At 70.4% G+C, this 55,659-nt stretch carries 55 protein-coding genes (1 of these 55 only partly in view); 32 read left to right on the top strand and 23 right to left on the bottom strand.

The window, feature by feature from the left end; all coding sequences use genetic code 11:
• From AB0E24_RS40175 to AB0E24_RS40160, 4 genes are all read right to left on the bottom strand, one after another.
• Positions 1–331: the 5' portion of a response regulator transcription factor gene (locus AB0E24_RS40175; RefSeq protein WP_102937704.1), read on the bottom strand. It extends 407 nt beyond the left edge of the window; 331 of the gene's 738 nt are visible here — the first part of the coding sequence; it begins with the start codon at positions 329–331; its stop codon lies beyond the left edge, outside the window.
• Between the two features lie 119 nt (positions 332–450).
• On the bottom strand, positions 451–1,569 hold the full coding sequence (locus AB0E24_RS40170; protein ID WP_359384568.1) for a S1C family serine protease: 1,119 nt from the start codon (positions 1,567–1,569) through the stop codon (positions 451–453).
• Positions 1,570–2,648: 1,079 nt separating this feature from the next.
• Positions 2,649–3,671, bottom strand: a complete 1,023-nt coding sequence (locus AB0E24_RS40165) for a LacI family DNA-binding transcriptional regulator (protein ID WP_069873570.1) — start codon at positions 3,669–3,671, stop codon at positions 2,649–2,651.
• Positions 3,672–3,694: 23 nt separating this feature from the next.
• Complete coding sequence (locus AB0E24_RS40160; protein WP_069873572.1) at positions 3,695–4,507, bottom strand: response regulator transcription factor; 813 nt, start codon at positions 4,505–4,507, stop codon at positions 3,695–3,697.
• 327 nt (positions 4,508–4,834) lie between these two features.
• Here AB0E24_RS40160 and AB0E24_RS40155 point away from each other — a divergent pair, with 327 nt between their 5' ends.
• On the top strand, positions 4,835–5,704 hold the full coding sequence (locus AB0E24_RS40155) for an alpha/beta hydrolase (protein WP_359384565.1): 870 nt from the start codon (positions 4,835–4,837) through the stop codon (positions 5,702–5,704).
• A gap of 80 nt (positions 5,705–5,784) precedes the next feature.
• Here the strand turns inward: AB0E24_RS40155 and AB0E24_RS40150 are convergent, their stop codons facing one another.
• Positions 5,785–7,743: an ABC transporter ATP-binding protein gene (locus AB0E24_RS40150; protein ID WP_093706370.1), complete on the bottom strand. Its 1,959-nt coding sequence runs from the start codon at positions 7,741–7,743 to the stop codon at positions 5,785–5,787.
• A gap of 115 nt (positions 7,744–7,858) precedes the next feature.
• Positions 7,859–9,601: an ABC transporter ATP-binding protein gene (locus AB0E24_RS40145; RefSeq protein ID WP_187286893.1), complete on the bottom strand. Its 1,743-nt coding sequence runs from the start codon at positions 9,599–9,601 to the stop codon at positions 7,859–7,861.
• 121 nt (positions 9,602–9,722) lie between these two features.
• On the opposite strand from AB0E24_RS40145, the gene AB0E24_RS40140 reads away from it, so the two are divergent.
• The 6 genes from AB0E24_RS40140 (at position 9,723) to AB0E24_RS40115 (ending at position 14,333) form a co-directional block, all read left to right on the top strand.
• Positions 9,723–9,998 carry a MoaD/ThiS family protein gene (locus AB0E24_RS40140; RefSeq protein WP_069873578.1) on the top strand — a complete coding sequence of 92 codons (276 nt, stop codon included), beginning with the start codon at positions 9,723–9,725 and terminating at the stop codon, positions 9,996–9,998.
• Between the two features lie 11 nt (positions 9,999–10,009).
• Positions 10,010–11,503, top strand: a complete 1,494-nt coding sequence (locus tag AB0E24_RS40135; protein ID WP_359384561.1) for a hypothetical protein — start codon at positions 10,010–10,012, stop codon at positions 11,501–11,503.
• 86 nt (positions 11,504–11,589) lie between these two features.
• Entirely contained in the window at positions 11,590–12,276 is a 687-nt protein-coding gene (locus AB0E24_RS40130; protein ID WP_069873579.1) for an LmeA family phospholipid-binding protein, read from the top strand.
• Between the two features lie 448 nt (positions 12,277–12,724).
• Positions 12,725–13,564: a sulfurtransferase gene (locus AB0E24_RS40125; protein WP_069873582.1), complete on the top strand. Its 840-nt coding sequence runs from the start codon at positions 12,725–12,727 to the stop codon at positions 13,562–13,564.
• A 31-nt stretch (positions 13,565–13,595) separates the two neighbouring features.
• Positions 13,596–13,883, top strand: a complete 288-nt coding sequence (locus tag AB0E24_RS40120) for a DUF1416 domain-containing protein (RefSeq protein WP_069873584.1) — start codon at positions 13,596–13,598, stop codon at positions 13,881–13,883.
• A gap of 192 nt (positions 13,884–14,075) precedes the next feature.
• A complete protein-coding gene (locus AB0E24_RS40115; protein WP_014053929.1) occupies positions 14,076–14,333 on the top strand; it encodes a DUF3099 domain-containing protein in 258 nt (85 codons plus the stop codon).
• A 66-nt stretch (positions 14,334–14,399) separates the two neighbouring features.
• Here AB0E24_RS40115 and AB0E24_RS40110 read toward each other — a convergent pair whose 3' ends face one another.
• Positions 14,400–14,765 carry a DsrE family protein gene (locus tag AB0E24_RS40110; protein WP_069873586.1) on the bottom strand — a complete coding sequence of 122 codons (366 nt, stop codon included), beginning with the start codon at positions 14,763–14,765 and terminating at the stop codon, positions 14,400–14,402.
• A gap of 273 nt (positions 14,766–15,038) precedes the next feature.
• Between AB0E24_RS40110 and AB0E24_RS40105 the strand changes: the two genes are divergently transcribed.
• The 3 genes from AB0E24_RS40105 (at position 15,039) to ygfZ (ending at position 17,229) form a co-directional block, all read left to right on the top strand.
• Complete coding sequence (locus AB0E24_RS40105) at positions 15,039–15,602, top strand: heme-binding beta-barrel domain-containing protein (RefSeq protein ID WP_069873588.1); 564 nt, start codon at positions 15,039–15,041, stop codon at positions 15,600–15,602.
• Between the two features lie 175 nt (positions 15,603–15,777).
• Positions 15,778–16,254, top strand: coding sequence for a Fur family transcriptional regulator (locus tag AB0E24_RS40100; RefSeq protein ID WP_069873590.1), 477 nt, complete (start codon positions 15,778–15,780; stop codon positions 16,252–16,254).
• 9 nt (positions 16,255–16,263) lie between these two features.
• Positions 16,264–17,229, top strand: a complete 966-nt coding sequence (ygfZ, locus tag AB0E24_RS40095) for a CAF17-like 4Fe-4S cluster assembly/insertion protein YgfZ (RefSeq protein WP_069873592.1) — start codon at positions 16,264–16,266, stop codon at positions 17,227–17,229.
• A 147-nt stretch (positions 17,230–17,376) separates the two neighbouring features.
• Here ygfZ and dtd read toward each other — a convergent pair whose 3' ends face one another.
• The gene (gene dtd, locus AB0E24_RS40090) at positions 17,377–17,802 is read right to left on the bottom strand and encodes a D-aminoacyl-tRNA deacylase (protein WP_359384555.1); all 426 of its coding nucleotides are present in this window, start codon (positions 17,800–17,802) and stop codon (positions 17,377–17,379) included.
• 146 nt (positions 17,803–17,948) lie between these two features.
• Between dtd and AB0E24_RS40085 the strand changes: the two genes are divergently transcribed.
• Together AB0E24_RS40085 and AB0E24_RS40080 are read left to right on the top strand one after the other, a co-directional pair.
• Positions 17,949–18,587 (top strand): RsiG family protein, encoded by a 639-nt coding sequence (locus tag AB0E24_RS40085; protein WP_359384553.1) that lies wholly within the window; start codon positions 17,949–17,951, stop codon positions 18,585–18,587.
• Between the two features lie 205 nt (positions 18,588–18,792).
• Positions 18,793–20,040, top strand: coding sequence for a GNAT family N-acetyltransferase (locus AB0E24_RS40080; RefSeq protein WP_359384551.1), 1,248 nt, complete (start codon positions 18,793–18,795; stop codon positions 20,038–20,040).
• 135 nt (positions 20,041–20,175) lie between these two features.
• On the opposite strand, the gene soxR is transcribed toward AB0E24_RS40080, so the two are convergent.
• Positions 20,176–20,637, bottom strand: coding sequence for a redox-sensitive transcriptional activator SoxR (gene soxR / locus AB0E24_RS40075; protein ID WP_069873598.1), 462 nt, complete (start codon positions 20,635–20,637; stop codon positions 20,176–20,178).
• A 51-nt stretch (positions 20,638–20,688) separates the two neighbouring features.
• Here soxR and AB0E24_RS40070 point away from each other — a divergent pair, with 51 nt between their 5' ends.
• On the top strand, positions 20,689–21,336 hold the full coding sequence (locus AB0E24_RS40070) for an NADPH-dependent FMN reductase (RefSeq protein WP_069873600.1): 648 nt from the start codon (positions 20,689–20,691) through the stop codon (positions 21,334–21,336).
• Positions 21,337–21,467: 131 nt separating this feature from the next.
• Here AB0E24_RS40070 and AB0E24_RS40065 read toward each other — a convergent pair whose 3' ends face one another.
• Together AB0E24_RS40065 and AB0E24_RS40060 are read right to left on the bottom strand one after the other, a co-directional pair.
• Entirely contained in the window at positions 21,468–22,211 is a 744-nt protein-coding gene (locus AB0E24_RS40065; RefSeq protein ID WP_359384548.1) for an ABC transporter permease, read from the bottom strand.
• A complete protein-coding gene (locus AB0E24_RS40060; RefSeq protein ID WP_359384547.1) occupies positions 22,204–23,247 on the bottom strand; it encodes an efflux ABC transporter ATPase subunit, DrrA-related in 1,044 nt (347 codons plus the stop codon). The genes AB0E24_RS40065 and AB0E24_RS40060 overlap by 8 nt, the downstream gene beginning before the upstream one ends.
• 121 nt (positions 23,248–23,368) lie before the next feature.
• Here AB0E24_RS40060 and AB0E24_RS40055 point away from each other — a divergent pair, with 121 nt between their 5' ends.
• Together AB0E24_RS40055 and AB0E24_RS40050 are read left to right on the top strand one after the other, a co-directional pair.
• Positions 23,369–24,124 (top strand): TetR/AcrR family transcriptional regulator, encoded by a 756-nt coding sequence (locus AB0E24_RS40055; RefSeq protein ID WP_093700724.1) that lies wholly within the window; start codon positions 23,369–23,371, stop codon positions 24,122–24,124.
• A gap of 196 nt (positions 24,125–24,320) precedes the next feature.
• Positions 24,321–25,208 (top strand): NAD(P)H-dependent oxidoreductase, encoded by an 888-nt coding sequence (locus tag AB0E24_RS40050; RefSeq protein ID WP_359384544.1) that lies wholly within the window; start codon positions 24,321–24,323, stop codon positions 25,206–25,208.
• Here AB0E24_RS40050 and AB0E24_RS40045 read toward each other — a convergent pair.
• The 4 genes from AB0E24_RS40045 to AB0E24_RS40030 form a co-directional block, all read right to left on the bottom strand.
• Positions 25,205–25,738 (bottom strand): GNAT family N-acetyltransferase, encoded by a 534-nt coding sequence (locus tag AB0E24_RS40045; RefSeq protein ID WP_079258473.1) that lies wholly within the window; start codon positions 25,736–25,738, stop codon positions 25,205–25,207. The genes AB0E24_RS40050 and AB0E24_RS40045 overlap by 4 nt on opposite strands.
• A 102-nt stretch (positions 25,739–25,840) precedes the next feature.
• Positions 25,841–26,707 (bottom strand): oxidoreductase, encoded by an 867-nt coding sequence (locus AB0E24_RS40040; protein WP_359384541.1) that lies wholly within the window; start codon positions 26,705–26,707, stop codon positions 25,841–25,843.
• Positions 26,708–26,837: 130 nt separating this feature from the next.
• A complete protein-coding gene (locus tag AB0E24_RS40035; protein WP_435865376.1) occupies positions 26,838–28,028 on the bottom strand; it encodes an RNA polymerase sigma factor in 1,191 nt (396 codons plus the stop codon).
• A 182-nt stretch (positions 28,029–28,210) separates the two neighbouring features.
• Positions 28,211–28,567: a YciI family protein gene (locus tag AB0E24_RS40030; RefSeq protein ID WP_093703234.1), complete on the bottom strand. Its 357-nt coding sequence runs from the start codon at positions 28,565–28,567 to the stop codon at positions 28,211–28,213.
• A gap of 214 nt (positions 28,568–28,781) precedes the next feature.
• Here AB0E24_RS40030 and AB0E24_RS40025 point away from each other — a divergent pair, with 214 nt between their 5' ends.
• The 3 genes from AB0E24_RS40025 to AB0E24_RS40015 all read left to right on the top strand — a co-directional run bounded on the left by AB0E24_RS40025 (position 28,782) and on the right by AB0E24_RS40015 (position 30,365).
• The gene (locus AB0E24_RS40025; RefSeq protein ID WP_069873614.1) at positions 28,782–29,195 is read left to right on the top strand and encodes a helix-turn-helix domain-containing protein; all 414 of its coding nucleotides are present in this window, start codon (positions 28,782–28,784) and stop codon (positions 29,193–29,195) included.
• A gap of 18 nt (positions 29,196–29,213) precedes the next feature.
• On the top strand, positions 29,214–29,900 hold the full coding sequence (locus tag AB0E24_RS40020; RefSeq protein WP_069873616.1) for a hypothetical protein: 687 nt from the start codon (positions 29,214–29,216) through the stop codon (positions 29,898–29,900).
• A 147-nt stretch (positions 29,901–30,047) separates the two neighbouring features.
• Positions 30,048–30,365 (top strand): DUF2516 family protein, encoded by a 318-nt coding sequence (locus tag AB0E24_RS40015; RefSeq protein WP_069873670.1) that lies wholly within the window; start codon positions 30,048–30,050, stop codon positions 30,363–30,365.
• Positions 30,366–30,424: 59 nt separating this feature from the next.
• On the opposite strand, the gene AB0E24_RS40010 is transcribed toward AB0E24_RS40015, so the two are convergent.
• A complete protein-coding gene (locus tag AB0E24_RS40010) occupies positions 30,425–31,651 on the bottom strand; it encodes a PP2C family protein-serine/threonine phosphatase (protein WP_069873618.1) in 1,227 nt (408 codons plus the stop codon).
• A 236-nt stretch (positions 31,652–31,887) separates the two neighbouring features.
• Between AB0E24_RS40010 and AB0E24_RS40005 the strand changes: the two genes are divergently transcribed.
• Entirely contained in the window at positions 31,888–32,412 is a 525-nt protein-coding gene (locus AB0E24_RS40005; RefSeq protein ID WP_069873620.1) for an O-acetyl-ADP-ribose deacetylase, read from the top strand.
• 256 nt (positions 32,413–32,668) lie between these two features.
• Here AB0E24_RS40005 and AB0E24_RS40000 read toward each other — a convergent pair whose 3' ends face one another.
• On the bottom strand, positions 32,669–33,769 hold the full coding sequence (locus AB0E24_RS40000; RefSeq protein ID WP_102937715.1) for a C40 family peptidase: 1,101 nt from the start codon (positions 33,767–33,769) through the stop codon (positions 32,669–32,671).
• Between the two features lie 443 nt (positions 33,770–34,212).
• Here AB0E24_RS40000 and pstS point away from each other — a divergent pair, with 443 nt between their 5' ends.
• The 4 genes from pstS (at position 34,213) to pstB (ending at position 38,553) form a co-directional block, all read left to right on the top strand.
• Positions 34,213–35,340 (top strand): phosphate ABC transporter substrate-binding protein PstS, encoded by a 1,128-nt coding sequence (pstS, locus tag AB0E24_RS39995; protein WP_079258468.1) that lies wholly within the window; start codon positions 34,213–34,215, stop codon positions 35,338–35,340.
• 115 nt (positions 35,341–35,455) lie between these two features.
• Complete coding sequence (gene pstC / locus AB0E24_RS39990) at positions 35,456–36,445, top strand: phosphate ABC transporter permease subunit PstC (RefSeq protein ID WP_069873626.1); 990 nt, start codon at positions 35,456–35,458, stop codon at positions 36,443–36,445.
• Positions 36,446–36,679: 234 nt separating this feature from the next.
• Complete coding sequence (gene pstA / locus AB0E24_RS39985) at positions 36,680–37,750, top strand: phosphate ABC transporter permease PstA (protein WP_079258466.1); 1,071 nt, start codon at positions 36,680–36,682, stop codon at positions 37,748–37,750.
• Positions 37,751–37,776: 26 nt separating this feature from the next.
• Complete coding sequence (pstB, locus tag AB0E24_RS39980) at positions 37,777–38,553, top strand: phosphate ABC transporter ATP-binding protein PstB (RefSeq protein ID WP_069873630.1); 777 nt, start codon at positions 37,777–37,779, stop codon at positions 38,551–38,553.
• Positions 38,554–38,756: 203 nt separating this feature from the next.
• Here pstB and AB0E24_RS39975 read toward each other — a convergent pair whose 3' ends face one another.
• Positions 38,757–39,755 (bottom strand): inorganic phosphate transporter, encoded by a 999-nt coding sequence (locus AB0E24_RS39975; RefSeq protein WP_069873632.1) that lies wholly within the window; start codon positions 39,753–39,755, stop codon positions 38,757–38,759.
• A gap of 8 nt (positions 39,756–39,763) precedes the next feature.
• Positions 39,764–40,384: a DUF47 domain-containing protein gene (locus AB0E24_RS39970; protein ID WP_030837909.1), complete on the bottom strand. Its 621-nt coding sequence runs from the start codon at positions 40,382–40,384 to the stop codon at positions 39,764–39,766.
• Positions 40,385–40,576: 192 nt separating this feature from the next.
• On the opposite strand from AB0E24_RS39970, the gene AB0E24_RS39965 reads away from it, so the two are divergent.
• Positions 40,577–40,981: a metal-sensitive transcriptional regulator gene (locus tag AB0E24_RS39965; RefSeq protein ID WP_069873634.1), complete on the top strand. Its 405-nt coding sequence runs from the start codon at positions 40,577–40,579 to the stop codon at positions 40,979–40,981.
• Positions 40,982–41,075: 94 nt separating this feature from the next.
• Here the strand turns inward: AB0E24_RS39965 and AB0E24_RS39960 are convergent, their stop codons facing one another.
• The gene (locus AB0E24_RS39960) at positions 41,076–41,591 is read right to left on the bottom strand and encodes a hypothetical protein (RefSeq protein ID WP_359384532.1); all 516 of its coding nucleotides are present in this window, start codon (positions 41,589–41,591) and stop codon (positions 41,076–41,078) included.
• A 127-nt stretch (positions 41,592–41,718) separates the two neighbouring features.
• The gene (locus tag AB0E24_RS39955) at positions 41,719–42,633 is read right to left on the bottom strand and encodes a hypothetical protein (protein WP_359384530.1); all 915 of its coding nucleotides are present in this window, start codon (positions 42,631–42,633) and stop codon (positions 41,719–41,721) included.
• Between the two features lie 444 nt (positions 42,634–43,077).
• On the opposite strand from AB0E24_RS39955, the gene AB0E24_RS39945 reads away from it, so the two are divergent.
• Complete coding sequence (locus AB0E24_RS39945; RefSeq protein ID WP_359384526.1) at positions 43,078–44,694, top strand: FAD-binding oxidoreductase; 1,617 nt, start codon at positions 43,078–43,080, stop codon at positions 44,692–44,694.
• Between the two features lie 155 nt (positions 44,695–44,849).
• Here AB0E24_RS39945 and AB0E24_RS39940 read toward each other — a convergent pair whose 3' ends face one another.
• On the bottom strand, positions 44,850–45,563 hold the full coding sequence (locus AB0E24_RS39940; RefSeq protein WP_093700526.1) for a phosphatase PAP2 family protein: 714 nt from the start codon (positions 45,561–45,563) through the stop codon (positions 44,850–44,852).
• Positions 45,564–45,797: 234 nt separating this feature from the next.
• The gene (locus tag AB0E24_RS39935) at positions 45,798–46,805 is read right to left on the bottom strand and encodes a C40 family peptidase (protein WP_069873679.1); all 1,008 of its coding nucleotides are present in this window, start codon (positions 46,803–46,805) and stop codon (positions 45,798–45,800) included.
• Positions 46,806–47,028: 223 nt separating this feature from the next.
• On the opposite strand from AB0E24_RS39935, the gene AB0E24_RS39930 reads away from it, so the two are divergent.
• From AB0E24_RS39930 to AB0E24_RS39900, 7 genes are all read left to right on the top strand, one after another.
• On the top strand, positions 47,029–47,277 hold the full coding sequence (locus AB0E24_RS39930; RefSeq protein ID WP_069873650.1) for a DUF397 domain-containing protein: 249 nt from the start codon (positions 47,029–47,031) through the stop codon (positions 47,275–47,277).
• Between the two features lie 352 nt (positions 47,278–47,629).
• Complete coding sequence (locus tag AB0E24_RS39925) at positions 47,630–47,938, top strand: DUF8827 family protein (protein ID WP_009716148.1); 309 nt, start codon at positions 47,630–47,632, stop codon at positions 47,936–47,938.
• Between the two features lie 322 nt (positions 47,939–48,260).
• Positions 48,261–49,154: a DUF8175 domain-containg protein gene (locus tag AB0E24_RS39920; RefSeq protein ID WP_100806615.1), complete on the top strand. Its 894-nt coding sequence runs from the start codon at positions 48,261–48,263 to the stop codon at positions 49,152–49,154.
• On the top strand, positions 49,144–50,469 hold the full coding sequence (locus AB0E24_RS39915; protein ID WP_359384522.1) for a hypothetical protein: 1,326 nt from the start codon (positions 49,144–49,146) through the stop codon (positions 50,467–50,469). The genes AB0E24_RS39920 and AB0E24_RS39915 overlap by 11 nt, the downstream gene beginning before the upstream one ends.
• A gap of 2 nt (positions 50,470–50,471) precedes the next feature.
• On the top strand, positions 50,472–52,028 hold the full coding sequence (locus tag AB0E24_RS39910) for an SCO6880 family protein (protein ID WP_069873681.1): 1,557 nt from the start codon (positions 50,472–50,474) through the stop codon (positions 52,026–52,028).
• A 58-nt stretch (positions 52,029–52,086) separates the two neighbouring features.
• Positions 52,087–53,490: an ATP-binding protein gene (locus AB0E24_RS39905; RefSeq protein ID WP_202544062.1), complete on the top strand. Its 1,404-nt coding sequence runs from the start codon at positions 52,087–52,089 to the stop codon at positions 53,488–53,490.
• A 1-nt stretch (position 53,491) separates the two neighbouring features.
• Positions 53,492–55,387, top strand: coding sequence for a type IV secretory system conjugative DNA transfer family protein (locus AB0E24_RS39900; protein ID WP_359384519.1), 1,896 nt, complete (start codon positions 53,492–53,494; stop codon positions 55,385–55,387).
• Positions 55,388–55,659 lie beyond the last annotated feature (272 nt).

Raw genomic sequence — 55,659 nt, 5'->3', positions numbered from 1 at the left:
GTTTGACGAGGTAGTCGTCCGCGCCCGCGTCGAGCCCGGTGACCCGGTCGCCCACCGTGTCCCGCGCGGTGAGCATCAGGATCGGCAGCGTCACCCCGGTGGCGCGCAGCCGCCGCGCGGCGGTCAGCCCGTCCATCCGGGGCATCAGCACATCGAGCACGATCAGCTCGGGGTCGTAGGAGCCCACCTTGGCCAGCGCGTCCAGCCCGTCCACTGCGGTCTCGGTCGCATAGCCCTCGAAGACGAGGCTGCGGTGCAGGGCTTCCCGGACGGCCGGCTCGTCGTCGACGATCAGGATGCGGGCCGGCTGATCGCCGTGGTCGGGGCTCATGGGTCGATTTCCTTAGCGGTGACGGTGCGGGTGACGTGACTGACTCTGACGCTGACGATGGGCTGGGGCGGGGGCCGCGCCGGGCGGTGCGGCGCCGCTCTGCCAGCCTCGCACGTCGGTCAGGCGTTGCCGCCACTGCCGCCCGAGCGCAGGGAGTCGAGATCGGACTTGACGGTGTTGATCGGAATCGAGAAGCCGAGGCCGACGCTGCCCGCGTCACCGGAGCTCTGGCCCGAGGCCGAGGAGTACATCGCGGAGTTGATCCCGATGACCTGGCCGCTCATATTGATCAGCGCACCGCCGGAGTTGCCGGGGTTGAGCGAGGCATCGGTCTGGATGGCCTTGTAGGTGGTGGTCGACGAGCCGACGTCGCCGTTGTACCGGCCGCCGCCGAACTCGAACGGCCACTGCCCGCCGCCGCTCGGCCCCTGACCGCCCTGTTCCTGGTCCGTGGAGACGGTGACATCACGGTTGAGCGAGGAGACGATGCCGCTGGTGACGGTGCCGGTGAGGCCCTCGGGCGAGCCGATGGCCACGACCTGGTCGCCCACCGTGACCTTGCTGGAGTCGCCGAGGGACGCCGGCTTCAGCCCGCTCGCCCCCTCCACCTTGATCAGCGCGAGGTCCTTCTTGCTGTCGGTGCCGACGACCGTCGCGGACTTCTTGCTGCCGTCGCTGAACGTCACACTGATCGAATCGGCGCCCGAGACCACGTGGTTGTTGGTGATGATCTCGCCGCCGCTGGTGATGATCACGCCGGAGCCGGTGGACTGCCCGCTGGTGCCGCCGGCGCTGACCTCCACGATGCTGGGGCTGACCGCCGCCGCCACGGCCGAAACCCCGCTGTTGCTGCTGGACTTGGCGTTGACCACGGGAGTGGAGATCGTGGTGTCGGACTTCTGGGTGGCGTTGGTGACCAGCGCGGCCGCCCCGCCGCCCACGAGCGCCGAGACGGCCGCCACGGCGGCGATCAGCGCGATCGGCCGCGGGACCCGCGCCCTGCGCCGCCCTCCGCCACCGTGCGCCCCCTCGCCCGCGAACGCGCCCCCCTCGTCCCCGCCACCGCCGCCACTGCCACCGCTGTCGCCGCTGTCGCCACCCGGCCACACGGTGACCCCGGACGGCGTGGTGACCGACGGCTGCGGCTGATACGCGGGCGGATCGGGATACCCCGCACCACCGCCGTACGAGTAGGGATAGGGCTCGTCTGCGCCGCTGCGGCGTGTGCTGTCCGTCATGTCTATGACTGTGCGACCGAAGTATGAGAGTCCCCTGAGGACCCGCTAAGAACCCCACCAGAAGTCCATATGCCCGCCATAAGGCCCCGGGCAGCACTGGGCCCGCCCAGGGCCCCGGCGTCCTCGGGTCCCCGCCGAACGGCCCCGCAGGGCAGTCCGGGCGTAGCGGACACACCACTCATAAGGACGCGAGCGCGGGCACCGCCCGCAGAACTGCCCGAAACGTCACGGACCACGCCGTAAGGCAGCCGGACCACCACGCACCGCCCATAAAGCCACGGCCGCAGGGCCCGCGAGCCGCCCGTCAGCAGACGGAACCCGCAAGGCGCCCAGCCACAGAGTCCCAGCCCCGCCGAAGGCAGACGCCCCACCGCCAGCACACGGCCTCACCGGAGGACGAGAGCTCGGCGGGGGCACCGCCGCCGCCCGCGCAGCACACGGGCAGCGGGGAACGAGGCGGGCCGGTCGGAGCCCGCCCCTCGCGGCCGCGGCCGAAGGGCGGCAAAGCCCGGCTGCGGAACGGGGAAGTCGCGCCCCCTCAGCGCCAGCCTCGGCGCAGGGCGGACGCTCGCCCCGAAGGTGACCGCAGGGCGCGGGCTCAGCGGAGGCTCGGCCCCCGCAGGGCGGGCGGGGCATGGCAGACGCCCCACCCCGAAGGTGCACACCAACCGCAGGGCGCGGGCTCGGCGGCGGCACAGCCTCCACACACGACGCGGGCTCCGCCGCCAAGGCGAGCGCCCGCCCGCAAGGCCAACCGCACCGTCAGCGACGACAACAAGGGCCGTCGGGGCCCCAGGGCCCCGACTCGGGTAGCGGCGCTACGGCACGGCCCCCGCAGGGCGGGCGGGGCATGGCAGACGCTCCACCCCAGACGCCCCACCCCGAAGGTGCACACCAACCGCAGGGCGCGGGCTCAGCGGGGACACGGCGGGGGCACGGCCCCCGTGCGGCGCGGGCACGGCCGCCAGGGCGAGCGCCCGCCCGCAGGGTCAACCGGGCCGCCCGCAGGGCCAACCGCACCGTCAGCGACGACGACAGGGGCCGTCGGGGCCCCCAGGGCCCCGACTCGGGTAGCAGCGCTACGCGCAACCGCAGGAGTGGCGGACCACCAGCGCCGAGGGGAATTGTTTGACCCGTTCGCGGCGGGAGCCGGCGAGGCGGACGCCGTCCTCCAGCACCAGATCGACCGCGGCGCGCGCCATCGCGGGGCGGTCGGAGCCGACCGTGGTCAGCGGGGGGTCGGTGAGGTGGGCTTCCTTCACATCGTCGAAACCGGCCACCGCCAGCTCCGCGGGAACCTCGATCCGCAGTTCGCGCGCCGCCCGCAGCACCCCGAACGCCTGGTCGTCGGTGGCGCAGAAGATGGCCGGGGGCCGGTCGGGGCCGGCGAGCAGGTCGAGGGCGACCTTATAGGCGTCGTAGCGGTTGTACGGGGCCTGGAAGAGCCGCCCCTCCGTGGGCCGGCCCGCCTCGTGCATCGCGCGGCGCCAGCCCTCGACGTGGTCGGTGACGGGGTCGCCGACGGTCGGGGTTATCTCGGTGCCGCCGAGGCACGCCACGTAGTCATGGCCGTGCTCCAGCAGATGCCGCACCGCGAGCTGCGCGCCGCCGACGTCGTCCAGCACCACCGCCACGTCGTCGATCGCCTCGGGTCGCTCATGCAGCAGCACCACCCGGGCGTCCCACGCCTCGATCTCGGCCGCCGCGTTCTCGCTGGGGCCCTGGCTGATGAGGATCAGCCCGGACACCCGCATCCCCAGGAAGGCGCGCAGATAGTGGACCTCGCGCTCGTCGAGGTAGTCGGAGTTGCCGACCAGCACCATCTTTCCGCGGTCGGCGGCCGCCTGTTCGACGGCGTGCGCCATCTCCGCGAAGAACGGCTGCCGCGCGTCCGGGACGATCAGCCCTATGAGATCGGTCCGGCGGCTCGCCATCGCCTGCGCGACGCGGTCCGGCCGGTAGCCGAGCTCCTTGATCGCGGCGAGCACCCGCTCGCGCGTGGCCGGGGCGACCGGCCGGGGTCCGTTATTGATGACGTAACTCACGACCGCGGTCGACGTTCCCGCAAGCCTTGCCACATCATCCCGCGTCACCTTGGCCACGCGCGAAGTCTACGCGGGTCCAGCTAGCTGTTGGCCGGTCGTGCGGCAGCTGCCCTCGCCTCGGAGCCGGCGGCCCCTTCGGGGTGCTCTCCCCGCGCGGCGTCGCCCACTCCGGCGTCCCGCGCCTTCGCCTTGGCCCGGGCCTCTTCGGCGGCGCGCTCGACCTTCTCCGGGGCGACGAAGCGGTAGCCCACGTTCCGCACGGTGCCGATCAGGGACTCGTGCTCCGGGCCCAGCTTGGCGCGCAGCCGCCGGACGTGAACGTCCACCGTACGGGTGCCGCCGAAGTAGTCATAGCCCCAGACCTCCTGGAGCAGCTGCGCCCGGGTGAAGACCCGGCCGGGGTGCTGGGCGAGGTACTTCAGCAGCTCGAACTCCTTGAATGTGAGATCGAGCACACGCCCCTTGAGCTTGGCGCTGTAGGTGGCCTCGTCGACCGAGAGATCGCCGTTGCGGATCTCCATCGGGCTGTCGTCGGTGGTGATCTGCTGGCGGCCGGTGGCCAGCCGCAGCCGGGCCTCGACCTCCGCCGGGCCCGCGGTGTCCAGCAGGACGTCGTCGATGCCCCAGTCGGCGGTGACGGCGGCGAGCCCGCCCTCGGTCACCACCAGGATCAGCGGACAGCCGGGGCCGGTGGACCGCAGCAGCTGGCACAGGCTACGCACCTGCGGCAGATCGCGGCGGCCGTCGATCAGGATGACATCGGCACCCGGGGTGTCCACCAGGGCCGGGCCTTCGGCGGGGGCCACCCGCACGCTGTGCAGCAGGAGGCCGAGGGCGGGGAGCACCTCCGTCGAGGGCTGGAGTGCATTGGTCAGCAGCAGGAGGGAACTCATCGTCCATCACCTGCCCCGGCCGTGATCTCGATGTCGTGCACGCTTCGCTCGCCCATTACGTCGGTTCCTCCTCGGTCCCTGTGCGAGAGGGGCACCTCCCGGGCAGCGCCCGGGGGAGTCTGCGGCTACTACTTCGTACGGTTACGATCCGCGCCCTTGGAGCGACGGTGCGCTCAAACGCGCACCACGCCCCGAAAGCACAAAAGGACCCGGGGGCTACGTTGCCCGGATCCTCTTCACAGCAGAATAACCCACATGACATGTGCCGGAGAGGCTCAATCTGCTCCCCGTTGTCCTTCCGCGACCGCCGCGGCAGGACAACGGGCCATGCTGCTGACCGATGACGGGGTCTCGATCGAGGCGCGGTACGAACCTTCCCCGGCATCCGGGACCGAACCCTGGGGCCGGCTCGCGCTGGTGGTCGGGCACGGGTTCACCGGCGCCCTCGAACGGCCCGCGCTACGGCGGGTGGCCTCGGCGTTTCACCAGCACACGGCCGTGATCACATTCTCGTTCCGGGGCCATGGCAGGTCCGGCGGACGGTCCACGGTCGGCGATCGCGAAGTGCTGGACCTGGCCGCCGCGGTGCGCTGGGCGCGACGGCTCGGACATCGGCGGGTCGTCACGGTCGGCTTCTCGATGGGCGGCTCGGTGGTGATCCGGCAGGCGGCGCTGTCCGGGAAGACCGATCGAATCCGGCCGATGCAAGACATACCCCACGGGGAGCGCACGGGGAGCTCGCCGGGGCGCACGGACCGGGTGAACGGGGAACCCACCACCGCTCCCGGCGAGGCCGCCGACGGCGCCGCGCCCGACGCCGTGGTCTCGGTGAGCGCACCCGCCCGCTGGTACTACCGCGGCACCGCGCCCATGCGGCGGGTCCACTGGGCGGTCACCCGACCGGCCGGACGGCTGGTCTCCCGCTACGGGCTGGGCACCCGGATCGACCCCCGCGGCTGGGACGTCGATCCGCTGCCCCCGGTGGCCGCGGCGCCGCTGATCGCCCCGACGCCGCTGCTGATCGTGCACGGCGACCGGGATCCGTACTTCCCGCTGGACCATCCACGGATGCTGGCGTCGGCTGCGGACCCGGCCACCTCGGAGCTGTGGATCGAACCGGGCTTCGGCCACGCCGAGACCGCCGCCTCGCCCGCCCTGCTGACCCGTATCGCCGACTGGGCCGCGGCCAACGCCTGAACGGCGTACGGCCGAGCGGTCGGCTGCTCCGGCTGTCCTGCGCTACGGCTATTCGGCCGGTCGGCTATTCGGCCGGTGGACTATTCGGCCTCCGCCACCGGCTCGGCGAACTGGGACGCGTAGAGCCGGGCGTACGCACCGCCGGCCGCGAGGAGCGCGTCATGGGAGCCCTGCTCCACGATCCGCCCCGACTCCATCACCAGGATCACGTCCGCGTCCCGGATGGTCGACAGCCGGTGCGCGATCACAAAGCTGGTGCGACCGCTCCGCAGCGAGGCCATCGCCCGCTGGATGAGGACCTCGGTGCGGGTGTCGACCGAGCTGGTGGCCTCGTCCAGCACCAGGATCGACGGCTCGGCGAGGAACGCCCGCGCGATCGTGATCAGCTGCTTCTCACCGGCGCTGACGTTGGAGCCCTCTTCGTCGATCACCGTGTCGTAGCCGTCCGGCAGCATCCGTACGAAGCGGTCCACATAGGTGGCCTTCGCCGCCGCCACGATCTTCTCGAAACCGGCGCCCTGCGCGCCGTACGCGATGTTCTCGGCGATCGTCCCGCCGAACAGCCAGGTGTCCTGGAGGACCATCCCGAAATGGGAGCGCAGCTCCTCCCGTGACATCTCGGCGATGTTCACCCCGTCGAGCGTGATCCGACCGCCGCTGACCTCGTAGAACCGCATCAGCAGATTGACCAGCGTGGTCTTCCCCGCGCCGGTCGGCCCGACGATGGCCACGGTCTGCCCCGGCCGCACCGACAGCGACAGACCCTCGATGAGCGGCTTGTCCGGCTGATAGCGGAAGGCGACCTCCTCGAACGCGACCTGCCCGCGCACCACCTCCGGCCGCCGCGCCTCCACCGGCTCCGCGCTCTGCTCCGGCGCGTCCAGCAGTTCGAAGACCCGCTCGGCGGAGGCCACGCCCGACTGGACCATGTTGGCCATGGAGGCCACCTGGGTGAGCGGCTGGCTGAACTGCCGGGTGTACTGGACGAACGCCTGGACGTCGCCGATCGACAGCGCGCCGGAGGCCACCCGGAGCCCGCCGACCACGGCCACCAGCACATAGTTGAGGTTGCCGATGAACGTCATCGAGGGCTGGATCAGCCCGGAGATGAACTGGGCCCGGAAGCCCGCCTCGTAGAGCTTGTCGTTCTGCTCCCGGAACAGCTCCGCGGACTCCTTCTCCCGCCCGAAGACCTTCACCAGCGAATGGCCGGTGTACATCTCCTCGATATGGGCGTTGAGCTTGCCCGTCGTCTTCCACTGGGCCACGAACTGCGGCTGTGCGCGCTTGCCGATGCGCGTCGTCACCCACACCGAGACCGGGACGGTGATCAGCGCCACCAGCGCCAGCAGCGGCGAGATCCAGAACATCATCGACAGCACGCCCACGATCATCAGCAGCGAGGCCATGATCTGGCTGAGGGTCTGCTGGAGCGTCTGCTGGATGTTGTCGATGTCGTTGGTGGCGCGGGAGAGCACCTCGCCGCGCGACTGCTTGTCGAAGTACGAGAGCGGCAGCCGCGCCAGCTTGTGCTCCACGTCCTCGCGCAGCCGGAAGACCGAGCGCTGCACGACGACCGTGGCCACCCGCGCCTGGAGGAGGTTCAGGAGCGAGGAGACGACATACAGCGCCGTGACCCACAGCAGGACGACGCCGACCGCGTGGAAGTCGATGCCCTGGCCGGGGGTGACGTCCATCGAGGCGACCATGTCGGCGACCGTGCCCTGGTCCCTGTCGCGCAGCCACTGGACGGCCTGCTCCTTGCTGACGCCGTCGGGCAGCTGCCGTCCGACGATGCCCGCGAAGATCAGGTCGGTGGCCGCACCGAGGATCTTCGGGCCCACCACCGAAAGACCGATGCTGACCGTGCCCAGCGCGAGCACCAGCAGCGCGATACCGCGCTCGGGGCGGAGCCGGGCCAGCAGCCGGCGGCTGGAGCCGCGGAAGTCCATGGACCGCTCGGTGGGCTGCCCGCCCATGAAACGCCCGGGCCCGGCGGCGGGCGCCGGTCCCCTGCGGGGCGCCGTGGTGCCGCTCATGCGGTGCCTCTTACATTCGCCCCGCCCTGCCAGCAGCTGATGTGACGGTCGCCCACGCGGCGCGGAGGTGCGGCTTTCGTCGTCTTCCGCGGCGCGGTGGCCGCGTGTGCGTCGCTCATGCCGCTTCCTCCTCGGTGAGCTGGGAGAGCACGATCTCGCGGTAGGTCTCGTTGCCGGCCATCAGCTCGCCGTGGGTACCGGCGCCGACGATCCGGCCCGCGTCGAGCACCACGATCAGGTCGGCGCCCCGGATGGTGGACACCCGCTGGGCGACGATGACGACCGTCGCGCTCTCCGTCTCGTCCACGAGCGCCGCCCTCAGCCGGGCGTCGGTGGCGTAGTCGAGCGCGGAGAAGGAGTCGTCGAAGAGATAGACGGACGGCCTGCCGACCAGGGCGCGGGCGATCGCCAGCCGCTGCCGCTGACCGCCGGAGACATTGGTCCCGCCCTGGGCGATCGGGGAGTCCAGACCGTCCTCCATGGACTCCACGAACTCCCGCGCCTGGGCGGTCTCCAGGGCCCGCCACAGCTCCTCGTCGGTGGCGCCGGGGTCGCCGTACCGCAGGTTCGAGGCGACCGTGCCGGCGAAGAGATACGGCTTCTGGGGGACGAGCCCGACGGTCCGGGTCATCACCCCCGGGTCGAGGTCGCGCACATCCACGCCGTCGATGTGAACACTGCCGTCGGTCGCGTCGAACAGCCGCGGCACCAGCCCGAGCAGGGTCGACTTGCCGCTGCCCGTGGAGCCGATGACGGCGGTGGTCCGGCCGGGCCGGGCGATCAGCGAGATGTCGCGCAGCACCGGCTCATCGGCGCCGGGGTAGCGGAACTCCACGCCCCGCAGCTCCAGCAGGCCCCGTCCAGCGTCGGCGGGCACGGGCGCCACGGGCTGGAGCGGCGGTACGACACTGGTCACGGTGTCCAGCACTTCCTGGACGCGCTCGGCGCACACCTCGGCCCGCGGCACCATCATGAACATGAAGGTGGCCATCATCACGGACGTCAGGATCTGCATCAGATAGCTGAGGAACGCGGTCAGCGCGCCGACCTGCATCCCACCGCTGTCGATGCGGTGCCCGCCGAACCAGACGACGGCCACGCTGGAGACGTTCACCACCAGCATCACGGCGGGGAACATCAGCGACATCAGCCGTCCGGCGCGCAGCGAGACATCCATCAGCCCGGTGTTGGCGGCACTGAAGCGGTCGCGCTCATGGGTGTCGCGGACGAAGGCCCGGATCACCCGGATGCCGGTGATCTGCTCGCGCAGCACCCGGTTGACGGTGTCGATGCGCTCCTGGACATGGCGGAACAGCGGCCGCATCCGGCGGGCGATGAGCGTGACGACGAGGCCCAGGGCCGGAACGATGAGCAGAAGCAGCCCCGACAGCGGAACGTCCTGGTCGAGCGCCATGACGACACCGCCGACGCACATGATCGGCGCCGAGACCATCAGCGTGAAGGCCAGCAGGCACACCATCTGCACCTGCTGCACATCGTTGGTGGTACGGGTGATCAAGGACGGCGCCCCGAAGTGGCCCATCTCACGCGCGGAGAAGGACTGCACCCGGTCGAAGACGGCGGCGCGCACATCGCGGCCGAGCGCCATGGAGGTGCGCGCGCTGAAGTAGACGGCTCCCGCGGCGCAGACGATCTGGACGAAAGTGACGGCGATCATCAGCCCGCCGGCACGAAGGATGTAGCCGGTGTCGCCCTTCACCACTCCGCTGTCGATGATGTCCGCGTTCAGCGCGGGCAGGTAGAGGGTGGCGAGGGTCTGCACCAACTGCAATAAGACGATCAGCGTGATCGTTCGGGTATAGGGCCTCAGATACGCCCGTATCAGTCGTACCAGCACACGCAAACCTTAAGTGACTCTCGTCCCGAACCGGCCGTATTTTCGACGAACCGAGCGTGGTCCCGGTCGCGGCCCCGAACCCGTCATCATGGAGGCGGCAGAAGACGGGAAAGGGATCGCGATGGCGATGATGAACACGCCCGCCGGGACCATCCGGTACTGGGCCGCCGCCCGCGCCGCGGCCGGTACCTCGGAGGAGCCGTACACCGCGTGGACGCTGGCGGAGGCGCTCGACACGGCCCGGGAGCGGCACACGGCACGGCCGGAGTTCGCACGGGTCCTGCTGCGCTGTGCGTTTCTGGTCGATGGAACCCCGGTCGGCACCCGCGACCACAAGACGATCCAACTCGCCGAGGGCGGCACGGTCGAGGTGCTCCCGCCGTTCGCAGGAGGGTGAACCCCGAGCTCATGAGCAACCAGCCGCATCAACCCCACGAGCCTCATCAACCCCATGAGGCTCATCAGCCTCACGAGCCTCATCAGCAGCAGGGACAGCAGCAGCCGTATCCCCCGTACGGGGCGTACGAGGCTCCTTACGGTGGATACGACCAGAGCGGGCATCCTTACGGCGGCCACGGCAGCCCTGGCGGTCCCGGCGGCAACGGACACGGCGCCCAGCAGCCGGCCGACTGGCCGGGGTACGAGGGGTATCCGCAGCAGCAGGGGTACGCCCAGGGTCAGCCGCAGCAGTACCAGCACCCGCAGCAGCACCAATACCAGCAGCAGCCATACGCGGACCCTTACGCCACCGCCCAGCAGGGCCAGCAGGGTCAGCAGGGACACCACGGGCAGCAGCCGCACCCGGGGCACCAGGGCCAGCAGGCACACCAGGGCCACCAGGGCCACCAGGGCCAGTACGCCCAGGGCTGGGACCAGCAGCAGCACCCGTACCAGCCCGCCGACCCGTCCCAGGCGCCGCGCCGGCCCCAGACCGCGGCACAGGCCCAGACGCAGGCCCACCCACAGGCACAGGCTCACGCCCAGACGCAGGCCAATCCACAGGTACCGGCCCATCCACAGGCACGGGCCCACGCGCAGGCTCACGCCCACGCCCAGGCCGAGACACAGGCCATGCCCGCCGCCGCCACCGCGACCGCGACCGCCGAGCCGCCCGCCGCGCAGCCGGAGCGGCCGCTCACCGCCGCCGAGAAGGCCCGCGCCGAGGGCCGTCCGCAGATCCTCCACCCGGGGTTCGTCCCCGCCGCCCTGACCTCCGCGCTCGCCGCCCTGCTCGCGGCCACCGCGCCGCTGGGCCGCCCGGCGGTCGCCGTCGTGGTGGCGGTGCTGCAAGCGGTCACGGCGGCCGGCTGGTTCCGGCTGAACGGCATGTGGCCCGCCCGGCAGGGCATCGCGCTCGCCTTCGCGGGCGGTCTGGCCGCCGATGTCGGTCTGCTCGCCACCGAGCCCGGGCACGCGCCGACGGTCGTCATCGGCACCATCGGCGTCTGGCTGCTGCTGGTGCTGGTCCTCCAGCTGCGCAGCCACGCCTCCCCGGACGAGCGGCTGTACGGCCTCACGGCCGCCGTGGCGTCCACGGCCCTCGCGGTGCTCGCGGGCGGCTATCTGGCCGCCGCCGCCGAGTCCTCGGACGCCGTCGTGGTGGGGGCGGCCGCCGTCGCCGTGGGCCTGCTGGTCCGGGCGCTGCCGCTGCCCACCGCGGCCGCCGTCGTAATCGCTCTGGCGGCTGCCACGGGCGGCGGGGTCGGGGCCGGGCAGCTCACCGGAACGGGCACCTCCACCGCCGCCCTGCTCGGGTTCGCGGCGGGGGCGTGCGCGCTGATCGGGCACCGGGTCGCCAGCTACGACTACCCCTCGCGCTTCGTCCATATGACGGCCGGTGTGGCGCTGCCGCTGGCGGCCGCCGCCCCAGTGGTCTATGTGATCGGTCGCGCTATGGGCTGACTGCCCGGCTCCCGCTCATTTGCTCCGGATAGGCTCGCATGCCTCAGGCGAGCGCCTGAGCGAGAGCCTGTGGGGGACCCACGCACATGCGCGCACTACGCATCACACTGATCGTCGTCGTGATACTCGGCGGCCTCTTCGTGGCCGCCGACCGCATCGCGGTGTACATCGCGGAGTCGAAGGCCGCCGACAAGATCAAGAGTTCGCAGGGCCTCACCACCACGCCCAATGTCTCGATCAAGGGCTTCCCGTTCCTCACCCAGGTCGCGGGCAAGGAGCTGGACGAGGTCGACGTCGGCGTGGACGACCTGACGACGGACACGGTCGACGGCCGCAGCGTCCGCGTCACCGAGCTCGACGCCCAGCTGCACGACGTCCGCATCTCGGGCAACTTCTCGTCCGCCAGCGCCGACCGCGCCACCGGTTCGGCCCACATCAGCTACGCGGACCTCTCACAGGCCGCCGGTCCCGGGGTGACGGTCGCCTACGACGCGTCCGGGACCAACAAGGTCAAGATCACCGGCAGTCTGCTGGGCCTCAGCCTCACCGCCCACTCCCAGGTCACCATCGTGAACGGCGACACCATCCGGCTGCACGCCGACTCCATCCCGGGCGGCAGCATCCCCCAGTGGGAGGACAAGGTGCGCGAGAAGGCCGATATCGAGCGGAAGATCGACGGTCTGCCCACCGGGATGCGGCTGGAGAAGGTACAGGCCACCAAGGACGGCATAGACGTCTCGGTCACGGGTAACAACGTCCAACTGACGGGCTGACGCGATCACGACCAGGGGCACTCCCCCACACCCCTGGTCCAACCACTGAGACGATCTCGTCCGCGTATATGGACGCCCGTGGCCGCCGCATGCCCCCACACCCGCGCGCACCGGCCGTTCACGCTTCTCCCATCTCACTCCTCGGACGATGACGTCTCACGATTCGACATACCGGTGACATGCCTGCTGTCCGTCCCTACGATCGGACGCATGAAGCGACAGGCGGATCTCACGAAGCGGCGGGCAGTCGACCTGTGCCGCGTCGCCGCCATGCTCTGTCGCGCCATCTGAATGGGACCGTGGTCCGTTCACGCCTAGGACCGGCCCCCTCTCGGCCCGTCAGCCGGGCCTTCCCGCACCTTCGCTCGTACGCTCGCCGCACGCCCCCCGCGCGGCGTCGCGTCGCGAGCGCGCCCGTACCGCCGCAACTGCCCCGGAGGAGACAGACATGAGCCGCAGTGACGTCCTGGTGGACGCCGAGTGGGTCCAGGCCCGTATCGACGACCCCAAGACGGTCATCGTCGAGGTGGACGAGGACACCTCGGCCTACGACAAGAACCACATCAAGAACGCCATCCGGATCGACTGGAAGCAGGACCTCCAGGACCCGGTGCGCCGTGACTTCGTCGACCAGGCCGGCTTCGAGAAGCTCCTGTCGGAGAAGGGCATCGCCAACGACGACACGGTCGTCCTCTACGGCGGCAACAACAACTGGTTCGCGTCCTACGCGTACTGGTACTTCAAGCTCTACGGCCACCAGGACGTCAAGCTGCTCGACGGCGGCCGCAAGAAGTGGGAGCTCGACTCCCGCGACCTGGTCGCCGAGGTCCCGACCCGTGCGCGGACCGAGTACAAGGCCAAGCCGCAGGACGCCTCCATCCGCGCCTTCCGCGACGAGGCCGTGGAGGCCATCGGCGCGCTGAACCTCGTCGACGTGCGCTCCCCCGACGAGTTCTCCGGCAAGCTGCTCGCCCCGGCCCACCTCCCCCAGGAGCAGTCGCAGCGTCCGGGCCACATCCCGAGCGCCCGCAACATCCCCTGGTCGAAGTCGGCCAACGACGACGGCACCTTCAAGTCCGACGACGAGCTCAAGGAGATCTACGAGGGCGCGGGCGTGGACCTGTCGAAGGACACCATCGCCTACTGCCGCATCGGTGAGCGCTCCGCTCACACCTGGTTCGTCCTGCACGAGCTCCTCGGCCAGCCCAACGTCAAGAACTACGACGGCTCCTGGACCGAGTACGGCTCGCTGGTCGGCGTGCCGGTCGAGCTCGGCGCCGACAGCTGACCCTCTTCCCCGAACGTAAGGACAGACACCCATGTGTGGAGCCAAGGCCGGCGGCCCCGACGCCTCGACGATCAAGCCCGGTGAGACCACCATCCAGGGTTCGGTGACCCGCGACGGCGAGCCCGTCGCCGGGTACGTGCGGCTGCTGGACAGCACCGGTGAGTTCACCGCCGAGGTCCCCACCTCCGCGACCGGACAGTTCCGCTTCTACGCCGCGGAGGGCACCTGGACGCTGCGTGCCCTGGTTCCCGGCGCCACCGCTGACCGCACGGTCGTCGCCCAGAAGGGCGGGCTGGCGGAGGTCGCCATCGCCGTCTGACGGCCACGGCGCGCCGTGACACACGGTCCGAGGGCCGCACCCCGGGGTTGGACGCCTCGGCGGGGTGCGGCCCTCGGCCCGTCCCGGCCGCGCCGGCCGTTCTCGTCGGCCGGCCATGGGCTGTCGGCACGGGGGTTCGTCCGCGTCCGCCTTCGCCTATCGGCGTGGCGGTCCCGGACGTACCCTTGAGATATGTACGCGCGACGCCGCCACGCATACTTTTTCCTGATGGGCGCGTGTCTGACGCTCTTCATCTCGGCGTGGGCCTTTGTGCGCCTGTGGTCCGTACCCGCCGCGGTCGCGATGTGCATCGTCGCCATGGTGATCCCGCCTCTGGCGGCCATAGTCGCCAATCGCCGGGGCCCTGACGACCGATGGTGGGACGAATCGGGGGACGAGGAGTCCGACCGGTGGTGGCGGGAGCTCGACGAGCACAACCACCGGCATTGACCACGAGCACACAGCCACAGCGACCCCGCTGACCGGGGCCCGGCCGGGGGGCGTTCGGGGACCGCCCTAGTACACGAGCGCCTGGACGCCGTCCGGCATGATCTCGCTCACGAAGACCTGAGCGCCCGCGATCCGGGCACCCTCGATCAGATCCTTCTCCTCGATGTCCCGGCGCGCAGCGCATTGAGTGCACACCGTGATCGATCCGCCGCCCGTAAGGATGCCGTCGATCAGATCCGGAAGCGGCGCCGCATGCGGCAGTTCGAACTCCGCCGCCCGCCCGGGCAGCGCAAACCACGTCGACTCCCCGGTGAGCCAGAGCGAGACCTCCACCCCGCTCGCCGCGGCCACCGCCGCCACCGTGAACGCCTGGGAGCACCGCTCGGGAGCGTCCGCGCCCGCCGTCACCTTGATCACGAGCTTCTTCGCCATGCGTCAACCTTAGGCTCGGCGCCCTGGGCGCGGCGCCGCACGGCCACCTGTCTCCACCGGCCGTTCCGGTGCCGACTAGAATCGGTGCCGTCCGTCATCTGTTCCTAGGAGCGCGCTCGTGCTTGAGGCAGTCTTCACCACCCTGATGATCCTGGTCGCCGTGGCCACGCTCGGCTTCGCCGCGCTGACCTGGAAGAAGCTGTACCAGGGCCAGCGCTGAACCGCTCCTGATCCCACTGCCACGGCTCGTCCCTCGACAGATCGCCTGAATTCATGATCCAGATTCCGTCCGACCTCCACCCGGACCTCGTGCCGCTCGCCTTCCTCCTGGGCAACTGGGAAGGGGCCGGCGTATCGGACTTCCCCGGGGCCGAGAAGTGCAACTTCGGGCAGGAGGCCACCTTCACGCACGACGGCCGGGACTTCATCGAGTACGTCTCGCACACCTGGGTGCTGGACTCCGAGGGCAAGAAGGTCCGCCCCCTGGAGAGCGAGTCCGGCTACTGGCGGATCGACAAGGACCGCAAGGTCGAGGTCGTGATGAGCCGCGACCAGGGCATCATCGAGGTCTGGTACGGCGAGCTCGCGGAGGGCAAGCCGCAGATCGACCTGGCGACGGACGCGGTGGCGCGCACCGCGCACGCGGCCCCGTACTCGGGCGGCAAGCGGCTGTACGGCTACGTCAAAAGCGATCTGATGTGGGTCGGCGAGAAGGCCACCCCCGAGGTCGAGCTGCGCCCGTACATGTCCGCGCATCTGAAGAAGGTCGTGGACCCGCGGGAGTGGGCCAAGGACCTCAAGGACCTGCCGGACGACGGGATCGCCTTCTTCCGCTGAGCCCTTCGGCGTTTCCGGCGTCTTCGGCGTTTGGCCTCTTCGGCGTTTCCAGCGTCTGCCGGGTCCGGCTTTCCCGGGCTCTTCCACCTTTCCGCCGGGTCGGGCTCTTCCGTGCCGCGTCCGGTTCTGTCCTCCGCGTCCGGCCGGTGGGCGCGGGCGCGCCTACACTTGCACCGTGGCGACCACCGACTGGAAGAGCGATCTGCGGGAGCGCGGCTACCGGCTGACCCCGCAGCGCCAGCTCGTGCTCGAAGCCGTCGATCGTCTGGAGCACGCCACTCCGGACGCCATCCTCACCGAGGTGCGCCGCACCGCGAGCGGCGTCAACATCTCCACGGTCTACCGCACATTGGAGCTGCTGGAGGAGCTGGGCCTGGTCAGCCATGCCCATCTCGGCCACGGCGCCCCCACGTACCACCTGGCCGACCGGCACCACCACATCCACATGGTGTGCCGGGACTGCACCGATGTGATCGAGGCCGATGTCTCCGTGGCCGACGCCTTCACCCGGCAGCTGCGGGCGGACTTCGGCTTCGACACCGATCTGAAGCACTTCGCGATCTTCGGCCGGTGTGCCGCGTGCTCCGCCGGGCGGCGCGGTGGCGACGACGCCGAAAACGGCGCCGATGAGGGCCGAGCCCGCAGGTCGTAGGCTGAGTTCATGAAGAGCCCCTTGCTGTCGCTGCCCGGCGCCGTCCCCGGCGAGGGCCCCGATGAAGGCGTTGCCGCCCACTACGGCGACCTGTTCCGCGAGCAGCGCGCGCTCGCCGACGGCACCGGCTTCGTGGACCTCTCGCACCGCGGAGTGGTCACGGTCAGCGGTGCCGACCGGCTCAGCTGGCTGCATCTGCTGCTCACCCAGCACGTCAGCGACCTTCCGCCGGGCCAGGCCACCGAAGCCCTGATCCTCTCCGCCCACGGCCACATCGAACACGCGCTCTATCTCGTCGACGACGGCGAAACCACCTGGGCCCATGTGGAGCCCGACAGCCAAAGCGATCTGATCGCCTACCTGGAGAGCATGAAGTTCTTCTACCGGGTCGACATCGCGGACCGCACCGAGGACTACGCGATCGTCCATCTCCCGGCGGGCAGCATCACCGAGGCCCCCGAGGACGCCGTCGTCCGCGAAACCCCGCACGGCCGGGACCTCTTCCTGCCCCGTGAGCGCCTTACCGCCTTCGCCGAGGCGAGCGGCCCGCCGATCGGGGCGCTGGCGTACGAGGCACTGCGGGTCGAGGCCCACCGGCCGCGGGTCGGCCTGGAGACCGACCACCGCACCATTCCGCATGAGCTGGGGTGGATCGGCTCCGCCGTCCACCTCCACAAGGGCTGCTACCGCGGTCAGGAGACCGTCGCCCGGGTGCAGAACCTGGGGAAGCCACCGCGCCGGCTGGTCTTCCTCCACCTCGACGGCAGCGAGGTGAAGCTGCCGTCCCACGGCGCGCCCATACGACTGGCCGCGGAGGGCGAGGAGGGCCGCCAGCTGGGGTTCATCACCTCCTCGGCCCGCCACCACGAGCTGGGGCCGATCGCGCTCGCGCTGGTCAAGCGCAATGTGCCGGTGGATGCGGAGCTGATCGCGGACTCCACGGCCGCCGCACAGGAGACGGTCGTGGAGCCATGAGCCGGTTGCGGATTCGCTGGATCTCGCGGGGCCGTCCGACCCCGCGGAGCTGTCCGACCTCGGTGAGCCGCCAGCCCCCTGGACCTCGGTGAGCCGCTAGCCCCCTGGACCTCGGTGAGCCGCTAGCCCCCAGACCTCGGCAAGCCACTAGACCTCGATGAGCACCGTGAACGGGCCGTCGTTCGTGAGCGAGACCTTCATCTCCGCTCCGAACCGGCCCGTTTCCACTTGCGCGCCCAGCTTCCGCAGCTGGGCCACCACCTCGTCGACAAGCGGTTCGGCGACCGGGCCTGGCGCCGCCGCGTTCCAGGTGGGGCGGCGCCCCTTACGGGCGTCGCCATAGAGCGTGAACTGGCTGACGACCAGCAGCGGAGCGGCCAGATCCGAGCAGGACTTCTCGTCCTGGAGGATCCTTACGGACCACAACTTGCGGGCGAGCTGGGCCGCCTTCTCCGGGGTGTCGTCATGCGTCACCCCGACCAGCACGCACAGCCCCTGGCCGACGATCTCGCCGACCGTCTCGCCGTCCACGACGACGCTCGCCCCGTTCACTCTCTGTACCACAGCACGCATGGCGACCATCATGCCGTGCGTCCATCCGGGGCCGATCGGGTGGAGAGCCGCTGCACAGGGAGCATCACTGGTGGCACGATGCGTGCAGGCGGTGCAGGCGGGCAGGAAATGCGGGAATGACGCATCGCTGGAGGGGACGGACACCAATGAACACATCGGGCACCGGCCAGCCCATGGCCACCGAGAGCCTGCTGCCGCCGCGGCCGCCGAGCCAGCGCGGCGGACGGCTGGCCGACTCCGCCGCCGTACCGGCGGCGGCCATCACCGCCACATCCGCCACCGCGGGCGGTCTGCACACCCTGCGGCTGCCGGAGCTGCGGGAGCTGCGCCGCGCGGCACAGCGCGAGGAGGCGGATCTGAGCTATCTGCGCAGGCTGCTCCAGGGCCGGATCGACATCCTCCGCGCCGAGCTTGGCCATCGCCGTGACCCGGCGCCCGCGGCGGCCGCGGCGGAGCCGCCCGCCGCGCTGGTGGACCGGCTGCCGGAGATCCTCGCGGACCTGCCCTCACGGCACCGCTCCTCGGCCCGCCATGTCACGCTCGGGACGCCGCACGGTGAGGAGTACGAGCGGCTGGCCGAGGAGATGCTGGCCGAGGTGGGCCTCTCCGATCTGCGGGCCCGTACGGACGAGGAGCTGCACGGCGCGATGGCCCGCCTCGTCGGCCATGAGCAGCAGGTGTCGCGGCGGCGGCAGGAGCTCCAGCGGACGGCGGACGGTTGCAGTGCGGAGATCGCCCGCCGGTACCGCGAGGGAGAGGCGCAGGTGGACGACCTGCTGGCGTAGGGGGCGGGGTGCTCCGGCAGCTGTCGGCGAAGTGCTCGGGCAACGGTCCGCGAGGGGCTCGGGCAGCCCTCGGTGAGGAGCTCGGGTCACTGTCGGCGGGGCGCTCGCCGGGCCGTCCACAGGGTGCGGTGTGATAAAAGGACCTGTTCCGAAGGCTGGGGAAATCGGCGTGCGGCGGGTTGTGGCGGACGCTTAGCGTGTGCGCATGGCCCTCGAACTTCGCACCTCACTCGCCGACTCCGATCTGACCAGCTGGATTGTCGCGCTCAACACCGGCTTTCTGCGTCCGCCGGAGGCGCCGAAGGAGGAGGTGGAGCTGCGCCGGGAGCAGATGGATCTGTCCCGTACCCAGGGGTTCTTCGACGGGGACCGCTGCGTCGCCACCTTCCGCAGCTTCGCCCAGCGGCTGACGGCGGTCGGCGGGGCCGATGTACCCGCCGACGCGGTCAGCAATGTCGCGGTGTCGCCCACCCACCGCCGCCGTGGCCTGCTCAGCCGGATGATGGAGCACGATCTGCGCGCCGCGAAGGAGCGGGGCGAGGCGGTGGCCACCCTGATCGCCGCCGAGTACCCGATCTATGGGCGGTATGGCTTCGGCCCGGCCACCTGGATCAGCGAATGGCAGGTGGACGTCCCCCGGGCCGGTCTCGATCCGCGCCACTCGGCTCCGGTCGACGGCGGCCGGGTCGACTTCGCCGATGGCGAGGAGGTGCGGAAGCTGGGCCCCGCACTGCATGAGCGGCTGCGCACCCGGCAGCACGGCGTCATCGACCGCCCGGACCTCTGGTGGCGGACCAACACCGGTCAGCGGCAGTTCCCCAGCCGTCCCTGGACCGAGCCGTTCTATGTTCTCTACCGCTCCCCCGACGGCTCGGTGGACGGTCTGCTCGCCTACACGGCCGATGACCGCTGGGAGGGCAACAAGCGACCGCACAACACGGCCACCGTGCTCGAGCTGCTGGCGGTCACCCCGGCCGCCGAGCGGGCGCTGTGGCACTTCCTGCTCTCGGTCGACTGGGTGACCCGGGTGAACACCGGCCGGCGCGCCCCGGACGATCTGCTTCCGCTGCTGCTCGGCGATCCCCGCGCGGCCCAGGTCACCACGTATGCCGACTGGCTGTGGTTGCGCCCGCTGGATGTGCCCCGGCTGCTGGAGACCCGTACATACCCGGTCGAGGGCTCGCTGGTGCTCGAGCTGCGCGACGACGCCGGGCTGGCCGGGGGCCGCTATTTCCTGGAGGCGGGCCCCGACGGCGCGGCGTGTGCCACCACGGGCCGCGCGGCCGATCTGACCATGGACATCGGCGAGTTGGGCACGCTGTGGCTGGGCGACGAGTCGGCGGTCCGGCTCACCTCGCTCGGCCGGATAGCCGAGGAGCGCCCGGGCGCCGCGGCACTGGCGGACCGGCTGCTGCGGACCCCGCGCCGCCCCTGGTGCCCCGACGGCTTCTGAGCCGCCCAGGAGGGGGCAGGGCCCCGCGACCGGCCCCTGTCCGGCCGACACCTGCCCGGTCCGCGCTGGGCGCTGGGCGGCCGACGCTGGGGGATCAGCGCTGGGCGGCCGGTGCTCACGTTGGGCGGCCGGTGCTCAGCAGCAGGACTTGAGCAGCCGGCGCGCGCCCGCGCCCTGTTCGCCGAGCCGGTCGTACGGGTTGGCCAGCGCGCATTTGTCGATCGACAGACAGCCGCAGCCGATGCAGTCGGTGAGGTGGTCGCGGAGGTTCTCCAGCTGTTCGATGCGCTCGTTGAGATCCGTGCGCCAGCACTCCGAGATCCGGGCCCAGTCCTCCTTGGTGAGGACGTGGTCCTCGGGGAAGAGCGCGAGCACCTCCCGGATCCTCCCCAGCGGGATGCCGACGCGCTGCGAGGAGCGGACGAAGGCGACGCGGCGGAGCGTATCGCGGGTGTAGCGACGCTGGTTGCCGGTGGTGCGGCGGCTGTGGATCAGCCCCTCGCGCTCATAGAAGCGCAGTGCGGAGGCGGGAACCCCGCTGCGCTGCGAAAGCTCGCCGACCGTGAGCTCATGGGTCTTCCAGGTCAGTTGCGTCATATGCCGAGGGTAGCTTGACTTCAACCTTTGTTTAAGTCCGAGGCTCGTCCCATGACTACTGACACCGCCGTACCCACGGCAACGGCAGAACCCCGCACCGGCACCCGCGCCAACTCCATCGACTCCCCGATCCGGCTCGCCGTCATCGTCGGCAGCACCCGTGACGGACGCTTCGGGCCGAAGGTCGCGGACTGGTTCGCCGGTCATGCGACGCTCCGCCCGGATATCACCGTCGATGTCGTCGACCTGGCCGAGACCCCGCTGCCCACGGCCCTCACCCATCGACCCGGCCCGGAGGAGCGCACGGCCCTGGAGGCCGTGACACCCCGGCTGGACGCGGCCGACGCGTTCGCCGTGGTCACACCCGAGTACAACCACAGCTACCCCGCCTCTCTGAAGAACGCGATCGACTGGCACTACACCCAGTGGCAGGCCAAACCGGTCGGTTTCGTGTCCTACGGCGGCATCTCCGGGGGCCTGCGCGCGGTGGAGCATCTGCGGCCGGTCTTCGCCGAGGTCCACGCCGTGACCGTCCGGGACACGGTCAGCTTCCACAACGCGGGCGGGCTCTTCGAATCGGACGGCCGGCTGAAGGACCCCGAGGGTCCGGACACCGCCGCCGGGGCGATGCTCGACCAGCTCACCTGGTGGGCGCGGGCCCTGCGCACGGCCCGCACCACCCACCCGTACGGCGCCTGACCCGCCCGCACGTACGGCGCCTGACCCAGCCGCACGAAAGCCGACCAGCCCCCACGGCAGCCGCCCCCGTACGCCAGCTACCCCTCCCGGCGGCGCCGGTTCCCGTCGAACGGCGCCGCCGGGAACGTGGCTCAGACAGTGCGGCGGCGGAAGAGCGCGCCCGAAAGACCGGCGGCCACCACCAGGATCCCGCCGCACCAGACCAGCGCCTGCCAGGCGCTGTCGCCGACCGGCCGGTCCAGCAGCAACCCCCGCAGGGCCTCGATGACCGGGGTGACCGGCTGGTGCTCCGCGAACCCGTGCAGCCAGCCCGGCATGGTGTCGATCGGCACGAACGCGCTGCTGGGGTACGGCAGGAACATCATCAGGAAGGTGAATCCGCCCGCCGCCTCCGGTGACCTGGCGATCAGGCCGAAGCAGGCCGACAGCCAGGAGATCGCGAGGATGAACATCAGCAGGATGCCGGCCACGGCCAGCCAGTCGAGCGGACCGGCGACCGGCCGGAAGCCGATGAGGAAGGCCGCCCCGAAGACGATCGTGGTCGCGACCGTGTTGCGCAGCACGCTCGCGGCCACATGGCCCGCCAGGATCGCGGTACCGCCGATGTCCAGCGACCGGAAGCGGTCGATGATGCCGCCCGTCATGTCATTAGTGACGGTGACCGCCGTATTGGCCGAGCCGAAGCCCGCACACAGCAGCATCACACCCGGGACGACATAGGTGACGTACTCGGTGCCGGTGTGGATGGCACCGCCGAAGAAGTAGACGAAGACCAGCATCAGCATGATCGGCAGCAGCATGGCGGTGAGCACCGCGTCCAGATTGCGCCTGGTCAGCCGGATCGTACGGCCCGTCAGAACGATCGCGTCAGACACCGGCCGCCTCCTTCTCACCCGTGGCGCCACGGCTCTCGCCCTCGGCGGCGCGCCTTTCACCCTCGGCGGCACGCCTTTCACCCTCGGCACCGCTCTCGCCCTCGGCGGCGTGGCCGGTCAGGGCCATGAAGACATCGTCGAGCGTGGCGCCACGCACGCTGAAGCGGTCCACGGCCCGGCGCTCAGGGTCGATCTCATCGAGCAGGGCCCGTACATGGGCGGCGCTGCCGTCCGTCGCGACGCCCAGCGTCAGCCGGTCGGCGTCGCTCCAAACGAGCCGTACGCCCAGCCGGAGCGCGCCCCTCTCGTACCCGGCGATATCGCCGAACACCAGGTCCAGCCGCTGCCCGGCCACGCGCTCCTTGAGTTCGGCCGAGGTGCCCTCGGCCACCACCCGGCCGCCGTCCACCACGGCGATGCGATCGGCGAGTTGGTCGGCCTCCTCCAGGTACTGGGTGGTGAGGAAGACCGTCACCCCGTCCGTCGCCAACCCCTTGACCACCTCCCACATGGCCCGTCGGCTGCGCGGGTCGAGACCGGTGGTCGGCTCGTCCAGGAAGATCACCTCGGGATGGCCGACCAGCCCCGCGGCGAGGTCGAGCCGACGGCGCATCCCGCCGGAGTAGGTGCCCACGGTGCGGCGGGCGGCGCCGGTGAGGTCGAAGCGCTCCAGCAGTTCGCGGGCGCGGCCGCGGGCCTCGGCGCGGCCGAGCCGGGCCAGCCGCCCCATCATCCGCAGGTTCTCCTCACCGGTCTGCATCTCGTCAACGGCGGCGTACTGCCCGGTGAGGCTGATGACGCGGCGGACGCGGCGGCGGTCGGTGATGACGTCGAAGCCCGCGACGCGGGCCCGCCCGGCGTCCGGCGGTGTCAGCGTGGACAGGATCCGCACGGTCGTGGTCTTGCCCGCCCCATTGGGGCCGAGCAGTGCGAAGACGCTGCCGGGCGCGACCGACAGATCGACGCCCCTGAGCACCTTCACGGCCCCGTAGGACTTCTCGAGGCCGCTCGCCTCGACGGCTGGTCGATGGGTCATGATTCCCCCGCTCCTCCTTCTGCGTATGACATACGCGCTACTGCGTATGGTATACACATCTCTAGGATGGCGGTCAATCGAGCGAACATGAGCAACATCCACGTACGGAGGTCCCGAGGCCATGGCCAGCGAAGTGAGCGGCACCGGCCTGCCGGCGAGCATCGAGACCGCCTGGGGACTCCGGGAACGCCCGAGCAAGGGACCACGCCCGGGGCTGACCCTGGCCCGGATCGTCGACGCCGCCGTCGGCATCGCCTCGACGGACGGCCTCGGCGCGGTCTCCATGAGCAGGGTCGCGACCGAGCTCGGCGCCTCCACCATGTCGCTGTACCGCTATGTCTCGGCCAAGGACGAGCTGCTGACGCTGATGGAGGACGCGGCCTACGGCCCACCGCCGCCCGGCGACCCGGCGAAGGACGCGGACTGGCGGGCCGGGTTCGGCGACTGGGCCTGGGCGCTGCGCACCGCCCTCGCCCGGCATCCGTGGGTGGTGAGCGTCCCGATCGACACCCCGCCCTCGATGCCCAACTCGGTGGCCTGGATGGAGCGCGGACTCGCCTGTCTGCGCCATACGAACCTCGGCGAGGGCGAGAAGATCTCCGTGCTGATGCTGGTCAGCGGCTTTGTCCGCAACGAGGTTCGGATGACCTTCGACATCCTGGCGGCCAACCGGCGCACCGGGGACAGCATCGAGACCTCTCTGGCCTCCTGGGCCAGGCTGCTGGGGAAAGTGACCGACGCCGAGCGCTTCCCGGCGGTGACGGCGGCGCTGCGGGCGGGGGAGCTGGAGACCCCGGGCGGCCCCGACGACGAGTTCGTCTTCGGGCTGGAGCGGATTCTCGACGGTGTGGAAGCGCTGATCAGCGCCCGGAGCTGACTGCCCAGCCCCCGGATCCCCTCAACGCGGGATCCGTCCCTTCACCCTGGCTGACCACACCGGCCGCTCACACTCGCCGACCACACTGGCTGGTCCTGGCTCACTGGCCACAGCTGGCCACAGCTGGCCAGATTCTTCCATATCATGGCCATCCGGCCACTCGTCGGCCCGGAGGCCATTTCCGAGCATGGTGGGCATGAATGTGCTGTGGATATTCGCTCACCCCGAACAGCGCTCCCTCGGCGGGGCGTTGCGCGACGAGGGTCTGCGCGCCCTGCGAGAGGCGGGCCACGACCACCGGCTGTCCGACCTCTACGCGATGCGCTGGAACCCCGTGGTGGACGGCGCCGACTTCCGCCATGACGAGGGCGAACGCCTCATCGTCGGAGCCGCCTCGCACCGCGCCTTTGACGCGGGGACGCTGAGCGAGGACATCCGCGCCGAACAGGAGAAGATCGCCTGGGCGGACGCGCTGATCGTGCAGTTCCCGCTCTGGTGGTACGGGATGCCGGCCATCCTCAAGGGCTGGTTCGACCGCGTCTTCGTCAAGGGCCTCGCCTACGGGGTCAGGGGGCCGGACGGACGCACCCTGCGCTACGGGGACGGCAAGCTGGCCGGTAAGCGCGCCATGGTGGTCCTGACCGCGGGGGCGCCCGAGGCCACCATGGGGCCGCGCGGCGTCAACGGCGAGATCGACGACCTGCTGTTCCCCCTCCAGCACGGCACCTTCTGGTACAGCGGTATGTCCGTCCTGCCGCCGTATGTGGTGTACGGCGCGGACCGGGTCCCGGCCGAGGCGTACGAGGCCCATGCCGCGGCGCTGCGGAAGCGGCTGGCCGCCCTGCCGACCGAGGAGCCGATCCCCTTCCGCCGCCAGAACGGCGGGGACTACGACGAGCGCCTGGTGCTCCGGCCCGACCTTCTGCCGGGCCGGACCGGGCTCTCCGTGCACTACGCCCACCCCCATGACGAGGCCACCCAGGAGGCCCTGACCGACACCCCCGCCGCCCACGATGCCCCGGCCGCCCAGCACTCGCCAGCCGTCCAGGACGCCCCGGCCACCCCCGCCGCGCGGGGCGCCTAAGCGGGCGGCCACAGCTCCAGCCGCCAGTCGTTGCACCGCATCATCGTCCCCAGCGGATACTCGACCTCGCACTCGCCGACCAGGGTGAACCCGGCCTTGCGGCACACCCCGTTCGACGCCGGGTGGCCGACGGACGGATACGCGTGCAGATACCGGTGGGTCCGCTGCGCCGCGGCCGCCCGGGCCACCTCCCCCGCGGCCGCGGCCGCGATCCCCCGCCCCTGGAACGGCGGCAGCACGGCCCAGCCGGTCTCGTACACCGACGCACCCCGCCACTCCCGCTCCCAGTACCCGATGCTGCCGACCGTCTCCTCCTCCGGCACCAGCACGACCCGGTACATCCGCCCGGCGCCCGGCCCGGTCAGCTCGGCATACCGCCGATGGCGGACCAGGATCTGCTCCTCGCTCTCCGGTCCGCCCAGGTGGGCCGTCATCTCCGCGCTGTTGACACGCCGCAGCAGCTCGAGGCAGAACGCGCTGTCCTCCCACGGCTCGAGCCGCACCCGCACCCCGCTCGCCGCACCGGACATCCGCCGCCTCCCACCGTCGGCGCACCCTGCGCCCGCCTTCCGTTCATTCGACCACGGGGGTACGACAACGGCCCCGCGCCCGGGTCACGGCCCGGCCCGGCGTCAGTCCGCCACCGGCTCCAGCAGCGCCATGTCGTCCTCGTCCAGGGCGATCCGCGCCGCCGCCATGTTCTCCTCGAGGTGGGCGAGCGAGCTGGTGCCGGGGATCTGGATGATCGCGGGAGAGCGGGCGAGCCCCCAGGCGAGGGCGATCTGATGCGCGGTCGCGCCGTGCCGCTCCGCGACCGTACGCAGGTTCTCGCCCTCCAGGGAGGTATGGCCGCCGCCCAGCGCGAAGAACGGCATATAGGCGATCCCGGCCCCGGCGCACTCGTCCACCAGCGGCCCATCGGCCTGATCGAGCACCCCGAACCGGTTCTGCACCGCCGCGACGGGCGCGATCGCGCGGGCCTCGGCCAGCTGGTCGGCGCTCACATTGCTCACCCCGAGCCGTCGCACCAGCCCTTCCTCGCGCAGTGCGGCCAGCGCCGCGAACCGCTCCCCGATCGACGCCCCGCCCACCGCCTTGAGCCGCCCCACCCGCAGATACACCAGGTCGAGCGCGTCGACGCCCAGCTGCCGCAGGTTCTCCTCGACCAGCCCCCGCAGCTGCTCAGGCCGTGCCTCCGCGTACATCTCCCCGGTCGCGGTGCGCAGCGGCCCGATCTTGGTGGCGATGGTGACGCCCTCGGGGTACGGGCGCAGGGCCTCGCGCAGGATGTCGTTGGCCCGCGCGGTGGCGGAGAAGTAGAAGGCGGCGGTGTCGATATGACGGGCGCCCAGCTCCACGGCCCGCCGCGCGACCGCCACTGCCGTCGCCCGCTCGACGACGGGACCGGCCCACCTCCCCGGCAGCTGCATCGCGCCGAAGCCCAGCCGATCGGCCGGTGACGAGAGTTGAGCGAGCAACGAGGAGGACCCGGAGGACAAGGGCGACGAACCTGATGAGGGCGACGAACCTGATGAGGGCGATGAGGATGATGAGGATGATGAGGGTGATGGGGATGAGAAAGATGAGGTCATGGGGCAGCATGCGCACCTTTTCGCCCCCACCACAAGATCAGCCCGAAGAGCGCTCCAGCAGCAGCGCCCGCTCCCGGGCGTTACGGGTCAGGGCCGCCGCGCGGGCGAACTCCACCCGGGCCTCCTCATGCCGCCCCAGTCGCTCCAGCAGATCCCCGCGGACGCTCGGCAGCAGGTGGTAGTCCTTGAGCGCCGGTTCCTCGGCGAGCGCCTCGACCAGTTTCAGACCCGCCGCGGGCCCTTCCGCCATCGCGACGGCGACCGCCCGGTTGAGCTCCACCACCGGGGACGGGGCCAGCGCCATCAGCCGGCCGTAGAGAGCGGCGATGGCCGTCCAGTCGGTGTCCTCGTAGCGGATCGCGCGTGCGTGGCAGGCGGCGATGGCGGCCTGGAGGGAGTACGGGCCGTGGCCCGCCCGCTGGAGGGCGTCGACGCCCCGGCGGATGAGCAGCCCGCTCCACCTGGTGCGGTTCTGGTCGGCGAGCAGCACCGGCGCACCGTCCGGGCCGGTGCGCGCCGCGATACGCGAGGACTGGAACTCCAGCAGCGCGGCCAGCCCATGGACCTCGGGCTCCTGGGGCAGCAGCCCCGCCAGCACCCGCGCCAGCCGCAGCGCGTCCTCGCACAGGGCCGGGCGCACCAGATCGTCGCCCGTGGTCGCGGAGTAGCCCTCGTTGAAGATGAGGTAGATGACTTCCAGGACCGAGGAGAGCCGGGCCGTCCGGTCGTCGCCGTAGGGCACTTCGAAGGGGACCTCGGCCTTGGCGAGCGTCCGTTTGGCCCGGACGATGCGCTGGGCGACGGTGGGCTCCGGGACCAGGAACGCCCGCGCGATCTCCTCCGTCGTCAGCCCGCCCAGCAGCCGCAGGGTGAGCGCGACCCGGGCCCGGGTCGACAGCACGGGATGGCAGGCGGTGAAGATCAGCCGCAGCAGATCGTCGTCGATGTCCTCCGCCGTCCCGGCGAGATCCGCCGGGTCGGGCGGTGAGACGTCCTCCAGGCCCCGCCCGACCTCCGCCAGCTTGCGGGCGTAGGTCTCCTTACGGCGTACGAGATCGATCGCACGGTGCTTGGCGGTGGCCATGAGCCAGGCGCCCGGATTGTCCGGCACACCCGACTCCGGCCACCGCTCCAGCGCGGTGACCAGGGCATCCTGCGCGAGTTCCTCGGCCAGGCCGACATCCCGCACGATGCGGGCGACGCCCGCGATGATCCTCGCGGACTCGATCCTGAAGACCGTTTCGACCGTTGCGGCGGTCGCGGCCGCCTCAGCCGTTTCAGCTGTTTCAGTCGCTTCAGTCGCTTCAGTCGCTTTGACTCTTTGAGGTGGTTTCGCCGGATCGGCCGGGCTTGCTGCCGTCACGGCCACTATCAGAGCAGCCGTATGGAGACGGAGCAAGCACTACCGGCTCAGCCCTCCTCGATCTCACGGACCTCGATGGTGATCGTCCAGTACTCCTCATGGGTCCGCAGGAACCGCTTGGTCCACTCCACGGCCTCGGCCTTGTCCTTGGCCTGGAGGATGGCATAGCCCCCGATGACCTCCTTGCTCTCGGTGAAGGGGCCGTCGGTGCAGGTGATCTTCCCACCGGACCAGGTGACCCGGGTGCCCGCGGAGGTCGGGGTGAGCCCGGCCGTCTCCAGCATGACGCCGGACTTGGTCGCCTCCTCGATCAGCGCGCCCATCCGCTCCATGAGCTCGGGGCTGGGGCCCTCGGCGGGGGCGTTCTGCTCATCGATACGGATCATCGTCAGATAGCGCGGCATGGTGACTCCTCATGTGAAACGGGATACGGGACGGAGGCCGGGCGCTTCCCCGCCTCTCACCCCTGCGTCGAACGGCCACCGCCCGGATCGACAGCCCCCGCGAAATTCTTTCCACCGGCCGCGACCGGCCGCGCCGACCGGCCCCGACATGACACGCGCCACTATTGCAAGCAAATGCTTGCAATAGTTAGCACCCCTGTTGCAGCATCGAGGTATGGCATCACTCAACGTCGGCAACCTCGGCGAGTTCCTGCGCGAGCAGCGGCGCAGCGCGCAGCTGTCGCTGCGGCAGCTGGCCGACGCGGCCGGGGTGTCCAATCCGTACCTCAGCCAGATCGAGCGCGGGCTGCGCAAGCCGAGCGCCGAGATCCTGCAACAGCTGGCGAAGGCGCTGCGGATATCCGCCGAGACCCTGTACGTACAGGCGGGGATCCTCGACGAGCGGGACCGCGAAGAGACCGAGGTGCGCAGTGTGATACTCGCCGACCCCTCGATCAACGAGCGGCAGAAGCAGGTACTGCTCCAGATCTACGAGTCCTTCCGCAAGGAGAACGGGCTCCAGACCGCCTCGGACGACGCCCCCGAACCCTCCGACGCCGGCGCCGACGTCGCCACACCCTCGAACTGATCCGGGAGGACCATCACCATGGCCATCACCGACGACGTACGCAAGACCCTCACCGACCCGACCCCGCTCTACTTCGTGGCGGGCACGGCCGACCTCGCCGCGCAAAAGCTCAAGGAGGTGCCGTCCTTCGTCGAGAAGATCGTCGCCGAGGCCCCGGAGCGGATCAACGCCGTGCGCAACACCGACCCCAAGGCCGTGCAGGAGCGGGTCTCCCAGCAGGCCAAGGGTGCCCAGGACAAGCTCAGCGAGATGCTGGGCACGATCGACACCGACATCAAGCGGCTGCGCGACACGGCGCAGGACCTCGCCCTGCAAGGCGTGGGCCGGGCCGCCGAGCTCGCCGTGAAGGCGCGGGAGCGGTACGACGAGGTGGCCGAGCACGGCCAGGAGGTCGTGCGGACCTGGCGCGGTGAGGCGGCCGACGAGGTCGTCGACATCGCCGACGCGATCGAGCCCAAGCAGGAGCGGGACGGCCACGCGGCGGCCCGGTCGAAGGCGCCGTCGCAGTCGGTCCACATGGACTCGTCCAAGGAGTCGCCGAAGTCCCCGGCCAAGCCGGCCACCCCGGCCGCGTCGAGCGGCTCCGGCCCCTCCGCCGCGCACACCCCGGCGCACTCCTCGTCCGCCCAGGCCAAGAAGGCCCCGGCGCGTGGCAACAAGCCCGCCACCGCCGCCAAGAAGCCCGAGCCGAAGTCGGCCGGCTGAGGAGCACACATCCACGATCGGGCCGGGTACGCCGGGCACACCCCTGCGTGCCCGGCCCGGTGGGCGGGTACGGTGGCCGCAGAAACGCTACCCATACATATCTTCTAGGCGGTGGACGGCGTGCTGGTTGAAGGCTTCGGCAAGCTGATGTACTGGGTCTCCTGGGCCCTGCTCCTCTTCAGCCTCTTCGCCTTCGTCGACTCGGCGATCCGCCGGGAGGACGCGTATCGAGCGGCGGACAAGCAGAGCAAGGCGTTCTGGCTGATCATCCTCGGCCTCGCCGCCGCGGTGAACTTCTTCATGGGAATCCTGGACTTCCTGCCGATCATCGGGCTCATCGCGACGATCGTGTACATCGTCGACGTCCGGCCCGCGCTGCGGCAGGTCTCCGGCGGCGGCCGCCGCTGGCCGCGCGGCCGCGGCTCCAGCTCAGACGGCCCCTACGGACCCTTCAACGGCCGATAACGGGTCGGCAAAACGGCCGAGAAACGGTCGTTGTCAGCGAAAAGACCGGCCGCGGCCGGTCAGTCGCGGTCCAGCAGCAGCACCGCCAGATCGTCGGTGAGCTCCCCGCCGTTCAGCGCCCGCACCTCGGTGACGGTCGCGTCCAGCAGTTCCTCGCCGCGCCGCCCCTCCGCGACCTGACGCGCGACGATCTCGACCATGCCGTCCTGGCCGAGCCGCTGCACCCCTGATCCGACGCGGCCCTCGATCAGCCCGTCGGTGTACATCATCAGGCTCCAGGCCCCGCCGAGCTCGACCTCGCGGCGCGGCCAGCGGGCGTTCGGCAGCAGGCCGAGCGCCGGGCCGTTCTCGTCGGTGGGCAGCAGCCGGGGCGCCATGCTCGGGCGGATCGCCAGCGGTGAGGGGTGCCCGGCCAGACAGACCCCGGCCCGGCGGCCGTCCGGCGCGATGTCGACGGTGCACAGTGTGGCGAAGATCTCATCGTCGGCGCGTTCGTTCTCCAGCACCTGCTGAAGGGTGCCGAGCAGCTGATCGCCGCAGAGCCCGGCGAAGGTCAGGGCGCGCCAGGCGATCCGCAGCTCCACCCCGAGGGCGGCCTCGTCCGGGCCGTGGCCGCAGACGTCGCCGATCATCGCGTGGACCGTGCCGTCCGGGGTGCGGACGGTGTCGTAGAAGTCGCCGCCGAGCAGGGCGCGGCTGCGGCCGGGCCGGTAGCGGGCGGCGAAGTGCAGCCCCGAGCCGTCCAGCAGCGGAGTGGGCAGCAGTCCGCGCTCCAGCCGGGCGTTCTCCTGGGCGCGCAGCCGTGACTCGGTGAGCTGGCGCTGGGCGAGGTCGGAGCGTTTGCGCTCGACGGCGTAGCGGATGGCGCGGCTGAGGACCCGGCCGTCCAGCTCGCCGCGGAAGAGGAAGTCCTGGGCGCCGACCCGTACCGCCTCGGCGGCGCGCTCGGCGTCGTCCTCCGCGGTCAGGACGAGCACGGCGTGCGAGGGCGCCAGCTTCAGCACCCTGCGCAGCGTGGCCAGCGAGTCCGGCCCGTCCTCGGACGGGCCCGGCAGGGCCAGGAGGATGCACTGCACCCCGTCGGTCAGCAGCCGGCTGGCCTCGGTGAGGTTGCGAGCCGTACGGATACGGACTCGGTTACCCTCGGTATCAAGCATCTCGGGAACGTTGAAGGCACCGGACGGATCGTCCTCGATCACCAGCAGGGTGAGCCCGTTCTCGGGCAGGGTGGCGGGACCGGCTGACGGGGCCGGTGCCTCCCGTTGCCTCGGCACGGGTACGGACATCGCTCGATTCCTTCCCTCCCCCCGAGGGCGCGCCCCACCGACCGGCGGAGCGCTGTGGGAATCCGGTACGCACACACACCGACTGGTCGGTTTCAGCGGCGTCAGGTGGCGGGTACCGGATACTGCCAGGTGACCTTAGCGCTAGGCGGCGGTTTCATGGAATGACCTCCAGGCACTGACTTTTGTCATATGCCCCACGTCCTGCGGCACTTGGCAAACCAGGTGACAATCCCGAGATGACGAACATCACGCTGGCGCTGGGCGACATCACCGAGCAGCGGGTCGACGCGATCGTCAACGCCGCCAACTCCTCCCTGCTGGGAGGGGGTGGGGTCGATGGAGCCATCCATCGGCGGGGTGGACCCGACATTCTGGATGAATGCCGCGATCTGCGTGCGTCCCGCTATGGCAAGGGCCTTCCGGCCGGCCGGGCGGTCGCCACCACGGCCGGCCGACTGCCCGCCCGCTGGGTGATCCATACGGTCGGGCCGGTCTTCTCCACGACCGAGGACCGGTCGGCCACGCTCGCCTCCTGCTACAGCGAGTCGCTGCGGATCGCCGATGAACTGGGCGCCCGTACGGTCGCCCTCCCGGCCGTCTCCACCGGCGTCTACCGCTGGCCCCTCGACAGCGCGGCCCGAATCGCACTCACCACCGTGCGCGATATGGGTACTTCGGTAACCGAGGCCCGTTTCGTCCTCTTCGACCAGCGTGCGTACGACGCCTTCGAGACGGCCCTGAACGAGCTTCCGCCGGCCTGAGCCCGGTGGGCGCCGGTCCGAGCCGCCGGGCGACCGCCTGAGCCGCGCCGGGCCGGTCCGAGCCGAGGGGCGGGCCGTAGCGCGCCGGGCGGGCCGTAGCGGCCCCTTGACGGCAGCCCCGCACCGGACCGCGGCGGACCCCCGCCGAACCCGGCGGCCCAGGCAGGCCCTTCGACGGCGGACGCCCGCCGATCGACGACAGCCCATCGCCGATCGACGGCAGCCCACCGCCGACCGACGCCAAACTCCCGCCGCGCTACCTCGCGTCCGGCCGGACCACGCCCAGGATCGGCATCGAGCCCGCGCCCGCGACCGTGACCTGACGGCCCGGTCGGGGGGCGTGGATCATCGCACCGCTGCCGACGTACATCCCCACATGGCTCGCGTCCCTGAAGTAGATGATGAGATCACCCGGGCGCATGTCCCGCACGCTCACCTTCGGCAGCAGCCTCCACTGCTCCTGCGAGGTCCGCGGGATCGTCCGGCCGGCCGCCGACCACGCCCGCTGGGTCAGCCCCGAGCAGTCATAGGTGTCGGGGCCCACCGCGCCCCACACATAGTCCTTGCCGAGCTGGTCCTTTGCGAAGTCGACGGCGCGTCCGCCCATCGCGGTGGCACCGCTGCCCAGCTTCCGCAGTATCCCGGTGTCCAGCCACTTCGCCTGCGCGCCACGGGCCTTGTCCTCCTCCAGTCGGCGCAGCCGCTCCCGTTCGTCCTTTGCCAGCCGGGACTCCAGCCGCTGCGCCCGGGCCATTTTGCGCAGAATCTCCTTCTTCGCCGCCGCCTTCTTCGCCCGGCTCCGGTCCAGCCGTTCCCACTCCTGGGAGGCGGAGTCGGCGTAGCGGTCGAGCGCCACCTGGGTGCGCTCCAGACGGCCGATCAGACCGTGGGTCGCCTGCTGGCCCTTGCGCGCGAGCGTGACCCCGTCGAGGAAGTCGCCCGGGTCGCCGTTGAGGAACAGTCGCGCCTCCGCCGGCATCCCGCCGCCCCGGTACTGCGCCCGCGCCATCGCCCCGGCCCGCTTGCGCAGCCCGGCCATCTCCTTCTGGGCCTTCACCACGGCTCGGGCGATCTTCAGGATGGCCTTCTCCTGACGGGCCTGCCGCTCCCGCGCGAGGTTGTACGCGTCCGTGGCCGACTCCGCCTTGCGGTAGAGCCCGTCGACCTCCTGACGGACCTCCTCCAGGCTCCGGCCCCCGGTCCCGCCGCCACCGTTCCCGCCGCCCGGGCTCGGCGCCGGCCCCGGCTCGCCCGGCGCGGCGTACGCCGTCTCCGGCACGGCCGACAGCCCCAGCGCGCAGACGAGCGCGGTGGCCGCGGCGACGCTCACACCCCTCCCTTTCCCGTCCCGCCTCACCCGCGGTCTCCTCTCGTTCCGCTCCGGCCGTGCGCGCTCCTGTCCCTCCAGCGCGCCAGACCTGACGTACCGGCACGTAGGGACGGATAGTGACATGCCGTACCGCAATTCGACAGAGACACGCGCCGGTTACGCCGGCAGCCACCCCGATCCGGTTCACCGGACGGGTGTCGTACACGTGTCGGACGGGCCTGGCAGGGCCTCCGCAAGGGGGTCGTCCGCGTTGCGATCCGGCCGTGACCTGGCCGTGACATGGCCACCACACTGACGGCCGAGGTTCACCATCCGTTAACTCGCCCCCTCAGGCCGCTTCACCTGATCTGCCTACTTTCGGCCCTACTGAGCGTGAGTCGAGTACGGCTCCGGCGAACGCCACAACAAGTGCGCTCAACCCATCTCGCGCGCCGTCCCCCACCGGCGGCTCCTGGAAGGAACTCCTGAAAGTGAAGCTTCAGCGCAAGAACCGGCTTCGCGCCATCGTCGCCGGTGCCCTCGCTGTCTCCGGCGCCCTTGTCCTCACGGCGTGTGGCTCCGACGACAACAGCGGCGACGCGAAGGACGGCGGCGGCTCCAAGGCCGCCTCCAACATCAAGTGCGACGGCAAGGGGCAGCTGCTGGCCTCCGGCTCCTCCGCGCAGAAGAACGCCATGGACCTGTGGATCAAGACCTACGGCGCGGCCTGCAAGGACACCAAGCTCAACTACAAGGCCACCGGTTCCGGCGCGGGCATCCAGGAGTTCTTGCAGGGCAAGACCGCCTTCGCGGGCTCCGACTCGGCCCTGAAGCCCGAAGAGGTCAAGTCCTCCGAGAAGGTGTGCAAGGGCGGCAAGGCCATTGACCTGCCGATGGTCGGCGGCCCGATCGCCGTCGGCTTCAACGTCCCCGGCGTGGACAAGCTGACGCTCAACGCCGAGACCCTCGCCAAGATCTTCGACTCCGAGATCACCAAGTGGGACGACCCCGCGATCAAGGCGCTGAACAAGGACGCGAAGCTCCCGAGCCTCAAGATCCAGGCGTTCCACCGCTCCGACGAGTCGGGCACCACGGACAACTTCACCAAGTACCTCAAGGCCGCCTCCCCCAAGGCGTGGCCGCATGAGCCGGGCAAGGCGTGGGAGGGCAAGGGCGGCCAGTCGGCCGACGGCTCCTCCGGTGTCTCCTCGCAGGTCAAGCAGGTCTCGGGGGCCATCTCGTACTTCGAGCTGTCCTACGCGACCGCGAACAGCATCAAGACCGTCGACCTGGACACCGGTGCCTCCGCCCCGGTCCAGGCCACCGTCGACAACGCCTCCGCGGCCATCTCCGAGGCCAAGATCAAGGGCACCGGCAGCGACCTGGCCCTGGACCTGGCGTACGACACCAAGGCCGCCAACGCCTACCCGATCACCCTGGTGACCTACGAGATCGCCTGTGACAAGGGCAACAAGGCGGACACCCTGGCCGCCACCAAGTCCTTCCTGACCTACGTCGCCAGCGAGGACGGCCAGACCTCCCTCAAGGAGCTCGGCTACGCCCCGCTGCCGACCGAGATCGCCAACAAGGTCCGCGAGAGCGTCAAGAGCCTCTCCTGACCCGAATGCGGCTGACTCCGCCAAGGCAATCGCCGCGGCGGAGTCAGCCGCATCGTCCGGTGCACCGCCGCACCAGGAGCCTCATCCGCATCAGGCTCCGCAGACCGGAGAACTCATGAAAACGGATATAGAACCCACATCATCAGTTGCCGGGTCACCATCCAAGGTCAAGACCCGCTCCACCGGCCGCGCCGGTGACAAGATCTTCCTCGGCCTCTCCCGAGGTTCCGGTATCGCCCTCCTGGTGATCATGGCGGCCATCGCGGCCTTCCTCACCTACCGAGCCGCCATCGCGATCTCCAAGGACGAGGCCAACTTCCTCACCACCTTCGAGTGGAACACCGGCACCTCGCCGATGCGGTTCGGCATCGCCGTCCTCGCCTACGGCACGGTCGTCAGCTCGATCATCGCGATGGTCATCGCGGTTCCGGTCGCGGTGGGCATCGCGCTGTTCATCTCGCACTACGCCCCGCGCCGGCTGGCCACCCCGGTCGCCTACGTCATCGACCTGCTCGCCGCGGTCCCCAGCATCGTCTACGGCCTGTGGGGCGCGCTCTTCCTGGTGCCGCATCTGACCGGCCTCTACACCTGGTTCGACGACTACCTGGGCTGGACCGGGATCTTCAGCTACCAGGGCGGCGCCGCCCGCTCCCTGTTCACCGTCGGCATCCTGCTGGCGATCATGATCCTGCCGATCGTCACCAGCGTGAGCCGCGAGGTGTTCCGGCAGGTCCCGAAGATGCACGAGGAGGCGGCGCTCGCGCTCGGCGCGACCCGCTGGGAGGTCATCCGGATGTCGGTCCTCCCCTTCGGCCGCTCCGGCATCATCAGCGCCTCGATGCTGGGCCTGGGCCGCGCGCTCGGCGAGACCATGGCGGTCGCCACCGTGCTGTCCCCCAACTTCCTGATCGAGACCAGCCTGCTGGACCCGGGCGGCGGCACCTTCGCCCAGAACATCGCCAGCCGCTTCAAGGAAGCCGGCAACGACGGCCGTGACGCGCTGATCGCCTCCGGTCTGGTGCTGTTCGTCATCACCCTGCTGGTGAACGGCGCGGCGCGAATGATCATCGCCCGCCGCAAGGAGTACTCGGGGACCGCGGCATGAGCGACGCACACGCGGCCGCTGCGCCGCAGGAGACGACGAAACCCGCACCTCCGCGCCGCGTGGGCGACAGTCACATCAGCCGCTGGCGCGGCGGAGCGAATGTAAGAGACACCGCATGAGCGACGCACACGCGGCCGCTGAGCCGCAGAAGACGACGAAACCCGCACCTCCGCGCCGCGTGGACGACAGTCACATCAGCCGCCGGCGCGGCGGAGCGAATGTAGGGGGCACGGCATGAGCAGTAACGCTGTCGTTGACAAGGGCGGCTCTCGCCACGGTTCGAGCCTTCAGCAGGCCCGGCTGCCGCAGTGGGCCCCGTACGCCCTGGTCGTGGTCTCGCTGGCCCTGGGGGCGGGCATCGGCACCGCCCTGGGAATGGACAGTCCGTTCCAGTGGGGCCTGTTCGCCGCCCTGGTGTTCATCGTCGCCTCGTACGTCCTCGGCGCGGTGGTCGAAGGGGGCCGGCAGGCCAGGGACCGGCTGGCCACCAGTCTGGTGTGGGTCTGCTTCCTGCTCGCCGTCGTCCCGCTGCTCTCCCTGATCTGGGAGACCGTCGACCGGGGCCGGACGGTGCTCGACGGCTACTTCCTGGGCCACTCCATGGAGGGTGTGCAGACGATCCTGCCCGGCGGTGGCGCGTACCACGCGATCATCGGCACCCTGGAACAGGTCGGCCTCGCCGCCCTCATCGCCGTTCCGATCGGCCTGCTGACCGCCATCTACCTGGTGGAGTACGGGCGCGGCAAGCTGGCGAAGGCCGTCACCTTCTTCGTCGATGTGATGACCGGTATCCCCTCGATCGTGGCCGGTCTGTTCATCCTCAGCTTCTGGATCATCATTCTCGGCTTCAGCTACTCGGGCTTCGCCGGTGCCATGGCGCTGGCCATCCTGATGATGCCGATCGTCGTCCGCTCGACCGAGGAAATGCTCAAGCTGGTCCCGGACGAGCTGCGTGAGGCGTCCCTCGCGCTCGGCGTGCCCAAGTGGCGCACCATCCTCAAGGTGGTGCTGCCCACCGCGATCGGCGGAATCACCACCGGTGTGATGCTCGCGGTCGCCCGAGTCGCCGGCGAGTCCGCGCCCATCGTGCTGCTGGTCTTCGGCGCCACGGGGATCAACAACAACCCGTTCGAAGGCGCTCAGTCGTCGCTGCCCTACTACATCTACGAGCAGTGGCAGCTCGGCAACGAAGCCTCCTTCAACCGGGCCTGGGCAGCGGCGCTCGTGCTCATCGCCTTCGTCATGATCCTGAACCTGGTGGCCCGCGGCATCGCCCGCTGGAAGGCCCCGAAGTCCGGCCGCTGAGGCCGAGAAGAAGAGAAGTGATTCACATGGCCAAGCGCATCGACGTCAGCGGGCTGACCGCCTACTACGGCAGCCACAAAGCCATCGAGGACATCTCGATGACGGTCGAGCCCCGCTCGGTGACCGCTTTCATCGGACCGTCGGGCTGCGGCAAGTCCACCTTCCTGCGCACCCTCAACCGGATGCACGAGGTCACCCCCGGCGGCCGGGTCGAGGGCAAGGTGATGCTCGACGACGAGAACCTCTACGGCTCGGGGGTGGACCCGGTCTCCGTGCGGCGCACGGTCGGCATGGTCTTCCAGCGCCCCAACCCGTTCCCGACGATGTCCATCTTCGAGAACGTCGCCGCCGGGCTGAAGCTCAACGGCTCGTACAAGAAGAGCGAGCTCGAGAACGTCGTCGAGAAGTCCCTCAAGGGCGCCAACCTGTGGAACGAGGTCAAGGACCGGCTCAACAAGCCGGGCGCCGGCCTCTCCGGCGGTCAGCAGCAGCGGCTGTGCATCGCCCGCGCCATCGCGGTCGAGCCCGCCGTGCTGCTGATGGACGAGCCCTGCTCGGCGCTCGACCCGATCTCCACGCTCGCCATCGAGGATCTGATCGGTGAGCTCAAGGAGCGCTTCACGATCGTCATCGTGACGCACAACATGCAGCAGGCGGCGCGCGTCTCGGACCGTACGGCCTTCTTCAACCTGGCCGGTGTCGGCCAGCCGGGCAAGCTCATCGAGATCGACGAGACCGAGCGGATCTTCTCCAACCCGTCGGTGCAGGCGACCGAGGACTACATCTCGGGCCGCTTCGGCTGATCAGGCCCCTCGCGCGACCGGCGAGGAAAGAACGTCCTGCGGTGCTGCATGGCGGTGCCACCGCAAGACGAAAGGGCCCGCCCCTGGCTCCCGGGGGCGGGCCCACTTTCATGGGTCCACTTCGTGCACGGCGTCAGCGTACGGCGATCAGGTTCGGCGTACGGCTAGCAGGCTCGGCGTACAGATCAGGTTCGGCGCACGGCTCAGCCGAAGGCCAGGTTGACGATCCAGTAGCTGAGTGCGGCGACTCCGGCCGCCGCGGGCATGGTGATGAACCAGCCGAGAACGATGTTCTTCGCGACCCCCCAGCGGACCGCGCTCACCCGCTTCGTAGCCCCCACACCCATGATCGCCGAGGTGATGACATGGGTGGTCGAGATGGGCGCCTGAAACATGAAAGACGCCGTGTACATGACCCCCGCGGCAGTGGTCTCCGCCGCGAACCCCTGCGGCGGGTCCAGCTCGATGATCCGCCGTCCCAGCGTGCGCATGATCCGCCAGCCGCCCGCGTAGGTGCCGAGCGACAGCATCGCGGCACAGGAGATCTTCACCCACACCGGAATCGCGTCGCCTTCGTCCTCGACACCCCCGATGACCAGGGCCATCACCACGACACCCATGGTCTTCTGGGCGTCCTGGAGGCCGTGGCCGAGCGCCATGCCCGCCGCCGAGACGGTCTGGGCTATCCGGAAGCCGCGCTTGGCCTTGTGCGGGTTCGCGTCACGGAACAGCCAGAGGATGATCACCATCACGAAGTAGCCCAATATCAGGCCGACGATGGGCGAGATGACCATCGGGATGACGACCTTCTCCAGCACCCCGTCCCAGTGGACCGTGCTCGCCCCCGCGAGCGCCGCGCCCACCAGCCCGCCGAACAGCGCGTGCGAGGAGGAGGACGGCAGGCCGAAGTACCAGGTCACCATGTTCCAGGTGATCGCGCCGACCAGCCCGGCGAACAAGATCATCATGCCTTGATCGCCGGTGGGGGTGGCGATCAGGCCCTCGCTGACGGTCTTGGCGACGCCGCTGCCGAGGAAGGCACCCGCGAGGTTCATCACGGCGGCCATGGCGAGCGCCGCCCGCGGGGTCAGCGCCCGGGTGGAGACCGAGGTCGCGATCGCGTTGGCCGAGTCGTGGAAGCCGTTGGTATAGGTGAAGAAGAGCGCGACCGCGATGGTCACGACAAGCGCGAAGGTGTCCATGCCGGGGCTCAGGACTCCTTGACGGCGATGGTCTCGACCGTGTTGGCCACGTGCTCGAAGGCGTCGGCCGCTTCCTCCAGCACATCGACGATCTGCTTGAGCTTGAGCACCTCTATCGCGTCGTACTTACCGTTGAAGAGGTGGGCCAGGAGCTTGCGGTGGATCTGGTCCGCCTGGTTCTCCAGCCGGTTGACCTCGATCCAGTACTCCGTGAGGTTGGTCATGGTGCGCAGATTCGGCATCGCCTCGGCGGTCAGCTCGGCCGCCCGCGCCAGCACCTCGATCTGCTGCTCGACCCCCTTGGGCAGCTCTTCGACCTGGTAGAGGACGACCAGGTCGACCGCCTCCTCCATGAAGTCCATGATGTCGTCGAGGGACGAGGCCAGGGAGTAGATGTCCTCGCGGTCGAACGGTGTGATGAAGGAGGAGTTCAGCTGGTGGAAGATCGCGTGCGTGGCATCGTCCCCCGCGTGCTCCGCGGCCCTCATCCGCTCTGCGATCTCGGCACGAGCGGAGGAGTCCGCCCCGAGCAATTCCATCAGGAGCTTGGAGCCGGTCACGATGTTGTCCGCAGACGCGGCGAACATGTCGTAAAAGCTCGTCTCCCTGGGGGTCAGACGAAAGCGCACTGGGGATCCTCGGAATGCAGCGGATGGGGACTCGACGATGCTAGGCGCATCTTCCGGCCACGGTAACCGGCGTCCCCAGTGTCGCCCATCAGGCAGAGTGCTCAGCACGGGGGCCCGGTTCGACCGGAAAACCCGGTACCATATACCCGCTGGGGGTATATGCGGACATAGCGCAATCAACGGGAGGACGCCATGACGACCACGGCAGCCGATACCACCGCGCCCAACGACGGCGACGAGCGGGGCCAGGCGTCCGGCCACACCTCCGCACAGGAGTCCGTACCCCACGGTGGCCATGGGTACGCCAAACAAAAGGATCAGCACCTCAAGCGGCTGCGCCGGATCGAGGGACAGATCAGGGGGCTGCAACGGATGGTCGAGGAGGATGTCTACTGCATCGACATACTCACCCAGGTCTCGGCCGGCACCAAGGCGCTCCAGTCCTTCGCCCTCCAGTTGCTCGAGGAGCATCTGCGCCACTGCGTCGCCAGCGCGGCCGTGGAGAGCGCCGCCCGGGGCGAGGAGGAGGGCACAAGCGAGGTGGATACCAAGGTCGCCGAGGCCACGGCGGCCATCGCCCGGCTGCTGCGGACCTGAGGGCCGGCACCGTGGCCACGTCCGCGGGCCTGGACATGACCGCCCCCTCGCCGGACGGGGCCGCCGGGCGCCCGCCGGCGAGACGGCGACTCCGCTACGGGGCGTCCGGGCCCCCGGCCTCGGGGGCAAGAGCCTCGGGGGCGCCCTTCGCGCCCTCGGCACCTTTCGCGTCCTGGGCGCCTTTCGCGTCCTGGGCGCGATTCGCTTCTGTGACGCGATTCGCCTCCGGGGCGCCCTTCATGTCCTGAGCGCGATGCGTGTCCTGGGCACGATTCACGTCCTGGGCACGATTCGCGTCCGGGGCGCTCTTCATCTCCTGGGCACGCTTCGCATCCTCGGCGCGCTGAGCGCCCTGCGCTCCCTTGGTGCCTTCGGCGCCCCCGGCACCCCCGGCGCCCTTGGGTCGTCTGACGCCTTTGGCGCCCCTGGCACCCTTGGCTCCCTCGGCCGAATCTGATCGGTCGGCCCGCACCCGGAGCACCTCGTCGATACGGTCCGTACTGAGCCTGTCCTCGTCCGCGCTCGACGCAGCGATCATCAAGTCACCGTAGAGATCGATTTCGATGAGGGCCACGGGGTCCGGGCCCGACGAGCCGCGACGCGCAACCACGTGTTTCACCTCCTCCAGCGAGCACCTGCGAGCACTTTCGAGCAGCGGCTTCCCAGCGTAGGGATCGGTACACACTCCGCGCATGGCACGGATGGGCCATTTCGAAGGGCAAAGGGAGCCCCTCCGACTACTTCTGAGGTGATCCGACCTTCCCTGTGTAGATATCCGTGGGCTTGGGGAGCTCGATCAGGGCCGGCGCCCCGAAGTCGTACAGCTGCGTCGTGGAGGCGACGCCCAGCGCGTCGGGCCGTCCGGCGGCGCCCGCGCCCTCCGTCGCCTCCTGGCCGTCGGCCCGGCCGGCCATCGTGAACCGGTGCCGCACCTCGCGCAGCCGGCCGAGCCCGTCGAGATACGCGTCGAAGGGCACCGTACTCTCGCCGAACCCCCTGGCCGCGGCCATCAGCGACCCCCGCACCCCCTCCGACGCGACCCGCGCCGCCCGGCCGATGTCGGTGGTACCGCGGTAGTGGCGCACCAGATCCCCACCGAGCCCCTCCTCACCGACCAGACTGGCCTTCCGCACCCCGCGCAGCAGTTCGGCGGCGATCAGCGGATCCGTGGCGCCGCCGGTGACGAGATTGCCGTCGGGGATATCCGTCGTATCCACCCGCACCCATTTGTCGCGGGGAATGCCCGCGCCGCGATTGCGCATGAAAAGCGCCCCGGGGGCCAGGAGTTCGGTGATCGGCGCATGCTCGGCGGTCCCCATCGCGTCCTTCGGCAACAACAGCCGCAGCCGGCCCAGCCGCTTCTCGAAGTCGTACGCACCGGCGCCCCGGATGGACACGCGAGTGCCGCCGGTCGCCGTCTCCATGGTCGTACGCACCCGTGAACTGCCCGATTTGACCAGTACATCCGCGGCTCGGTGGAGCGCCGCGACCGCGCTCTCCCGCGCGGCGCCGGCAGGGCGTTCATCGGCCGCGGTCTCGGTGGAGCAGCCGCTGACCGTCGCCAGCGACACCGCCAGCAGACCACCCGACACGAGCCCGGCGGCCGCTCTCACCCGTCTCCGTACGCCGAGCCCGCGCTGCTGGAACTCCATCGACCGCCGACCCCCTGGCCACGCTCGTCCACGCTTGATACTTGTTCGTTTAACGATTCACCCCGGCGGCCCGTAACGGCCCGGTAGCGTGGTCATGTGCTCGACTCAGGCGACATACGCCCCGGCCAGAACCGCACCACCACCGTGGAGCGGGGGTCCTTCTCCATCGCCAGATGCACCTGCGGCTGGTCCGGTCCGGCCCGTCGAGCCAGAGCCATCGCCCGTGACGACGCGGCGGTGCATGCGACGACCCGTCACTCCCCGTCCGACACAAGCGATTCATCGGACTCGCCCGATTAGCGCTTCTTGTCCGTCCGCCGACAACTCTTTGGACACGAGCGGAACCGCGCTCCCCGGTCCATCCCTCTGACCAAGCGACCGGGCCGACTTCACGGTGGCCCGGTCGACGGTCGGGAAGAGTGTCGACAGGGAGGGGACACCGCCATGAACCGGCGGACACTGCTGGCAGCGGGCACGGGGCTGGCGGCCACCGCCACATGGGTCACCGCGTGCGACGACGGCACGGGGAAGGCTGGCGGTGACTCATCCTCCGGCGGCTCCGCCTCCTCCTCGGCGTCGGACGCCCGTTCGGCCTCCGCGAGCGGCAGGCGCGGCGCCGTCGACGGCAAGCCGAAGTCCGCGGACTGGAGCGCGCTCGGCAAGGACCTCCAGGGCGACCTGGTGCGCCCCGGAGACTCCGACTACACCTCGGCCAGCCGGCTCTACAACACCCGCTTCGACCACCTTCACCCCGCCGCCGTCGCCTATATAGCGAACACCTCGGACATATCCGCCTGTCTGGACTTCGCCCGGCGCCATGGCGCCCCCGTCGCCATCCGCAACGGCGGCCACTCCTACGCCGGCTGGTCGAGCGGCGACGGCCGCCTCGTCATCGACGTCTCCGCGCTGTCATCGATCCGTACCAGCTCCGGCGAGGCGCGGATCGGCGCCGGGGCCAAGCTCATCGACGTCTACACCTCGCTCGGCGCCCGCGGGGTCACCGTCCCCGGCGGCTCCTGCCCGAGCGTCGGCATCTCGGGGCTGACCCTCGGCGGCGGCCACGGTGTGGTCTCCCGGGCGTACGGACTGACCGCCGACAGCCTTACGGGCGCGACCATCGTCACCGCGGACGGCAAGGCCCTGGAGGTCTCCAAGAACCGCGAGGCGGAACTGTTCTGGGCGCTGCGCGGCGCGGGCAACGGCAACTTCGGCGTCGTCACCGAACTGCGCTTCCGTACGCATGAAGCGGCGGACGGTGTGACCTGTTATATGTCATGGCCATGGTCCAAGGCCGCGAAGGTGCTGAGCGCCTGGCAGAAGTGGGGTCCGGACCAGCCGGACGAGATCTGGTCGGCGCTCCACCTGTCGGCCGCCCCCGGCGGCGCCCCCACCGTCTCCGTGAGCTGCTTCTCGCTCGGCACCTACGGCGCGCTCCAGAACGCCGTGGACCGGCTCGCCGACGGACCGGGCGGCCCGGGCCCCGCCTCGCAGGTCAGCCTGCGCCGCCGTGGCTATGTCGACGCCATGCGGATGTACGCGGGCTGCGGCGACACCTCGACGGCCAACTGCCATCTGCCGGGTGACAAGCCCGGCCGCAACACCTCCGGGGTGCTCAACCGCGAGACCTACGCGGCGCGCTCGGACTTCTACGACCGCTCGCTGAGCCAGGCGGGCGTACGGGCGATGCTCGACCAGGTGGAGCGCTACGGGCGGCGCACCGGCGGCGGGGGCGCGGTCAGCATCGCGCTCACCGCGCTCGGCGGGGCGGTCAACCGGGTCTCGCCCACCGCCACGTCCTTCGTCCACCGCCGCTCCCGGTTCCTCGCGCAGTACACCGCGTCCTGGGCGGCGAGCGGCTCGGGCACCGCGGGCAACGCCTGGCTGGACGGGGCCCATACGGCGATGCGGCGGTACGCCTCCGGGGCGGCGTACCAGAACTACACGGACGCGTCGCTGAAGGACTGGCGCACGGCCTACTACGGCTCGGCCGCCGACAAGCTGTCGCGGGTGAAGAAGCGTTACGACCCGGACCGGCTCTTCGACTTCCCGCAGGCGCTGTGAGGCCCCGCGCCGTGGGGTGACGAGCGAGAGGGCACAGGCCCGGTCCCGGGCTCGGGAAAGGCAGAAGGCCCGGCAGCCGCCGGGCCTTCGTCACCACGGTGCCGTGGCCTCATCGCAACCGTAAGGAGGCCGCTGGGCACATCCGCAGCGGGCCGCTAGGCCGCCAGGTCCTTGTTCCCGTGGTCGCCGCCCACCGAGCGGGACTCCGCGAGTTCCGCACACGCCTCGTCCGCGCCCCGGCCGACGGCGGCGGGCTCGACCCGAATCAGCCGACCCACCCGCGAATTCGCGATCGCCGTGGTCAGCGGCGTCAGCAGCATCATCGCTAGCGGCGCCAGCAGCAGCGTGACCGCCGTCCCCAGGGCGAACCCGCCGATCACATCGGTCGGGTAGTGGACACCCATATAGACACGGCAGAACCCCTCCAGCAGCGCGAGCCCTATGGCGGCCGCCCCGTAGGCCCGGTGGGCCATGAAGACGCCGACGGCGACGGCCATGGTCAGCGTCGCGTGGTCGCTGACGAACGAGAAGTCGGTCTTGCCCGCCACCAGTACCTCGAGCCCCTGATGGTCCCTGAAGGGTCTGGGCCGCTCGACGAAGCCGCGGATGGGGATGTTGGCGATCAGCGCCAACCCGGCGGCCAACGGGGCCCACATCAGCCCGGCGACGGCGGACGGGGCCTCCTGCGGCCGCTTCCGCACGCTCCACCAGGCGGCCAGGCCGACCAGGGCGAGCCCGATGACGATCCCGTACTCGCCGACGAACTCCATGACGCGGTCGAACCAGTGCGGGGCGTCCTTCGCCAGCCCGTTGATGTCGTAGAGAAGGCTGACATCGGGGTTCGACCCGTCCAGTGCGAGTCCAGCCATATGCCGTGGCCCCTTATCTCTTGCCTGTCACTACGTGCAGCTGCCGACCCCCGTAATGCCTTGCGATCCGTGGCAACGCGACCGGCGCCGGAGAATCCGCCGTCGATCCGCGCTGATCCACACTCGATCCACTTCCAGGGAACGCCCTCTTCTCGCCGGGGGTTCCGTAATCCACCCAACGATCACCGGGACGTTATCGAAGGGTGACCGATCGTCGCAGCTCAGGGGGAATCCTTACGCGGAGTCCGCCCTTGGCAGCGCTTTCGCGCCATCTTGGGTCACCCGCGTAGCACCGATGTAGTCCGGCGTGTCGATCTTGTCAAAACGGATCACCGCACCGGTGTAGGGCGCGTTGATCATGTAACCGCCGCCCACATAGATCCCCACATGGTGGATCGATCTCGGATCGTCGAGGTCGTAGGCGAAGAACACCAGGTCTCCTGGGAGCAGCTCGTCCCGCTTGGGGTGCGGCCCGGCGTTCCACTGGTCGTTGGCGACGCGCGGCAGATCGATCCCGACCGTCTTGTACGCCGCCTTCGTCAGCCCCGAGCAGTCGAACCGCCCGCCCTCCTCCGGCGTGCCGTTCCCACCCCACAGATAGGGCTTGCCGAGCTGCTTCTGCGCGAAGTAGATCGCCCCGGCCGACTGCCGGGAGGGCTGGACCTTCTGGACCGGCGCCTCGAAGCTCTTGGCGAGGGTCGTGATGGTCTTCACATAGTTCTGGGTCTCGCGGTAAGGCGGCACCCCGCCGTACTTGATCACGGCATAGGCGCCCGCGTTGTACGAGGCCAGCATGTTGTGCGTCTGATCGCCCGGCACATCCTTGACGTACTTGGCGAGCGAGCAGTCATAGGCGGCCGCCGACGGGATCGCGTCCTGCGGGTCCCAGATGTCCTTGACGCCGTCCTTGTTGCCGTCGACCCCGTGCGAGGCCCAGGTGGCGGGGATGAACTGCGCTATCCCCTTGGCGTTGGCCGGGCTCTGCGCCTTCGCGTTCCAGCCGCTCTCCTGGTAGAGCTGCGCGGCCAGAAGCGCGGGGTTGATGGCGGGGCAGGAGTTCCCATACCGCTGGACGAGCGGCTCGTACGAAGCGGGAACGGAGCCCTTCGCCAGCCCGACCGCTCTGCCGCCCGCACCGCCGAGGAGGTCCGCCGCGACCATATAGGTACCGACGACGAGCAGCGCGACAAAGGAAAAGGAGACTCCGAGACCGACACTGACACCCAGCCAGACCTTACGCACCCGGCCATCCTCCCCCATTCGCCCGCGGTGCGAACGTGTTTCCGCACGCACGGCGAAAATCAGCCGCTCCCCAGCCGAAACCATACGACGGGCCCCGACGCGCGCCCCCTGTGCGCCGCCGCCCCGCCCCGCACGCCTCCCCACCTCGCCCCGGCCGCCTCTCGCGGGGCCGTCGAACGCGTAGAGTCCAGCCGTCCGAGCAGCACGACCCTGGGGACCGCAGATGACACGGCGCGACTGGCGAGAGCTCGACTGGCAGCGGGCCGCGCCCGACGACATCGAAGAAGGCAGCGCGTACCTCGAGGTGGCCGTGGGCCCCGACGACCAGATCCTGATGCGCGAGAGCAACGACCCGGAGACCGTCGTCGTCACGACCCGGGCGAAGTGGGAGGCGTTCCTCAAGGGCGTCAAGGCGGGCGAGTTCGACGACTTCGCCGATCTCACGGAGAGCGACGACCCCGCGGGGAAGTGAGCGGCGGGGCGGACGAGCGGGACCCGCCCCGGGGCCCGTGACCGGCTCACGGCGCATACGGCCGACCCTCCTCACCGCGGCCCCGCTGATGGCCCCTCACCGACGGCCCTGCCGACGCCCCTTACCGATCGTTGCCCTACACCCACCCGCGTGATACACAGAGTGACCATACGACACTCTATTGACACGCCTACCACGTCCGCCAGACGGCCGTGTCCCACAACACGCACGAGATCCGCTAAGAAATGCCGCCAAGTCGACATGCGGAAGCGGATTCATCAGCGAAGATAGAGCCTGACCCACGCCACATCGGCGGGGGACACAACAACCCACAAGGGGCGGTGAGTTCATCATGTTCCTAGCGGCCGAAAAGGGCGACATCAACACCATCATCGGCGGAATCGCCCCAGACTGGGGTCCGTTCGGCAGCCTGGGCAGCGAGGCGCGCGTCATGATCGAGGTCGTGATGGCGGTCGCGCTGCTGCTCTGCTTCGGCATCGCCATCTGGGGCGCGGCCAAGCAGCGGATCGGCGCGACGGCCCTGCGGGACACCTTCAGCGCGGAGCAGGGCAAGGGACTGATCGTCGCCGGCCTCACCGGTGTGTTCATCATCGGATCGCTGGGCACGCTATTCACGATCGTGTACGGCATGGCCATCTAGCCGCTCTCCCCGCCCGCCCCGAACCGCCCCCTCTCGCGCGGGGCGCACGCCCCTGGCCGCAAGCCTCCGCTCCCGAGTCCCCCTACCGGCCCCACACCCCGTACCCGAGGCTGCTCCCTGATGCCCGCTCCCGCTCACCACGCTGAGGTCGTGTCAGCTTGATGTCCACTCACACCAGCGCGCCCGAGCGTCAGTCCTCGCGGTTACCGTCGTATGCGGGTGACGGAAGAGGGACCATGGATGACGCGGTCGGCACGGACGGCAGGATCGGCGGGATCAGCAGGCTCGGCAGGCTAGGTATGGGCGAAGGGGCGTACGCAGGATGAGTCTCGGCGGCGACGACGGATACGGCGGTGACTACGAGGGCCATGAGCCGCGCCGCGGCCGCGGCGCGGCCTCCGAAGGTCATCTGACACGCACCCGCCTGCCCGAGGGCGACGGCGACCCCTACGGCCCGCCCCGCCGTGCCCCCGGCCGCGCCGGCAAGCCCAGCCGCAACCTCATCACCGTGGTCGGCGTCGTCGTCCTCCTCCTCGCGGCCATCGCCTTCGTCAACCGCGGCGGCCAAAAGGACGACTCCAGCAGCGGCGGCGACTCCGGCGGCGGCACCGGCACCGAAGCCCGCCCCACCGCCCCCACGGGCGAGCGCCCGGTCGACGGCAAGAACAACACCACGGGCATCGCCTCGGGCTTCGCCAAATCCGAACAGGGCGCCCAGAGCGCGGCGGCGAACTACGCGGTGGCGCTGGGGTCCGCCGAAATGTACAACCGCGACCAACGCCACGCGATCCTCCCCGAGATCTTCACCAGCGCGGCCGCCGACCGGCTCCAGCCCAGGCTCGACAAGGCTTACTCCGCCGCGTCGCTGGAGAGAATCGGCCTGGACGCGAACGGCAAGGCGGCCGACGGCATGACCTACGTCTCGCGCACCGCCCCCCTGGGCACCAAGGTCGGCAAGTTCTCGGACACCACCGCGACCGTCGCGGTCTGGTGCACCGGCGTGTTCGGAACGGCCGGAGAGGGATCGAAGAACCCGGTCACCAACGACTGGTTCACCCTGACGCTCAAGCTGCGGTGGGTGAACAACGACTGGAAGGCCGAGAGCTACTCGCAGAAGGCCGGGCCGGCCCCGGTCAACAGCGACCGCACCGCGTCCACAGCCGATGAGATCGCCAAGGCAGTCGAGCAGTACGGAGGGTTCACCTATGCCCGCTAGCCCCCGCCGACGCGCTCTCACCCTCGCCGGAGCCCTGGCCGCGGCGCAGACGGCCGCCATCCTCCTGGCCGACCGCGCCGCGGCGGCGCCCACGCCGACCCCCACACCGTCCGGCGGCCAGGGCGACGATTGCGACCTCCTCCTCGGTCAGGTCCGAGAGAACTGCGAAAAGGGCGGTGGTGGCGGCTCCAGCGGCCCCCCCGACCCCTCCAACCCCCTGGACCCCGCCGCCTCCCTCGCCCGAGGCTGCGCCGACGCCGCCGCCTGGCTCGTCGGCAAGCTCTCCAAGCTCGTGAAGGAGACGGCCACCGTCGACTTCACCAACGAGGCTTTCCTCCGCCAGTACGCCGTCGTCTTCGCCGCCTCCACCGTCCTCACCCTCATCCTCTGGCTCCTCGCCGTCGCCAAGCGCGCCATCCGCGGCGTCCCCCTCGGCGAGGCGCTCTCCGAAGCCATAGGTTTCCTCTGGCTGACGGTCCTGGCCTCCGCCTTCACCCCCCTCATCCTCTATACGGTCGTCACCGCGACCGACGCCGTCACCGAAGCCATCTCCTCCGGCACCGGTGCGGACAATGACGCCTTCTTCGGCTCCTTCGCCCAAGCCCTCAAGCGGGACGAGGACATCGGCGGCGGCCCGATCATGCTCATCGTCGTCTCGCTCGTGACGATCCTCGCCGCCGGCGTCCTCTGCCTGGAGCTCGTCATCCGCGCCGCCCTCCTCTATGTGGGCGCGCTGCTCGGCACCGCCGTCTACTCGGGCCTCGTCGACAAGAACATGTGGGGGCATGTGCGCCGCTGGGCGGGGATCATGATCGCCGTGATCCTCGTCAAGCCGGTGATCATGATCGTGCTGGCCCTCGCCGGCGCGCTCTCCACCTCCGGCGACAAGCCCGACGCGTTCTCGGCCGTCGTCTCCGGCCTGGCCATCATCATCCTCGCCATCTTCGCCAGCGCGATGATCTACCGCTTCGTGCCCGGCTTCGGCGACGAGATCGTCAAGGCCCGCAGCGCCAGCGCCGACCCCGCGTCCCGCCAGGCCGCCGCCGTCATCAGCTCCCCCGCCGCCCTGGTGAAGCAGGGCATCAACACCCACAGCGCCCGCGGCGGAGGCGAGGCCGGCGGGGGCGGCGCCAGCCCGGGGCAGGCCAAGCCCGCCAACCCCGTCTCCGGCGGTGTGGCGGCCCACAGCACCCGCACCGGCAGCGGAGGCGCCTCCCCCGCGCCCGCCAGCCGCACGGGCCACACCGGGGGCTCCTCCGGCGCCTCCGCCACGAACCGCAGCTCCGGCAACAACTCGGGAGGTGACCGGCGGTGACGATCGAAGCACAGTCGCACCCCATCGCGCCCCGTCGCACATATCTGATCGGGCGCCCCCGCCCCAACGCGATCGTCGGCAAGAACCGCGAGACCGGCGAGATCGCGCTGATCATCGCGGGGGCGTTCATCGGGATGATGTGCGGGCTGCTGGTGCCGGTGCTGATGTTCCGCATCCTCACCCTGGTCGGCTTCCCCACCCTCGCCCTCGCCGCCGTGTACGTCCCGTACAACGGCCGGACGTTCTACCGGTGGTTCGAGATCAACCGCTCCTACAAGCGCAGCGTCCGTAAGGGCACCACCGCCTACCGCTCCGGCGCCGCCGAGGCCGGCACCCGCCTCGACGGCCGTGAGATCGAGGTCGGCCCGCCCCCCGGCATCGGCCGGATCAACTGGCTGGCCGCCCCCTTCGGCCCGGACGAGATCGCCGTGCTCCTGCACGCCGATCGCCGCACCGTCACCGCCGCCATCGAGATCGAGGGCCCCGGCGTCGGGCTGCGCGACAGCGAGGACCAGGAGGCCCTCGTCGACCGGTTCGGCACCCTGCTCAAGCATGTGGCCAACGGCGACGGTTTCGTCACCCGTCTCCAGATGCTGGCCCGCACCCTCCCCGCCGACCCCGACGCCCACGCCAAGGACGTCGAGCGGCGCGGCGACGAGCACGCCCCCAGCTGGCTCAAGGACTCCTACGACCAGCTCCAGTCGATGGTCTCCACCTCCTCCGAGCAGCACCGCGCCTATCTCGTCGCCTGTATGCACTACACCCGCGAGCTGGCCGCGGAGGCCCAGGCCATCGCGCGCGCCGCCCGCCACAGCGGCGGCGGCCGCCGCCTCGACAAGGACGCGGGCCTCGCCGTGGTGATGGCCCGTGAGCTGACCGACATCTGCGCCCGGCTCGCCGAGGCCGACATCCGGGTGCGCCAGCCCCTGGGGCAGGGGCGGCTGGCGTCGCTCATCCACTCCATGTACGACCCGGACCACCCCATCGACCACATCCAGGCGATGACCAAGCGGAACGCCTGGCCCGCCGAGCTGGACGCCATGGAGCCCACCTTCCTCCAGGCCAAGACGCGCGAGTCGACCACCCGCGAGCCCTGGTGCCATGCCACGGCCTGGGTGAAGGAGTGGCCCATGACGCCCGTCGGGGTCAACTTCCTCGCCCCGCTGCTCGTCCACACCCCCGATGTCATCCGTACGGTCGCCGTCTGTATGGACCTCGAGCCCACCGAGGTCGCCATCGAGCGGATGCTCACCGAGAAGACCAACGACGAGGCCGAGGCCAGCCGCGCCGCGAAGATGAACCGCACCGTGGACCCGCGTGACATCGCCGCCCACGGCCGGCTCGACCAGCGCGGTGAGGATCTCGCCAGCGGCGCCGCGGGCGTCAATCTCGTCGGCTACATCACCGTGTCCTCCCGCTCGCCGGAGGGTCTCGCGCGCGACAAGCGGACCATCCGGGCGTCGGCGGGGAAGAGCTACCTCAAGCTGGAGTGGTGCGACCGCGAACACCACCGGGCCTTTGTGAACACATTGCCGTTCGCGACCGGCATCCGCCGATAGAGCCGATAGACACGACTGGGACGACAGGGACGATAGGGGCTCCGCCGTGGCCGATCCGATGAGCGCCATCACCGATGCGTTCACCAGCTTTCTGTTCGGAAAGGTGGAGACGACGCGGCTGCCCGTGCGCACCTCCACCGGCCAGGCCCAGGCCGTCTATCTGCCCACCGCGGCCCCCGGCCTCGGCGACTCCGGCGTGGTCATCGGCCGCGAGGTCTACTCCGGCAAGGGCTATATCTACGACCCCTTCCAGCTCTACGGCCAGCAGCTGCCCGCCCCCCACTGGCTGGTGCTCGGCGAGTCCGGAAACGGCAAGTCGGCCCTGGAGAAGACCTATGTACTGCGCCAGCTGCGGTTCCGCGACCGCCAAGTGGTGGTGCTGGACGCCCAGGGCGAGGACGGCGTCGGCGAATGGAACCTCATCGCCCAGGAGCTGGGGATAACGCCCATCCGGCTCGACCCCATGGCGGCCCTGGACGGCGGTATCCGCCTGAACCCCCTGGACCCGGCGATCACCACGACCGGTCAGCTCGCCCTGCTCCGCACGATCATCGAGGTCGCGATGGGGCATGGACTGGACGAGCGCTCCGGATTCGCCCTGAAGGTCGCGCACGCCTATGTCAACGAGACCGTCGTCGACCGCCAGCCGGTGCTGACCGACATCGTGGAGCAGCTGCGCCACCCCGAGGCGGAGTCGGCCGCGGCGATGAACGTCGATATAGACGATGTACGGGCCTGGGGCCTCGATGTCGCCCTGGTGCTCGACCGACTGGTCGACGGTGATCTGCGGGGTATGTTCGACGGCCCCACCACCGCCGGAATCGATCTGGATTCGCCCCTGATCGTCTTCGACCTGTCCCATATCGATCGCAACTCGATCGCGATGCCGATCCTGATGGCCATCGTGGGTGTCTGGCTGGAGCACACCTGGATCCGTCCCGACCGTAAGAAGCGCATCTTCCTGGTCGAAGAGGCGTGGCACATCATCAACTCGCCCTTCGTCGCCCAGCTCTTCCAACGGCTGCTGAAGTTCGGACGACGGCTCGGCCTGTCCTTCGTCGCCGTCGTCCACCATCTCTCCGACGTGGTCGACGGCGCGGCGGCACGGGAAGCCGCGGCCATCCTCAAGATGGCCTCCACCCGCACGGTCTACGCCCAGAAGGCGGACGAGGCACGGGCCACCGGCCGCGTCCTGGGGCTGCCCCGCTGGGCCGTCGAGATCATCCCGACGCTGTCCCCCGGTATCGCGGTATGGGACGTCAACGGCAACGTACAGGTCGTCAAACACCTGATCACCGAGGCCGAGCGACCCCTCGTCTACACGGACCGGGCGATGACGGAGGACGGCCTGGCGTTGCAGATGGCCGCCGAGGCGGAGGCCGAGGAGAGGGCCGCCGCGGCGGTCGAGGCGGCGGAGGCGGACACCTACGGCGGGCCGTCGTACGGATCCACGGTGGCGTGAGATGGCAGCGGGACAGAATCACGGCGGGCCCGCGGAGCCCGGAAGATCACAGTCCGCCGAGCGCGGCATTCCGGATGCCCTGCTGGTCGGCTGCGTCGCCCTCCTGCTGGGCGCGCTAGGGCTGATGTGGTCGGCGACCGGCCTGGCCGGGCTCTTGGCCCACGGCGCCTGGCCGGACAACCTGACCTTCATGCGGACCCCGGTGGCACTGCGCCATCTGGTCACGGAGCCCCAGAATCTGGCGGCGGCATGGCCCAGCACCCCGGAGGACCAGCTGTCGGGGTACGGGCTCTTCTGGGGCATCTTCATCAGCGAGCTGATGGTGCTGATCGTGCTGACGATCTTCGTGATCGGCACACTGGCCCGCTACCGGATGGTCCGCGCCCAGCGCAGCGCCGCCCTCGCCACCGCCCGCGCGAAGGCGGCAGAGGCGAAGCGGCTCGGCCGCACAGACGCGGAGGCCGCCGAAGACGTCACCGGGACCGCGACCGGCAACGGTACGAGACCTACGAGAACGGGACCGGCCCCGGGCATGGAGGCGCCGCCCGCGCCCGGCCCAGCAAGCGGCTCAGCGGCCCCAGGAGCCACTTTCGGACCCTCTGCGCACTCCCCGGCCCTCTGGCCCGAGAACGTCACTCCGGAGCGCCCCCTCGTGCCCCCCGCGCCGGCCCCCGCCGAGGCAGCCCCCGGCAACGGCGCCATCGCACCCGCCACCGGTCACCATCACCAGACCGAGGCCGCCGCCGAAGCGGCCACCGGAACGGGCCCCAAGCCACACCCCCATATCTCCGAGCAGAGAGCCGGCGCGCAGAACGCCCCCACCGCGGGCGCGCCCAGCGAGAACGCGACCACGCCCGCCGCCCAGGACGGCCTGTACGCCCCGCTCGACCCGGCTTCCGCGCAGCCGCTCCCCACCCCACGCACCGGCCCGCTGACTGGGGCCGCCCTCCCCGAGGGCGAACTCGTCCAGTCCCGCGTCCTCTTCGGCGCCCAGCGCGGCGAGTCCGCGGCCCACACCATCCTGGAGGCCATCGGCCCCGTCCTCGTCGTCACCAGCGATCCCAAGCTCTGGTCCACGACCAAGGACGCGCGCGCCAAGTTCGGCCCCACCCACGTCTTCGACCCGTCCCATGTGCTCGACACCCCCGCGCGGCTGCGCTGGAACCCGGCGGCGGACTGCGGCTCCCGCGATATCGCGGCCGCCCGCGCCACCGCCCTCCTCGCCCCGGTACGGCCCATGCACGCTATGGACCGGCCGTTAGCGGAGGCCGCGGAGACGATGCTCCGCTGCTGGCTGCACGCCGCCGCGGTGGACGGCCGACCGTTCCGCCATGTGCACCGCTGGGCGCAGGGCAACTCGGCCCATGAGCCCGTACGGATCCTCCGTACGCATCCCAAGGCGGCGGGCGGCGCGGCCGGCGAGCTGGAGGCCACGCTCACCGCACACCGCGAACGCCGGGACATGGCCCAGGAACTGACCGCCCGTGCCCTCGGAGCGCTCTCCTCGATCCACATCCGGGACGCCTGCAATCCGGGACGAGCCGACACGCTCGCGCTGGAGTCATTCGTCGCCGAAGGGGGAACGCTCTATCTGATGGGTGAATCCATCGAGGATCCCCGAACCCAGCCGGGTGCGATGCCCCTGTTGACCGCACTCGCCTCGCACGTGGTCGAGCACGGCCGGCGCATGGCCGAACGGTCATCCTCCGGTCGGCTCGACCCACCACTCACCCTCGTCCTGGACGACGTCGCCGCCGTGGCCCCGCTCCCGGCGCTCCCCGACCTCCTCGCCCAGGGCGCGGCCCAGGGCCTGCCCACACTGGCCCTGATGCGCTCCCAGGAACAGGCACGAGCCCGCTGGCCGCACCGCTCCCTGGTGAGCCAGGAATCGCGCTGACAGCGCGACGACGGCACGCACGAGGAGTCCCCCGGTCAGCCAAGCCGGGTCAGCCGTCCCCAACGTGCCAGAACGTGCCCCCGTCAGCCAGGTGCGCTTCGCGGACGAGGATCGCCGGCCGCGGGACCGGCCACGGATATCGCGGGATATCGCGGTGAAACGCAAAAATGCCTCGGCCCCGAGCACTAAGTACTCGGGACCGAGGCTAAAAATTGTTCGGCGGCGTCCTACTCTCCCACAGGGTCCCCCCTGCAGTACCATCGGCGCTGAAA

The organism is Streptomyces malaysiensis subsp. malaysiensis, assembly GCF_040653035.1.
GTDB lineage: Bacteria > Actinomycetota > Actinomycetes > Streptomycetales > Streptomycetaceae > Streptomyces > Streptomyces malaysiensis.
Note: the sequence above shows the minus strand (reverse complement) of the source record. Positions and strands in the feature narration are given on the sequence as shown.

What these genes read in the sequence shown, in the direction of transcription:
- AB0E24_RS40110 (WP_069873586.1), bottom strand. Translation starts at nt 14,765, where the DNA reads ATGGCGAAGAAGCTCGTGATCAAGGTGACGGCGGGCGCGGACGCTCCC.
- AB0E24_RS40025 (WP_069873614.1), top strand. Translation starts at nt 28,782, where the DNA reads ATGGCATCACTCAACGTCGGCAACCTCGGCGAGTTCCTGCGCGAGCAG.
- AB0E24_RS40170 (WP_359384568.1), bottom strand. Translation starts at nt 1,569, where the DNA reads ATGACGGACAGCACACGCCGCAGCGGCGCAGACGAGCCCTATCCCTAC.
- AB0E24_RS40155 (WP_359384565.1), top strand. Translation starts at nt 4,835, where the DNA reads ATGCTGCTGACCGATGACGGGGTCTCGATCGAGGCGCGGTACGAACCT.
- AB0E24_RS39945 (WP_359384526.1), top strand. Translation starts at nt 43,078, where the DNA reads ATGAACCGGCGGACACTGCTGGCAGCGGGCACGGGGCTGGCGGCCACC.
- AB0E24_RS39975 (WP_069873632.1), bottom strand. Translation starts at nt 39,755, where the DNA reads ATGGACACCTTCGCGCTTGTCGTGACCATCGCGGTCGCGCTCTTCTTC.
- AB0E24_RS40120 (WP_069873584.1), top strand. Translation starts at nt 13,596, where the DNA reads ATGTGTGGAGCCAAGGCCGGCGGCCCCGACGCCTCGACGATCAAGCCC.
- AB0E24_RS40060 (WP_359384547.1), bottom strand. Translation starts at nt 23,247, where the DNA reads ATGACCCATCGACCAGCCGTCGAGGCGAGCGGCCTCGAGAAGTCCTAC.
- AB0E24_RS40160 (WP_069873572.1), bottom strand. Translation starts at nt 4,507, where the DNA reads ATGAGTTCCCTCCTGCTGCTGACCAATGCACTCCAGCCCTCGACGGAG.
- AB0E24_RS40005 (WP_069873620.1), top strand. Translation starts at nt 31,888, where the DNA reads ATGACGAACATCACGCTGGCGCTGGGCGACATCACCGAGCAGCGGGTC.
- pstA (WP_079258466.1), top strand. Translation starts at nt 36,680, where the DNA reads ATGAGCAGTAACGCTGTCGTTGACAAGGGCGGCTCTCGCCACGGTTCG.
- AB0E24_RS39965 (WP_069873634.1), top strand. Translation starts at nt 40,577, where the DNA reads ATGACGACCACGGCAGCCGATACCACCGCGCCCAACGACGGCGACGAG.
- soxR (WP_069873598.1), bottom strand. Translation starts at nt 20,637, where the DNA reads ATGACGCAACTGACCTGGAAGACCCATGAGCTCACGGTCGGCGAGCTT.
- ygfZ (WP_069873592.1), top strand. Translation starts at nt 16,264, where the DNA reads ATGAAGAGCCCCTTGCTGTCGCTGCCCGGCGCCGTCCCCGGCGAGGGC.
- AB0E24_RS40050 (WP_359384544.1), top strand. Translation starts at nt 24,321, where the DNA reads ATGAATGTGCTGTGGATATTCGCTCACCCCGAACAGCGCTCCCTCGGC.
- AB0E24_RS40030 (WP_093703234.1), bottom strand. Translation starts at nt 28,567, where the DNA reads ATGCCGCGCTATCTGACGATGATCCGTATCGATGAGCAGAACGCCCCC.
- AB0E24_RS40085 (WP_359384553.1), top strand. Translation starts at nt 17,949, where the DNA reads ATGAACACATCGGGCACCGGCCAGCCCATGGCCACCGAGAGCCTGCTG.
- AB0E24_RS40125 (WP_069873582.1), top strand. Translation starts at nt 12,725, where the DNA reads ATGAGCCGCAGTGACGTCCTGGTGGACGCCGAGTGGGTCCAGGCCCGT.
- AB0E24_RS39925 (WP_009716148.1), top strand. Translation starts at nt 47,630, where the DNA reads ATGTTCCTAGCGGCCGAAAAGGGCGACATCAACACCATCATCGGCGGA.
- AB0E24_RS39955 (WP_359384530.1), bottom strand. Translation starts at nt 42,633, where the DNA reads ATGGAGTTCCAGCAGCGCGGGCTCGGCGTACGGAGACGGGTGAGAGCG.
- AB0E24_RS40015 (WP_069873670.1), top strand. Translation starts at nt 30,048, where the DNA reads ATGTACTGGGTCTCCTGGGCCCTGCTCCTCTTCAGCCTCTTCGCCTTC.
- AB0E24_RS40130 (WP_069873579.1), top strand. Translation starts at nt 11,590, where the DNA reads ATGCGCGCACTACGCATCACACTGATCGTCGTCGTGATACTCGGCGGC.
- AB0E24_RS39940 (WP_093700526.1), bottom strand. Translation starts at nt 45,563, where the DNA reads ATGGCTGGACTCGCACTGGACGGGTCGAACCCCGATGTCAGCCTTCTC.
- AB0E24_RS40140 (WP_069873578.1), top strand. Translation starts at nt 9,723, where the DNA reads ATGGCGATGATGAACACGCCCGCCGGGACCATCCGGTACTGGGCCGCC.
- AB0E24_RS40115 (WP_014053929.1), top strand. Translation starts at nt 14,076, where the DNA reads ATGTACGCGCGACGCCGCCACGCATACTTTTTCCTGATGGGCGCGTGT.
- pstB (WP_069873630.1), top strand. Translation starts at nt 37,777, where the DNA reads ATGGCCAAGCGCATCGACGTCAGCGGGCTGACCGCCTACTACGGCAGC.
- AB0E24_RS40105 (WP_069873588.1), top strand. Translation starts at nt 15,039, where the DNA reads ATGATCCAGATTCCGTCCGACCTCCACCCGGACCTCGTGCCGCTCGCC.
- AB0E24_RS39905 (WP_202544062.1), top strand. Translation starts at nt 52,087, where the DNA reads ATGAGCGCCATCACCGATGCGTTCACCAGCTTTCTGTTCGGAAAGGTG.
- AB0E24_RS39900 (WP_359384519.1), top strand. Translation starts at nt 53,492, where the DNA reads ATGGCAGCGGGACAGAATCACGGCGGGCCCGCGGAGCCCGGAAGATCA.
- AB0E24_RS39930 (WP_069873650.1), top strand. Translation starts at nt 47,029, where the DNA reads ATGACACGGCGCGACTGGCGAGAGCTCGACTGGCAGCGGGCCGCGCCC.
- AB0E24_RS40010 (WP_069873618.1), bottom strand. Translation starts at nt 31,651, where the DNA reads ATGTCCGTACCCGTGCCGAGGCAACGGGAGGCACCGGCCCCGTCAGCC.
- AB0E24_RS40070 (WP_069873600.1), top strand. Translation starts at nt 20,689, where the DNA reads ATGACTACTGACACCGCCGTACCCACGGCAACGGCAGAACCCCGCACC.
- AB0E24_RS40150 (WP_093706370.1), bottom strand. Translation starts at nt 7,743, where the DNA reads ATGAGCGGCACCACGGCGCCCCGCAGGGGACCGGCGCCCGCCGCCGGG.
- AB0E24_RS40080 (WP_359384551.1), top strand. Translation starts at nt 18,793, where the DNA reads ATGGCCCTCGAACTTCGCACCTCACTCGCCGACTCCGATCTGACCAGC.
- AB0E24_RS40020 (WP_069873616.1), top strand. Translation starts at nt 29,214, where the DNA reads ATGGCCATCACCGACGACGTACGCAAGACCCTCACCGACCCGACCCCG.
- dtd (WP_359384555.1), bottom strand. Translation starts at nt 17,802, where the DNA reads ATGCGTGCTGTGGTACAGAGAGTGAACGGGGCGAGCGTCGTCGTGGAC.
- AB0E24_RS39920 (WP_100806615.1), top strand. Translation starts at nt 48,261, where the DNA reads ATGAGTCTCGGCGGCGACGACGGATACGGCGGTGACTACGAGGGCCAT.
- AB0E24_RS40045 (WP_079258473.1), bottom strand. Translation starts at nt 25,738, where the DNA reads ATGTCCGGTGCGGCGAGCGGGGTGCGGGTGCGGCTCGAGCCGTGGGAG.
- AB0E24_RS39915 (WP_359384522.1), top strand. Translation starts at nt 49,144, where the DNA reads ATGCCCGCTAGCCCCCGCCGACGCGCTCTCACCCTCGCCGGAGCCCTG.
- pstC (WP_069873626.1), top strand. Translation starts at nt 35,456, where the DNA reads ATGAAAACGGATATAGAACCCACATCATCAGTTGCCGGGTCACCATCC.
- AB0E24_RS40055 (WP_093700724.1), top strand. Translation starts at nt 23,369, where the DNA reads ATGGCCAGCGAAGTGAGCGGCACCGGCCTGCCGGCGAGCATCGAGACC.
- AB0E24_RS40135 (WP_359384561.1), top strand. Translation starts at nt 10,010, where the DNA reads ATGAGCAACCAGCCGCATCAACCCCACGAGCCTCATCAACCCCATGAG.